This is a genomic window from Leisingera sp. UBA4491 (assembly GCF_002388965.1).
Classification (GTDB): domain Bacteria; phylum Pseudomonadota; class Alphaproteobacteria; order Rhodobacterales; family Rhodobacteraceae; genus Leisingera; species Leisingera aquaemixtae.
This window is the reverse complement of record NZ_DGNN01000007.1, coordinates 1-55,038: the sequence shown is the minus strand read 5'-3', so window position 1 is coordinate 55,038 and position 55,038 is coordinate 1. Positions and strand designations below refer to the sequence as shown.

Below are 55,038 nucleotides of genomic sequence, written 5' to 3'. Positions count from 1 at the left end.
CGATCACCAAACGGACCGGCAGGCAGGCCGTGCCCAGATTGTTCCGCCCTCAGCGCGACGTCCGGTTTTCCAAGGACAAGACGCCCTACAAGACCCATCTGCACATGATGTGGACGGTAAACGGCGCAGGCTGTGCGCTGTTCTTCGGCATCGACCCCAAGTCCTGCACCACCGGCGGCGGCATCATGAACTTCACCAAGGCGCAATTGCCTGTCTGGCGCACCGCGGTCGACGGCGAAACCGGGGATGAGGCCGCAGCCATGTTGGACATCCTCGCGCTCAAGGGCTTTGCCTCTAATGAGCCCGAGCTGAAACGCGTTCCCGCCCCCTTTGGCAAGGCCCATCCCCACGGCCACCTGCTGCAGCGCAAGTCGCTGACCTTCTGGCACGAAATGAGCCCGCGCGAACAGGCCGCCCCGATGGCGGCGCTGATGTCCGCCTATCTGACGCTGGAGCCGATGTTCAAACTTCTGGAAGACGCACTGGAAGCCTGAGCCTCACAGCGCCCGCAGCATGATCTGAAAGGCCAGCACGGCCACCACCCCGCCCGCCAGGATCTCCAGCACCGCGGCAGCGCGCAAGGCACCGGTTCCCTGCATCTGTGCCAGCGCCCCCTTGCGCATCGTGACGGCAGCGGCGGCCACGGCGACCGTGACCGTGGCCGTGCCCAGCCCCATGGCGAAGGCGCCGGCAATCCCGGACCACAAGACGCCCATCCGCCAGGTCAGCAGCAGCAGGAACACCGCCCCGGTGCAGGGCCTCAGCGCCACCGCGCCGATGATCGCCAGCGCGTCGCGCAGGGAGTGGACATTGGCCGCCTCCTCCGCCGTTGGCCCGTGCCGGTGCCCGCAGGAGGAACACACCTCCCCAGCCTCATGATCATGGTGGTGATGGCCGTGGGCGCCGTGTCCGCCAGCCCGGCTGCCCAGCAGCCGCCGCACACCGCGCGCCAGCAGCCACAGGCCCACCAGTGCAATCAGCCCGTAGGACAGCGGCGCCAGCACATCCTCGGCCGCGCTGGTCAGCTGCTCGCGGCCCCAGTCCAGCAGCATCAGCCCGCCCGCCACCAGCAGCACCGCCGTGGCCGCCTGCGCCAGCGAGGACGCCAGCGCCAGCCCGGCCAGCCGCGCCAGGGGCACCGGCTTGCCCATGCCATAGCCGCCGATCACCAGCTTGCCATGGCCCGGCCCGGCGGCGTGGAAAAACCCGTACGCGAAACACAAGGACAACAGCGCCGTCAGCGCCCCCGGCTCACCCGCGCGCAAGGCCCGCAGGCCCCGCGCCATCGCATTCTGCGCCTCCCGCTGGCCTTCCGCCGCCCAGGCCGACACCAGCCCGGCGCCGCCGAACCCCCACAGCCAGACCGCCAGACCCGCCACGCCCAGCGCAGCTATGGCCAGGAAAAAACGCACCTTACGCCCCGCAGCTCAACCGCACGGTATCGGCAAAGGCCTCTCCCACCTCCGGATAGGCGTCCTCTGCCTGGTCCGCAGGCATGGCATAAAGCAGCTCTTCCACCTTGGTATAGGCTGCATCCAGATCCGGCGGCGTGACGCTGGCCTGGCAGCCGCCCGAAACTTCCAGGCCGCCGGTCATCGTGTAAGCGGTGTAATAGCCCGGATCATAGGCCTTGATCACCACGCCATCGGCGGCCTGCGGCTCTGTCAGCACGCGGCGGTGCCGGGTGGTGATGCGCCCGTCCGCCACTTCGGTGGCCAGATGCTCCGGCGCGCCCATTTCCAGCGCTTCGCCCGACCGGGTCAGATAGGTGTCGCCCTGAAACCCCTCGACCCAGGCCATGTCGAACCCCTGCAGCTTTGCCAGCTCCTGCGCCGTCAGCGCGCCGTCGTAATCGCCATCCAGCCCCCGGTCCTCGAAAATCAGCAGCGAATAGAACTCGTCATAGGCCCAAGTGATCTCAACCGCCTCCAGCTGCCCGGAGTCCGAGACAATCACCTTCAGGGCGGTATCGACAAAGATATGCGGATGCGACCCGGCATCCTGCGGGGCCAGCACTGCTGCGGCCAGCAAGGGAATAATACGCTTCATGGGTCAAAGCTTTACGCCTCCGGCGGCAGCCCCGCAACCGCGGGACCGCGCCGCAGGCGGGGATCAGCGCGCCCGTGTGCCGGGATGCAGCGCCTTGCCCAGGATGTGGTCCGACTGATGGATCACGTGATGCGCCTGCCCCACGATCAGCGGATCCGGCACCGCCGCGATCTCCGGATCCTTGCCCGGATACTCCAGCGACGCCAGGAAATGCCGCATGCAGTTGATCCGCGCCCGCTTCTTGCAGTTGGACTTGATCACCGTCCAGGGCGCATCCGCGGTATCGGTGTAAAAGAACATCGCCTCCTTGGCCTCGGTGTAGTCATCCCATTTGCCGAGCGACGCCTTGTCGATCGGCGACAGCTTCCACTGCTTCAGCGGATCGGTCTCGCGTGCGCCGAACCGCCGTTTCTGCTCTTCCTGGGTGACCGAGAACCAGTATTTGTACAGCCGGACACCCGAACGCACCAGCATCCGCTCGAACTCCGGCGCCTGGCGCATGAACTCCAGGTACTCGTTTGGCTCGCAAAAGCTCATCACCCGCTCGACGCCTGCGCGGTTGTACCAGGAGCGGTCATAGAACACGATCTCGCCAGCCGTCGGCAGATGCTGCACATAGCGCTGGAAATACCACTGCCCGCGCTCCTCGTCCGAGGGCTTGTTCAGCGCCACCACCCGGGCCGAGCGCGGGTTCAGGTGTTCGGTGAACCGCTTGATGGTGCCACCCTTGCCCGCCGCATCGCGGCCCTCGAACAGCATCACGAACTTTTCCCCGGTCTCCTGCGCCCACAGCTGCACCTTCAACAGCTCCGCCTGCAGCCGCGCCTTCTCCGCCTCATAGGCCCGGCGCGCCATCTTGCGCGGGTACGGATACTCTCCGCTCTCAAAGGCCCGCCGGATATCCTCCGCGCTTGGCGCCCGCGGCGCGGCCGGCACCGGCTCCTGCCCTGTTCCCGTCCCTGTCCCTGCGGCGCTGTTCACAATCTTCTCTGCTGCGGCGTCCATAAAAAACTCCCTCTTTCAATCTGCGCCGCAACCATACCGCCGCCGCCGCCGCCCTGCCCTGACCTGCATCAAAAGATATGCGGTTTGCACATCAAAAGCGGCCCCCCGGGGCCGCTTGATCCGCTTCATCTGGCTGCAAATATCCCGGGGTGAGGCCCGCAGGGGCCGAGGGGCGGCGCCCCTATTTGTGCCCCCAATCGCCCGGATCGTCCGAATTGTTCGGGCTCAGCCCCAGCACATCCCCCTTGGCAGAGCATCCCAGCCCCAGCACCGTCCGGTTGGCATAGGCGAAATAGGCGGTCACCTGGTTGATCTCCAGGATCTCCCCGTCATCGAACCCCGCGTCCCGCAGCGCCCCGATATCCGCCGCGGTCACGCTGGCGGGTTCTTCGGTCAGCATCCGCGCATAGCCCATCGCCAGCACCTGCGCCGCCTCCAGCGGCGCGGCTTCCGGCTCGCGCGCCTCGATCGCCGCCCGGATCGCCCGCCCGCGCTCCGCGTCGCCCAGCAGCCGCTGCAGGCCTGCAAAGTGATGCTCGACGCAATAGGCGCAATCGTTCAGGGACGAGACCCAGACCCCCAGCACCTCCAGAAACCATTTCGGCACCTTGTTGCCGGTGTGGTGCAGCACATTCTTGTACAGCGCCATGTGGCCTTCCATCGAATGCGGCCGCAGGGAATGCACCATCATGATGTTGTCGACATTGTTGCCCGGCCCGGTCACCCGCTCATACAGCATCTTCAGCTTGCCGGTTGCCTCTTCAAACGGAACGGTCCTGATCCAGGCCATGTCTCTCTCCTTGTGTGTCCGGCATGGAGAGTAGCGGGATCTGACGTGGCGGAAAGACGGAACCGAACGTCACAGATGTTACGCAAGGCGGCACCGCCGCCCCGCGCCTGCCTGCCCCCCGGCAGGCGCGTTCACCGGCGCAACAAGACGCAACGGCAATCATCTATCGCGCCGGGCGCCAAGCCGCCCCGTCACGCCTGCGCCCGCCCAGGCAGGCGCGGGGCTCATCGCTTTACGCCGACGCCTCCCGCACCACCGCGGCAATCGCCGCAAGCACATCCGCCTCGCGGCTGCGGTGGTTGGTAATCGCGGCGCGCAGCATCACGCGGCCCCCTGCCCGGGTGGTCGAGAACACCGCCTCACCGCTTTCCTGCAGGGTCTGGGCAATGCGGGCATTCACCTCCGACTGCGCCTCCGGCGCCAGATCGCGGCGCGCGGTGAAGACGCAGACGTTCGACACCACCGGTGCCCCCAGGGCCATCAGGGGCTGCGCCTCGACCTCTGCCGCCATCAGCGCCGCCAGTTCGCAATTGCCGGTGATCGCTTGCGCAAATGCCGCCTCGCCGTAGGTTTCCAGCGCCGTCCAGACCTTCAGCGCCCGGTTGCCGCGGCTCAGGTCGATGCCATAGTCGCAGAACCACGGCTCGCCGCCCGCCAGCCCGCGCTCGGCGCCTTCCAGATAGGCGGGCCGCGCCGCAAAAGCCGCCCGGTGCTCCTCCTCGTTGCGCAACAGCGCCATGCCGCAGTCATAGCCCACATACATCCACTTGTGGAAATCCAGCGCAATGCTGTCGGCCCGCCCGATGCCATCGGACAGCGACCGGTAGGGCTCTGCCGCGATCCGCGTCCAGGCGCCGAACGCCCCATCCACATGCAGCCACAGCCCCAGCGCCGCCGCCGTATCGGCCAGCGCGTTCAAATCGTCAAACAGCCCCAGGTCCACGGTGCCCGCATTGCCCACCACCAGAAAGGGCACCGCGCCCTCGGTCTTGTCGCTTGCAACCATCTCCGCCAGTGCGGCGCAGTCCAGCTTGCCGTCCGCCAGCGGCACCATCCGCAGGTTGTCCGAGCCGATGCCCAGCAGCTCCACCGCCTTCAGCGTCGCATTATGCACGCCCGCGCCCGCATAGGCGGTCAGCCGCACCGCGCCCTGCCCCTGCTTGCGCAGATCCTTCAGCACCCGCAGCCGCGCCGCCTGAAAGGCAATCACCGTCGCCTGCGAAGTGCCGGTCACCAGAATGCCGCTGGCGCTTTCCGGCATCCCCATCTTGGCCCGCGTCCAGTCCACCACCGCGCGCTCCATGTAGTTCGCGCCGTGGTCGCGCCCGCCCATATTGGCATTGACCGCCGCCGCCGCCAGGCTGCTGATCAGATCCGAGGCCAGCCCCGATCCCTGCACCCAGCCCCAGAACCGCGGATGGGTGTTGCCGCCATGATAGGGCAGCACATCGCGGATGATCCGGTCCACCGCCGCCTGCGGCCCCAGCGCCTCCGCCGTCACCGCATAGCGGGCGCCGATGTCGTCCGGCACCGGCTGCCAGGGGCGGTCCGCCGCCTGCTGCATCTGGTCCAGCGCCGCCTCCAGCATCCGCTGCGCCTCGGCCCGGAACGCCGCCCAGTCCTGCGTCTTGATTCCCTTCTCAGCCACCCGGCGGCCCTCCTCCTGCCCTTCGCTGGCCGAGGTTTAGACCGCAGCCCCCCGCGCCGCACGGAAAATATCGACGCACCCGGATAACCGGAACTTACCTTCGAAGGAATGAAAACGGTTTCCGCGCCGCCGCAGCGAAGCCGCCGCGCCGTCTGCCAGAAAATCCGCCCGGCCCCCCCCCCGCCCGCGGCCGTGCAAGGCCCTCTCCGCTCAATTTCCCAGCCTTTGCAAGGCCCCGCCCGGCCTTATCCACAGCCCCCTGCACCCCTCTTCCACCCGGCTGCGACACCTGCCATAATGGCCGCCAATCAACACCAAGGAAGAGCAGTTCCCGCACATGGCCGACGATCTCCTCAGCACGCCTGCAGCCGATACCTATGACGCCTCCTCGATCGAGGTTCTGGAAGGCCTCGAACCGGTCCGCCAGCGCCCCGGCATGTATATCGGCGGCACCGATGAGCGCGCGCTGCACCACATGGTGGCAGAGATCCTCGACAACTCGATGGACGAGGCCGTCGCGGGCCACGCCAACCGGATCGAGGTGACGCTGCACGCCGACTATTCCGTCACCATCTCCGACAACGGCCGCGGCATCCCGATTGACCCGCACCCCAAGTTTCCGGATAAATCCGCGCTGGAGGTGATCCTCTGCACCCTGCACGCGGGCGGCAAATTCTCCGGCAAGGCCTACCAGACCTCCGGCGGCCTGCACGGCGTCGGCTCTTCCGTCGTGAACGCGCTGTCGGATTCCATGGTCGTGCAAGTGGCCAAGAACAAGGAACTGTTCGAACAGCGCTTCTCCCGCGGCCTGCCCCAGGGCCCGGTCGAGAAGATCGGCGCCGCCCCCAACAAGCGCGGCACCTTCGTGACCTTCCACGCCGATGAGCAGATCTTCGGCTCCCACCGGTTCAAGCCCAAGCGCCTGTTCACCCTGGTGCGCTCCAAAGCCTACCTGTTCTCCGGCGTCGAAATCCGCTGGAAGACCGAGATCGACGACGGCGAGACCCCGACCGAGGCCACCTTCCACTTCCCCGGCGGCCTGCGCGACTACCTGACTGAGGTGCTGGGCAAGGCCACCACCTACGCCGACGCGCCCTTTGCTGGCAAGGTCGAGTTCCGCGAGAAATTCGGCGCGCCCGGCTATGTCGAATGGGCGATCAACTGGACACCCTCGCGCGACGGCTTCACCCAGTCCTACTGTAACACCGTCCCCACGCCCGAGGGCGGCACCCATGTCGCCGGCTTCTGGGCCGCGATCCTCAAGGGCATCAAGGCCTATGGCGAGCTGGTCAGCAACAAGAAAGCCGGCAACATCACCCGCGACGACCTGATGGCGGGCGGCTGCGCGCTGGTCTCCTGCTTCATCGCCGACCCCGCCTTCGTCGGCCAGACCAAGGACCGCCTGTCGACCGAGAGCGCCGCCAAGATGGTGGAAAACTCGGTCCGCGACCATTTCGACAACTGGCTGGCCGCCGACACCAAATCAGCCGGCGCCATCCTCGACTTCCTGATCCTGCGCGCCGAGGAACGCCTGCGCCGCAAGCAGGAGAAAGAAACCCAGCGCAAGTCCGCCACCAAAAAACTGCGCCTGCCCGGCAAGCTGACCGACTGCACCTCCAAGGACCGCGCCGGCACCGAGCTGTTCATCGTCGAGGGCGACTCCGCGGGCGGCTCCGGCAAGGGCGCGCGCAACCGTGAATACCAGGCGCTCTTGCCGCTGAAGGGCAAGATCCTGAACGTGCTGGGCGCCGCCTCCAACAAGCTCGGCTCCAACGCCGAGATCAACGATCTCTGCGAGGCGCTGGGGGTTGGCCTCGGCACCAAGTTCAACCTCGACGATCTGCGCTATGACAAGATCATCATCATGACCGACGCGGACGTCGACGGCGCCCATATCGCGTCCTTGCTGATGACCTTCTTCTTCACCCAGATGCGCCCGCTGATTGACAGCGGCCACCTCTACCTCGCCTGCCCGCCGCTGTTCCGCCTGACCCAAGGCGCGCGCCGCGTCTACTGCCTGGACGAGGCCGAGCGCGACAGATGGCTGGAAAAGGGCCTGGGCGGCAAGGGCAAGATCGACGTCTCCCGCTTCAAGGGTCTTGGCGAAATGGACGCCAAGGACCTGAAGGAGACCACGATGGACCCCAAGACCCGCAAACTGATCCGCGTCACCATCGACGAGGACGAGCCCGGCGAGACCGGCGACCTGGTCGAGCGCCTGATGGGCAAGAAACCCGAACTCCGCTTCCAGTATATCCAGGAGAACGCGAAGTTCGTGGAGGAGCTGGATGTTTGAGGGGCGTTGACATCGCCACTCGCGCCAAATAGAACATAAAGAGAACACGGAGTCGCTATGGGACAAGATGGTCGAGCCGTCGCGAATTTCGTTCTTGACGTTTGTGACGAAGAAGGAATTTTGGTTACGAACCTTGCACTGCAGAAGTTAGTTTACTTCTGTCATGCTTGGCACCTCGTTGAATTTGATGAGCCACTTATCAAACAAAACTTTGAAGCCTGGGATTACGGTCCCGTGCTTCAGTATCTTTACCGAGAGTTTAAGCACTGCGGTCGCTCAGCAATTAGAGCCAGGAGCAAGAAGCTTAATAGGTTCTCAGGCGAACAAGAGATCGCACTCTTTGAGGCCCCTAAGGATAAAATAGAATTTCTAAGGAAAGTAATAGGATTTTACGGGAAGTTATCGGCGTCACAGCTTGTAGAAATCAGCCATGCTGAAGGTGGCCCATGGGACAAAGTATGGAATCACGATGGGAAAATAAATCCAGGGATGAGGATTGAAAACGCCGATATCCGCTCCTACTATTCTACTCTCCCCCGCGCTGCAAAGGTTCAATAAACATGACTCAGAAAGTTCTCAACGTTCCGTCGGCACAGCACCTAGCTCGGAACTGGCGTGAACGACCTGAGATGATTGCGAATGAGCTGGTTAGGCTGTTCGATAACACGCCGATGTTTAACTACAACGCACTGGTGCACGCAGTCAGGGACTACCTAGTCTTTGGGGTTCCGTTTGATGACGTCGAGAGAGGTATCAGGGAGAAAGTGAAACGGGAAACCGTGCGAAACAATTTCCTCGAGATTCTGCCCCTGCTTAGACGCCACTTTGAAAATGAAAAGCCGGACTTTGTGAATGCGGTTAGCCCACGTTTTTACCCACTTGCTCGTGGCGCGGACGGCAGGACACTGAGCATTCCCTTCAAGCCGCCTATGGTATACGGCGTTGGCGGCAAGCTTGTTTTCCCTTGGTTTATTTTCTGGCGCAAAAACCCTCTCAATGGAGAGAAACTCTCGCTCTTCGTGAGTGTGGTCAAAGAGGTTCTGGCGCAGGATCCTGACCTTGAAGACGCAGAGTTTCAAATCTTGGATTTCAGCTCGGTCAAACCCGATCAGCCGCGAATTCTAAGAAGCATTAACGCAAATGACGTTCCGGAGATTTCAGTTTCTCGCAGGAACGAGATGCTTGAACAATTTTCGCAAGGTTTCTTTTTGGCGCAAGAGCGCATTGCAGAGCGCCAAGAGAAGAAAGAACGCGCCAAACGCGAACAAGAAAGGCGTGAGGAACACGACCCACGCCAACAAACTTTCTTCTAGTTTCCATCATAGCGTTCCAAAAATACTGAAATAGGTCCTCTCTGGCAGGACACTTCCCCCCATTCACCTTTGCAAAAATACTCCCGCCGGAGGCATCCAGAAACAGGTCTGCGCCTGCCGGGAGGCAGGCAGGCGCAGACCGGGCCGCAAGCGACCCGGTCGGGGTTGTTGCGCCAAACCCCAAACCACCGCACGCCCCGCTTGCGCCCCCTTAACCCCGCTCTGCCACACTCCAATCCGTCGCGACACACCGGTGCGGACTGACACCCCGCACCACCAGGAGATACGGGAGCCCCCAAGACCACCTCTTCATCGGGTGCAGGGGTTCTCCGCAAACCGAGAGCTTTCGAGCGGACATGGGGGCTTGCGACCCCCTGCCCGGCCCTCCGCCTCTGGCCCCTCCGGGCCTCTTGGCGGCGCCGCCACCTCTACCCGGCCAGCACGGCACGGCCACACAAGCAAAACGGCCCCCGGCCCCAGACACCGCCAGCACCGGACGGAGACCCCCTCCCGCCCGGCCAAACCGGCGCGCCGGTGACAGCTTCGTGAGGGCTGTTGCCTGAAACCCCTGTCCCTTCCTATGGTCAGGCCAGCCAGACACATCAGGGGACCTGCCATGGGCTTCATCGCGGACAACCAGCTGCCGCTTCTCATCCTGTTCTTCCTGACCGGCCTCATCGCCACCGCCTTCCTGTTCCGCAAGCCGCCGGGCCACCGGGCCTGGAAACTGGCCGATCTGGTCTGGGTGCTGCTGGGCGGCTTCGGCGCGCTGGTCGCGGTGATCTCCGGCATCTACGCCGCCGACTCATCCAAGCTGGAACGCCAGATCGACATCGCCTATGCCGCCACCGCCGCCTTCGACCGCGACGCCGCCCGCTTCCGCCTGCGCTTCTGCGACCCCGCCTATGACGCCGACATCGCGGTTCTGTGCGAAAAGGTGGAATTCCTCTCCGCCTCCACCGCGGGCAACGCCGAACTGCCGCTGTTCATTGCGGTGACGGATGAGGTGGCACCGCTGCAGGGCCTCAGCTTCCTGTTCAGCGGCACCCGCGCCGGGATGGCGGAGATGAAGGACATGGAAGCCCAGGCCAGCGCCTTCGACCCGGAGGCGTTTCTGGTCTTCACCGCGCTCGACGGCCCCGCGCAGGAAGCCGTCGCCAACATGCGCCGCAAGGTGCCCGCCATCGCCGGCGACTTCCTGATCATCGCCCGCGCCTATGACGACCTGATCGCCCATGTGTCCAAGCTCAAGGACGAATGGGAATACTTGCAGGACAACGCCCATATCCTGGTCTTGCAGATCATCGCGCTTTGCCTCGTCAGCTTCGCCGCGCCTTTCCGCCTCGGCAAATCCATTGTCGAGCTGCGCGCACGCCGCTAACCTGAGGAGACGCCAACAGGACCCCGCCCATGCGCAGCTTTGACGAGATCTATGCCCTTTCCGCAGACCGCCACGGCGGCCCCGCGGCGCTGGAGGAAAAGCTCGCCAAACCGGCCCCCGATGTGACCGCGCTGCCGGAGGACCGCTGGCTCTCTGTGATGACCAAATGCATCTTCCAGGCGGGCTTCAACTGGAAAGTGATCGAGGCGAAATGGGACGGGTTCGAGGAGGTCTTTCACGGCTTCGACCCGGGCGCCTGCGCCTTCATGCCAGAGGATGAATTCGACCGGATCCTGAGCGATACCCGCGTGGTCCGCAACGGCGCCAAGCTGGCCGCGGTCCGCCACAACGCTGCCTTCCTGATGGATCTGCGCGACCAGGGCGGCGCGGGCAAGGTGCTGGGCGGCTGGCCCTCCGCCGATTACATCGGGCTGCTGGACATGCTCAAGAAACGCGGCGCCCGGCTGGGCGGCAATACCGGCCAGTACGCCATGCGCTTTGCCGGCCGCGACAGTTTCATACTCTCCCAAGACGTCACCGCGCGCCTCATCGCCGAAGGCGTGATCGGCAAACCCGCAACCTCCAAATCCGCACTGAAGGCGGTGCAGAAAGCCTTCAACACATGGATGGACCAATCCGGCCGCTCCCTCACCGAAATCAGCCGCGTGCTGGCGATGAGCTGCTGAGCTGAGGCGAACCGCATGATCCGCTGCCTGTTCCTCGTCCTCCTGCTCCTCGCCGCCTGCGGCCGCCCGCTGACAGAGACGGAGCGCGCCTATTTGGGCACCCTGCACGGCACCAGCCTCAACCCGGACAAGGTCCGCATCGTGGACGGCGCCCCCTTGGGGCCGATCACCCTGCACCGCACCCCGCGCCCGCGCGTCACCTGCCGCGAGCGCATCCTGCCGCCGGTCAGGGAGGAGATCATCACCACCAAACCCGCCGCTGTCGCCCTGTTCAACCGCATCTTCTTCACCCGCGACTGGTACGTGGACAACTACCTGCCGGACTACCCGGACCGGCTGCACCTGGTGGAGGCGATGCTGCTGGCGCATGAGGCCACCCATGTCTGGCAATGGCAGAACCGCAGCCGCACCGGCTATTCCCCGCTGCGGGCGGCGGCAGAGCACGGCCCGGACCGCGACCCCTACTTGTTCGACCTGGAAGGCGGCGCCGATTTCCTCGCCTACGGGTTTGAACAGCAAGGCGCCATCATGGAGGAATACGTCTGCTGCCGCTCCCTGGCCCCGCAGGCGGAGCGCACCAAACGGCTGCACAGGATGCTGGCCGCCGCGATGCCGGTCAGCCCGCTGCCGCAAAGCCGCGAAAGCGACGTCTACCTGCCGTGGAAGGACGCCAGCCTCAAGGGGATTTGCGGCTGACGGGCGCCAGGTCCGCAGGTCCCCGCCCCTCCGCCTGCCAGCCCGCCTGCGCCTCCGCCCGCCCGGCCGCCTGCCCGGCTTGCAGCCCCGCGCGCTTTGACAGCAGCCCGGCCACGGCGGCCGCCACGGCCGTCATCAGCGCGATCAGCAGCAGATAGCACGTCAGGATCTGCGCTGCGGGAAGCGTGAAATTCAGCTGCGGGAAGGCGGCCAGAGCCACCGGCAGATACCAGGACACCGCCGAAACCGCGCCCGAGGCCGCAAACAGCGTGCGCTGCTTATGCCCCATCCCCTCAAACAGCGGCCGCCCGGCCTGCCTGCGCAGATGCGGCAGGATCACCGCATGGATGAACAACCCGTTCAGGGTCAGCACCGCAACCACCAGTAGCTTGGCATGAACCTTGGGGTTCTCCAGCTTCACCGGATCCGTCAGCGCATAGTGCAGCAAAAAGCCGAACCCGGTCAGCCAGAGAAGCTTCAGCCCCGCATCCACTACCTTGGACGCAAACTCGAAGATGGCAACACGCTCGGCGCTCACCTGCCCCTGCAGGAAAAACCGCAGCAGCAGCAGATCCAGCAGCGTAGCGCTGCCCAGCCCTGCGGCCAGGCCGATGAAGTGCAGGAACCTCAGACCGGTTCTGGCGGTTTCGGCAGGATCATCAAGAAACAGGCTGGGAAGGCTGGACAGCGGCATGTGGGCCTTTGGCGGAGTCAGAGTTGCGGAACGTGGCGCCTGCATACATGCAATTGCAAATCATTCGCAACTAAAAAGTCAACACACCCGCACATCGGGCCGCAACGTAGCACTTGTTTTGCCGGGCAGATCCCGTCCACAAAACTGCCAACGCACCTGCAGGAGCCGCACCATGACACACTACGCCCTCATCATGCTGGCCGCAGGCCTTGGCATCCCGGTGCTGGCGGCGCTGAACGCGGCGCTCGGCAAGCTGATCGGCTCCCCGGCCTCGGCCGCGGTGGTGCTGTTCCTGATCGCGCTGGTTGCCACCATCCTTTACGCGCTGATCGCCGGCCCGCAGGCGCTGGCCAAGATCCCCGCCGCGCCCAAGCATCTGCTGCTGGCGGGCGTCCTGGTGGCCTTCTACGTCCTGTCGATCACCCACGTCGCGCCGCATTTCGGCGTCGGCAACGCGGTGTTCTTCGTGCTGATCGGCCAGCTGATCTCAGCAGCCGCCATCGACCACTTCGGCCTGTTCGGCGCCCAGATCAGCCCGCTGACCCTGACCCGAGCGGCCGGTATTTCGGTGATGGCACTGGGGGTCTGGATCACCCAGATGGCGTGAGGGTACCGCTTACCGCAACCTGTGCCGGGCAGGCGCTCCATTGCCCCCTAACCCGCCCCTGCTCGCGGATAAAAAGTCAGTCCCGCACACAGCACCCAGGATACCCGCTTGAGCAAGACAGCATTAAGAATTACGTCTATCGCATTATTATTTTTGGTAAAACCATATGAGAAACAACACACGCCTGCGGCAGATTCCCTTCCTGATCACCTGCACTCTCACCGGTGGGCTGGCTGGCACCCTAGCTGCAAATCTGCTGCTACCCACCGTTTTCCCCGATAGCAAACCGGAAAGCTGGCCCGACGGCCTCATCGTGATACTGGCTTCTTTGCCCATGCTTGGCGGCATGCTGGCCGGGATCTGGCTTCACGGGGCAGTTGCCGCCAAACGGCAGAATTCCGGAACCGCCATCACAAGACGATCCCTGCTTTGGCGCATCCCAGCCTTCTCTGTCTTTGCCCTGGCGCTGTTCACGGCAATGGTGGCCGCCGGATCTAAACTGTCAGTTTCGTTAACAGCCGGATACGCCGAAGCCGCCGAACCGCAGCAGTGAAGCACCGGGCTAGAGGTTTCCGGCCTGACAGCGCAAAGACTTCAGCCGGCCACCTTCTTCACAAACTGCGACTTCAGCCCGATCGGGCCGACGCCCGGCACCTTGCAATCAATGTCATGATCGCCGTCCACCAGCCGGATGCCGCGCACCTTGGTGCCGACCTTGATGACCGAGGACGTGCCCTTCAGCTTCAGGTCCTTGATCACCGTCACCGTGTCGCCGTCGGCCAAGAGATGGCCGACACTGTCGCGCACCTCCCTGGCGCCGGCCGCGGCCTCCCCCGCCGCCCATTCATGGGCACATTCGGGGCAGATCAGCAGGGCATCCACCTGATAGGTATAGGCAGAGGAACATTCGGGGCACGGCGGCAAGGTGTCTGTCATGCCCCGCCAATAGCCGGCAAGGCGCTGGAACGCCAGACGGAGGCCGGCAGGAATGCCCCGCCCCGGGCCGGCGGCCCAGCGGCCTCAGCTCTTGCCGCTGACCTTGATGTTGCCTTGCAGCTGTGCGCCGCTTTCGGTGGACATGCTCTGGGCCGAGACATCCGCCTGCACTTTCGAACCGGCCGCCAGCCGCAGGTCCTCGCACTGGATCTTGCCGCTGTAGACGCCTTCGACGGTCACAGACTTCGCGCTGAGCGCGCCATCCACGGTGCCGCCTTCCAGCACCGTCACCGCCTGCGCCGACACATCGCCGACCACCCGGCCGCGCACTTCGACGCTGCCCTTGCTGGAGGTGATATTGCCTTCGATCGTCACATCTTTCTCGATTACCGAATTCACCACGTCTCAGCCCTTTCTGCGCATCCCCGGACAGCCTACCCCGCCCGGCCAAGTTTTAACAGCTGATAGCAAACCGCCGCCCCGGGGCCAAAGCCGCCCCGGCCCAGGCGGCAAGGTTCCGCCAACCGCCCGCACCTGCCGCCTATTCCACTTGCGGAAAGGGCGCTGCCAGCGGTGCGGAACCGTACTGGAACAGCGACCCCCAGAACCCGCCCGGGCTGGGCTGCCAGGGTGCCGTGTTCATGTCCAGCGCCACGCAGGGCGAGGACCGCGTGGCCGGGTTCACCTTGGCCCGCTCGCAGCGTTCCGGTGTGGAGTGGCAGGCCACGAGGAAAGCCCGCGGCCCGGGTTTGCCGCTGTCCTCCTGATAGCAATAGCGGAGGGCTTCCTCCTGCAGCTGGGCGCGGGCCTGCTCGACCAGCTGCAGGTTGCCTGCCACCGTCCTGCTGGCCGTCTCCAGCGCCGCCGCCGCGTCCTGCTGCACCAGCTCCGCCTCGCGCTGCAGCTCCGTTGACCCGGCCTCCGCAGGCCCCGCCTCTGCTGCCTGCAGCGCCTCGGTCAGCCGGGCGTTCACCTTCTGCGCCTCCGCCAGCGCGGTCTGCAGTTCCGCCACGGTGGCATCGTATTCGACCAGCTTCGATTTCCACTTGAAGCCGGCAAAGCTGCCCTCCTCGAACCCGGCACTGACCAGAATGGCGTTCAGCCTCTGCGGAAACAGCAGGAACACCGCAAACAGCGCAATCACCGACAGATCGCGCAACAGCACCACCAGATCCTTCAGGACCGAAACCGTCTTCTGCATCTGAACCCACCGTCACTGGAACCAAACCAGTGACAGAGTGGCCTAGCGCAGGGGATCAGGTCAAATACCTTGGATTCAGCCGGGCGAGACGCGGAAACAGCACCCGGCGGCGCTGCGCAACGCCCCCTGGCCCAGCCGCCTAAACCGGCACCAGCAGCCCGTTCTCCAGCCTCACCTGCCGGTCCATCCGCGCCGCCAGTTCCAGGTTGTGGGTGGCGATCAGAGCCGACAACCCAGTGCCGCGCACCAGCTCCATCAGCGCCGCGAACACCTGATCGGAGGTGCCGGGGTCCAGGTTCCCGGTCGGCTCATCCGCCAGCAGCACCCGCGGGGCATTGGCCAGTGCCCGGCAGAAGGCCACCCGCTGCTGCTCGCCGCCCGACAGCGCGGCGGGGCGGTGATCGGCGCGCGCCGCAAGCCCCACCGTGCCCAGCAGATCCGCCGCCCGCGCCACCGCGGCCTTTTGCGTGGCGCCATTGGCCAGCTGCGGCAGCACGATGTTCTCCAGTGCGGAAAACTCCGGCAGCAGGTGGTGGAACTGATAGACAAAGCCGACTTCCTGACGGCGCACGCGGGTGCGGCGGCGGTCGCCCTTGCGGGTCACGTCCTCGCCCGCCACCCGCACCTCGCCCGCATCCGGCGTGTCCAGCAGGCCCGCGATATGCAACAGCGTCGACTTGCCCGCGCCCGACGGCGCCACCAGCGCCACCACTTCGCCCGCCTGCAGGCTCAGGTCGGCGCCGCGCAGCACATCGACCTGCCCCGGCGTGCCGGTCAGATAGGATTTGGTGATCCCCTTCAGCTCCAGCGTGATCTCACTCATAGCGCAGCGCCTCCACCGGGTTGAGGCGCGCCGCGCGGCGGGCCGGGAAAATGGTCACGAAGAACGACAGCCCCAGCGACAGCGCCGTGGCCGAGATCACATCGGCCAGCCGCAGTTCCGCGGGCAGCGCATAGATGCCGCGGATCGACGGGTCCCAGACGCCGCCGCCCATGACATAGTTCACGAAGGAGAAGATCGGGTCGATATACAGCGCAAAGAGGCAGCCCAGCACCACGCCGCAAAGGGTGCCGATGACGCCGGTGAAGGCGCCGCAGATGAAGAACACCCGCATGATCGACCCTTCGCTGAGGCCAATGGTGCGCAGGATGCCGATGTCGCGGCCCTTGTTCTTGACCAGCATGATCAGGCCCGAGACGATGTTCATCGCCGCGATCAGCACAAGGATCGACAGGATGATGAACATCACGTTGTCCTCGACCTCCAAGGCGCGCAGGAAACCGCCGGAAGCATCGCGCCAGGTCCAGACCCCCGCGGTGCCGCCCGCCGCCTGCTGGATCGCCAGCGCCATCGCATCGGCGTTTTCGGGGTTGTCGACCATCACCTCGATCTCATCCGCCACGCCCTCGCGGTTGAAGAAGGCCTGCGCCTCGGCAAAGGGCAGATAGACGCGGGTGCGGTCGATGTCCCAGCGCCCGGCGGTGAAGACATAGACCACCTCATAGGCGTTGACCCGCGGGCTGGTGCCGAAGGCGGTTTTCACCCCGTTGGGCGAGATCAGCTTGATCTTGTCGCCCACGCTCACCCCCAGCTCCCGCGCCACGCCGGAGCCGATGGCGATCCCGTCCTCAAACCGTGCGAGGTCGCCCACGGATTCTTCGCTTTGCGCCACGCCCGGGATGCCCTGGATGTCCTTGGCGGAGATGCCGAACACCTCGACGCCTGCATTGCGCTGGCGCAGGTTCGCCATCACCTGGCCCTTGACCAGCGGCGCGGCGCGGGTGACGCCCGGCACTGCGGCGACCTTTTCCGCCAGCGCCCCATAATCCGGGAGGCTGCGGTCCAGCACCCCGGCCTCGTTCACCTCGCCATAGGAATAGACGGTGACATGCGCGTTGGCGCCCAGGATGGTGCCGACAAACTCCGACCTGAAGCCGGAGCGCACCGCCAGCGTGGCAATCAGCGCAAAGACCGCGAGCGTGATGCCGATGAGGCTGATCCAGGTCATCACGCTGACTCCGCCCTCGGCCTTGCGGGCGCGCAGATAGCGCCAGGCGATGATCCATTCGAAACGGGAAAACGGCGGTGGTGTCGTGGCCATAGAGGGGTCCTGCCCGGGAAATTTGCCTGCAACCTGTGCTGCCTAACGCCTGGGGTCAAGGTGCGGTTGCATATCGGCCCGATAATCCGCCGGCCCAGACCGGAACCGGCCCCGCACGGCGTCACCGCATCGTGACCTGCCGCATCTGCCCATTGCCTTGCGTTCGCGCTGCAGTAAGGCTTTATCAGCCCGGTTCGGGTTTTAATTGGTGAGAACGATGGACAGATACTTCAAACGCGCGCTTCCGCATCCCTCGCTGCGCACGGTGATTATGGCGGGGCTGGGTGCCTTTCTGGCAATTGCTGCGCTGTCGCTGCTCACAACCCATGCCAACCTCCTGCTGCTGATCGCCCCCTTCGGCGCCAGCTGCGTGCTGCTGTTTTCAGTCCCCGCCAGCCCGCTGTCGCAGCCCGCGCATGTGGTCGGCGGCCATGTTCTGGCCACTGCCGTCGCACTGGCGCTGAACGCGCTGCTGCCGGACAGCTGGTGGGCGCTGGCGCTGGCCGTGGGTCTGTCGATCGCGCTGATGGCGGCGCTGCGGCTGACCCATCCGCCCGCGGGCGCCGATCCGCTGGTGGTCTTTGCCACCGATCCCGGCATTTCCTTCCTGCTGTTCCCGGTGCTGACCGGCGCCGTGGCGCTGGTGGCGATTGCCGCGCTGTTCCACCGTCTCTCGGGCCATGAATACCCGCTGAAACACGGCTGAGCGCGCGCCACTGAGGCCAAGGTCTATTTACCGCGCACCGCCTGCGCCATTGCGGCATAGGAGTTCACCAGCCCCTGTGCCGTCGGCCGCGGCTCCGGCGCCTGTCCCGGCTCGGTCAGCCCGGCGGCCTTGACGATGGTGTTGATGAAGCTGAAGACGCCGCAGACCTCCACCACCTCATAAAGCGCGGCTTCGCTCCAGCCTGCCGTGACGGCCTCCTCAAAGGCCTGCGAAAGACCTTCGGCCTCGCCGCCGTGCAGGGCACGGGCGTATTCCAGCAGGGGCCGGATACGGTCCTGTGTTGCCGCCACCGGGCCGCAAAACACGTCCGAGAACAGGCTGTGGTAGTGAACGCAATAGGCCACATCGTTCAGGCCGGAGACATAGGCGGCAATCGCCTCGCGTTCGCCCCGCGACAGCGCGCCGCTGCCGCACATGATGCTGTCCAGCAGATGCAGCAACTGTTCCGCGTTCCGGGGAAAAGACGACAGCACATGCGTCAGCCCGCTGTCTTTTTCGATACCGCTGAAGCTGGCCACGTCCGTTCTCCCGCCTTGGATACTGCCAAGGCTAGCAGCCGGGCTGCCCTCTGTCAGTGCCCCTGCCCGCCCGGCAAAGGAAAACCCCGCCAGCATCTGCCGGCGGGGCTGTTTCCTTCGAACTGGCAGGCTGGCTCAGAAGCCGCGGCCGGTGCGGTGTTTCTCATAGATGGCCACCACCTTCTTCACCGCCTCTTCCGGGCTCAGCTCCTCGCTTTCGCCGGTGCGGCGCGAGGTCAGTTCCACCACGCCGTTCTTCAGGCCCCGCGGGCCGACGGTGATGCGCCAGGGCAGGCCGATCAGGTCCATGGTGGCAAACTTGCCGCCTGCCCGCTCGTTGCGGTCATCATAGAGCGGATCCAGCCCGGCCGCGGTCAGCGCCGCATAGAGCTGGTTGCAGGCCGCGTCCGCCTCGTCGTCGCCCTGCTTGAGGTTGACGATACCGCAGTGGAACGGGGTCACGCCTTCGGGCCAGATGATGCCGTTGTCGTCGTGGCTGGCCTCGATGATGGCGCCCAGCAGGCGCGAGACGCCAATGCCGTGGCTGCCCATGTGGACCGGCACCGGCTTGCCGTCGGGGCCCTGCACGGTAGCGCCCATCGACTCGGAATACTTGGTGCCGAAGTAGAAGATCTGCCCCACCTCGATACCGCGGGCAAAGCGGCGGCGCTCTTCCGGCACCTGCTCCTGGAACACCACCTCGTCGTGGGTTTCGTCGGTGCGGGCATAGCGGGAGGTGAATTCCTCCAGCACCGCCTGGCACTGCTCGACGCTGTCATAGTCGATATCGCGGTCGCCAAAGGTCAAATCGGTCACGGCGCTGTCATAGAACACCTCGGACTCGCCGGTTTCCGCGAGCACCAGGAATTCATGGGTATAGTCGCCGCCGATCGGGCCGCCGTCGGCGCGCATCGGGATCGCCTGCAGGCCCATGCGCTCATAGGTGCGCAGATAGCTGACCAGGTGGCGGTTGTAGGCGTGCAGCGCGTCTTCCTTGGAGAGGTCGAAGTTATAGCCGTCCTTCATGTAGAACTCACGGCCCCGCATCACCCCGAAGCGCGGGCGGATCTCGTCGCGGAACTTCCACTGCACCTGGTACATGGTCAGCGGCAGGTCCTTGTAGGAGGACACATGCGCCCGGAAGATGTCGGTGATCATCTCCTCGTTGGTGGGGCCGAACAGCATGTCGCGGTCGTGGCGGTCCTTGATGCGCAGCATTTCCTGGCCGTAGTCGTCATAGCGGCCCGACTCGCGCCACAGATCGGCGGGCTGCATGGTGGCCATCAGCATCGGGATGTGGCCCGCGCGGATCTGCTCGTCATGGACGATGCTTTCGATCTTCTTCAGCACCTTGAAGCCCAGCGGCAGCCAGGAATAGATCCCGGCGGAGGATTGCTTGATCATCCCGGCGCGCAGCATCAGCCGGTGGCTGACGATCTGGGCTTCCGAGGGGTTCTCTTTCAGAACCGGCAGAAAATAGCGGGACAGGCGCATCTTGGCTCCATCGGTGATGTGGGTTCGCGTTCCCGCCCGGTTTAGTGGGTGATGGGGGTGCGGGCAAGGGGATGATCCAATGCGGCGGCGGTGTGCCCTTGCGACGTGGCGCGCAGCGGCCCGGCCCGCGCCTGACCTTCCCGTCATGCCAGAGGCATGCTTTTAGCATGACGAAGGCGCTTCACGCCTCCCCAAGGTCAGGCCCGGGCCTTGTGTCGCGTGACGCCGGACGCAAAGCGGGCCTTTGCCTGCCCCCTCCCATGCCGTTTTTCACTCTTCCTGCCGCAAAAGAACTTGAACCGTTGTTCAAGATTCGAAACTGTTACCGGAAACACCGCTCTCAGGGACAAGGGAGAGAGAGACGTGGCCAAGACCATTCTGGAGCCGGCACGGGAGATCCCGGTCATTCATGAAACCGAGGTGCTGGTGGTGGGCTCCGGTCCCGGCGGGCTGGCGGCGGCGCTGGCGGCGGCGCGTGCAGGCGTCGAGGTGACCCTCCTGGACCGCTTCGGCTGCTTTGGCGGCAATATCACCACCGTGGGGGTCGAGGGCTTTGCCTGGTACCGGCACGAGGAAACGGTGGAGGCCGGCGGCATCGGCTGGGAGTTCGAGGAGCGTGCCAAGGCGATGGGCGCGGCAGTGCCGGAGAGCCAGTCGCTCAGCTATGAGCTGGACAGCGAAGGCTTCAAGCTGGTCGCCGATAAGCTGGTGGAGGAAGCGGGCATTCACCCGATGCTGCACCGGGTGTTCGTAGCGCCGATCCGCGAAGGGAACCGGATCACCGGTGTGATCGTCGAGAGCAAGGCAGGCCGTGAGGCCATTCTGGCGAAGCGGGTGATCGACGCCACCGGCGACGCCGACATTGCCCATATGATGGGCGCGCCTTGCGTGAAAACCCCGGTGGAGCAGATGCAGGCGGCCAGCGTGATGTTCCACATCGCGGGCGTGGACAAACAGAAGTTCATGGAAGGTGTCAAAGCCGATCCGCAGACCTATGCCAACTGGTCGACCGGCGAATGGCAGGTGGAGACCTCAGGCAAGGAAGACGCAATGTTCTCCCCCTTCCTGGCCAAGCCCTTTGCCCAGGCGATCCGCGACGGGGTGATTCCGGCGCATCTGAACACCATCGGCGGCACCTGGGGCGCGGTGCATGACTCGGGCGAGATGACCTATATGAACCTGGTGCATCTGGCAGGCATCGACGGCACTGACCCCGACAGCATGACCCGCGGCGAGATCGAGGGGCGCAAACAGGCGATGCACGCGATTGATGCCTTGCGCGCCTACACGCCGGGCTGCGCGGGCGCGCGCTTGAGGAACTTCGGCATGACCATCGGCATCCGCGACACCCGCAAGATCGACGCGCATCATAACATCACCGAGGACGAGACCCGCAACCAGGGCCGGTTCGAGGATACCATCGGGATTTATCCGGAGTTCATCGACGGCTACGGCGTGCTGATCCTGCCCACCACCGGGCGCTACATGCAGATCCCCTACCGGTCGATGCTGCCTAAAGGGGTTGAGGGGCTGCTGGTGACCGGCCGCGCCATCGGCGGCGACAAGATCGCCCATGCGGCGACGCGCAACATGGCCTGCTGCGCGGTGGCCGGTCAGGGCGCAGGCGTGGCGGCGGCGTTGTCGGTGACGTCAGACTGCGCGCTGGACGCGGTCAGCCTTTCCGCGCTGCACGGGGAACTGCAGCGCCAGGGGGTGCGGATTCACTGACAACGGGCCGCGGCGCCGCCGGGTCTATCCAGAATTTGCCCCCGGCCTTTTGCGCCTTATCCCCGCCTTGCCCACAGGCGATTTGCCCGCGGCCCTTGCAAGCGCCCGCCCCATCAGGGAAGACTACCGCCAAGGATCCTGAACCAAAACGGGCCAAGGGCGGGTTGTCTGATCATGGCGCTACCAGCAAAGAAACAGTTTAAATACTGGGGCGTTGCCGCCCTGGTCTTTGCCGTGGTGATGTGGTCGCTTGGCCATGTGCTGCTGCCCTTCATCCTGGGCGCCGCGATTGCCTATATGATCGACCCGATTGCCGACCGGCTGGAGGCCTGGGGCATGAGCCGCTCGGGCGCCACCGCGACCATAACGGTGGGCACGCTGGTGGTGTTCGTGCTGCTGCTTCTGGTGGTGGTGCCAACGCTGATCTACCAGATGATCGACCTTGCCAATGTGCTGCCCAAGCTGATCGGCGATGCGCGCAACTTCGTCAATGACCGCTTCCCGGCGGTCTTTGAACAGGACAGCCGCATTCACCAGGCGATCTCCGCCCTCGCCGAGACCCTGCAGTCGCGCGCGGTGCAGGTGCTGCAATCGGTGGCAGGCTCCGCGGTCTCGCTGCTGAATGTGGTGGTGCTTCTGGTGATCGTGCCGGTGGTGGCGGTCTATCTGCTGCTGGATTGGGACCGGATGATTGCCCGCATCGACGAGCTGCTGCCGCGCGACCACCAGCCGGTGATCCGCCGCCTGGCCGGTGACATCGACGCGGCGCTGGCGTCCTTTATCCGCGGCATGGGCACGGTCTGCCTGATCCTTGGCACCTATTACGCGGTGGCGCTGATGCTGGTGGGGCTGAACTTTGGCCTCGCCGTCGGGTTCATTGCCGGGCTGGTCACCTTCATTCCCTATCTTGGCGCGCTGATCGGCGGCGCGCTGGCGATCGGGCTGGCGCTGTTCCAGTTCTGGGGCGACTGGGTCTCGATCGGGCTGGTGGCGCTGATTTTTGTCGTCGGCCAGGTGATCGAGGGCAACTTCCTGACGCCCAAGCTGGTCGGCGACTCGGTCGGGCTGCACCCGGTCTGGCTGCTGCTGGCACTGTCGGTGTTCGGCGCCCTGTTCGGCTTTGTCGGGATGCTGATCGCGGTGCCGGTGGCGGCGGCGCTGGGGGTGGTTGCCCGCTTTGTGACCGAGCAGTACCTGGACAGCCGCCTGTATCAGGGCCAGGGCCACCGGGACGCGGGAACGGAATAAACCAGATGGCACATCAGCTGAGCTTTGATCTCCCGGCGAAACCTGCGCTGGGGCGAGAGGATTTCTTTGTCGCGCCCTCCAATGCGATGGCGGTGGCGCTTTTGGACCCGCAGTTTGCCTGGCCCAGCGGCAAGCTGGTGCTGACCGGCCCCAAGGGCGCCGGCAAGTCGCATCTGGCGCATGTCTGGGCCAGCCAGACCGGCGCCCGCATCATTCCCGCCGCAAAGCTGACAGCCGGGGCGGTGCCGGAGCTGGCGCACGGCCCGATCGCGGTGGAGGACGTGCCGCAGATCGCTGCCGACCCTGAGCGGCAGAACGCCCTGTTCCATCTGCACAATCTGGTTCTGGCGCAGGGCCATGCGCTGGTGATGACCGGCCAGCCCGCGCCCAATCTCTGGGGCCTCACCCTGCCCGACCTGCAAAGCCGGGTGCAGGCCGCCACCCACGCCGAGCTGCAGCCGCCGGACGACCAGCTGCTGGCGGTGGTGCTGGCCAAGCTGTTCAACGACCGCCAGATCACGCCGAAGCCCGATGTGATTCCCTACCTGGTGGCGCATATGGACCGCTCCTTTGCCGCCGCCGCGCAGATGGTGCGGCGGCTGGACCACCTGTCGCTGGCCGAAAAACGCAGCCTGACCCGGCCCCTGGCGGTGCGGGTGCTGTCGGAAAGCCGGGAGAAGGAAACGGAAAATGACGCAGCCGCAAGCGGTTGACCCCTGCCCGCCCTTCGGCGATCCTGACCGCGGATTGCAAGACGGAGCCCTCATGAACGTCACCCAGGACCCCGCCGCCGCCAGCACCGATTGGGGCCCCTTCGGGCGTCCGATCTTTCACGACCCCGGCGCCCGGGCGCTGTCCCGCGTGGGGGTGGTCGATGTCGGCTCCAACTCGGTCCGCCTAGTGGTGTTCGACGGCGCCGCCCGCAGCCCGGCCTATTTCTATAACGAAAAGATCATGTGCGCGCTTGGCGCAGGCCTGTCGGATTCGGGCCGCCTGAACCCCGAGGGCCGCGCCCGCGCGCTGTCGGCGCTGCACCGGTTCCAGTATCTGGCCAAGGGCATGGGGCTGCCGCCCTTGTCCGCCGTCGCCACCGCCGCGGTGCGCGACGCCGAGGACGGGCCGGAATTCTGCGCGGAAGTGCTGCGCCAGACCGGCCTCAAGATCCACGTGATCGACGGGCGCGAAGAGGCGCGGCTGTCGGCGCAGGGCGTGCTGCTGGGCTGGCCCGGCGCCTATGGCCTGGTCTGCGATATCGGCGGCTCCTCGATGGAGCTGGCGGAGATCCAGGAAAACACCGTGGGCCGACGGGTGACCTCGCCGCTGGGACCCTTGAAGCTGTGCGACGTCAAGGGCGGGCGCAGGGGCCGCAAGGAATACATCCGCGACGTCATCGAGCAGCTGAAGGAAGAGATGGGCACCCAGCGCGACCGGCTGTTCCTGGTCGGCGGCAGCTGGCGCGCGATTGCCCGCATCGACATGCACCGGCGCGGCTATCCGCTGAAGGTGCTGCATGAATACCGGATGTCGGCCAAGGACGTGCGCGAGACCGCGCGCTATATCGAGACCCGCAACCTCGACAAGCTGCGCGACGCCTGCGGCGTTTCTGCCAGCCGGATGTCGCTGGTGCCTTATGCGATCGACGTGCTGACCCGGCTGGTCAAGACCTTCAAGCCCAAGGACATCGCGGTTTCCAGCTATGGCATCCGCGAGGGGCTGTTGTACGAGCAGATGCCGCAGCGGCTGCGCGCCCGCGATCCGCTTATCGAGGCGTCGCGCTTTGCCGAGATGAAGGACGCCCGCGTCCCCGGCTTTGGCAAGACGCTTTATGATTTCGTGAGCCCCCTGTTCGCCAATGCGCGCCACAGCAAGCGGCGGCTGGTCAAGGCGGCCTGCCTGCTGCATGACGTCAGCTGGCGCGCGCATCCCGATTACCGCGCCGAGGTCTGTTTCGACAACGCCACCCGCGCCAACCTGGGCGGGCTCAAGCATTCGGAGCGGGTGTTCCTGGGGCTGGCGCTACTGCACCGCTACAGCAACAAGCGGCGCGGCAGCAGTTTCGAATACCTCTATCATCTGCTGGACGAGAAGGGGCAGCACGAGGCCGAGGTTCTGGGCAAGGCGATGCGCTTCGGCGCCATGCTGATGGTCACCGGCAACGGCAACATCGGCTCCCTGCGCTGGCAGCCGCGCAAGCGGGTGCTGCATGTGGAACTGCCGGATGCGGCGCGGCCGCTGTACGGAGAGGTCGCCGAGGCCCGGCTGCAATCGCTGGGCAAGGCGCTGGAGGCGGAGATCGACCTGAAATTCAGCAAGCCCGCCCCGCCGCCGGAGACCGAATAACCCAGGCGGAGGGCGTCAGATCTCGGTCACGCCTTCCTCTTCGGCGGTTTCCTTGTCGGCGGGCGCGTTGTCCTTGGGCTTTTTGCGGATGATGATATCGCCGTTGGGCAGGATCTCGGGCATCTCATAGACGCTCCAATCCTCCACCTCCTTGGCGATTTCCGCCAGCGCGGGTCCCATCTCAGCCAGGAACGCGCCCATCGCCGGGCCGATCTCCTCCATCATGCCCTGCAGGTCTTCCAGTGCCGGCGCCATCTCCTGGCGCAGGCCCTCCCAGAACAGCTCCGCCCCGCGCTCCATCAGCGAGGGGCCGCTGTCCTCCCCTTCCGCCTCCTGGGCGGCAAGCGGGCTGGAGATGAGGGCAATCAGGGCGGCGGGCAGAAGGATCTGTTTCATGGGGCTAATATAGGGGCACCCGCGCTGCGCGAACAGAGGGGGTGGAAAATGGTGCCGGGCCGGGTGTGTCTTCGGCCCGAAAACATTCAGAGCACTTTGCCGCTGGCACAACCTTATAGATATTAAGCCACAACAAATTAGTGTAATCTGGCTTGGTATGTTAATTTGTACAAGGAGACCACTTCATGCGCTCCCTTTGGGTTTTCCTATTAACTTTGATCCTCGCCGTTTCCCCTGCTGCGGTTCACGCAAGTGAACTAGCCGAGGCACTGACAAAGCTTCGGGCGTCCTTCGCGCGCACGGCTTTTTCGCATTTCAAGGCCATGCCTCTGCACCTCCGGTACGATGTGGAAGTTGGCGAAGTCATCCGCATCCAGGATGAACAGCGGCTGTTTGAAAGCGCCAAATGCTACCCGGGACTTGAGATTGAAGAAGACACCACAACGGAATCCGTATCCGTTTCGCTGTCGCGGAAATCGGCGGTTACCTTGGGTCTTGGGGGAAGCGCAAGCGTTTACGGCATCCCCGCTTCCGCCGAGGCTCAGTTCAACAGGAATGTTCGCAGAAGCGTCCAGTCGGTACTGGTGAGAACGTCCCTGGCTTACCCGATGGCCGGTGCAATCGAATTGGTGTCCCCTACAGGGGATAGTCCTGACTGCGAGGCGCTTTTTCCGCCTGCCAGTATTCCGATGGGCCCCGGACTGCTGGTGTCGTCTGTCTTCACCGGCAAACTGATCACGCAGCAGGCAATCGACAGCGACATTGCAGCCGGGATTGAGGCCAGCGCCAAGCTGACACCCAGAGGGCTGCCGGTGGAAGTTACTGGCGATGTGGATGCGAGCACCAGCACAACATCCGTCATCGCCCATATGCGCCCGGAAGGCACTATCGCTGTGCAGTCCGCCTTTATCAGCCGCCGCGCCCTGATGGACTATTATGCGCTGGCTCAGAATAATCTGGAGACCTGGGCGGAACTGGAAGCGCTGATCGAAAGCTATATTTCGGGCGAAGAGCCTGGCCTGCTGGCAGACGTTAAAAAAGAAATCTGGTCGCTATGGGAAAGACTCGACCAGCCTGAAGAGAGCCTTACCCAGTACAGGGAACGGCTTTTTGCGTCAGAAGATGCAGATTTTGTGGAGAAGGCCGCAGACCTGGATGTTCCTGAAGAAGCCTGGGATCGTATCGGAGACGTTGCGGCGGCTGAAGTGATCGTCACAACAACCATCGCTGAATAAGCATTATATGGCGGCGGCATGGCCGGGGATTATGGCCCGTCCGGGTCCCCGCCATCACTCCAGCGCGATATCCAGCGTCACCGGGAAGTGGTCGGAAGCCTTGAGCAGCGCGTCGCGCAGGTCCTCGTCGGCGTAGCATTCCGCATCGTCGAACGGGTGCCAGATCCGCCACTGCGGGCTAAACCTCATCAGGCTGTGCGAGATCATCACATAGTCCAGCAGCGCCGGGAAATAGCGTTTGGTGTCAGGGTTGTAAAACCGCGAGGTGCTGGGCAGCGAGGTGGCGCGCGGCTGCAGCAGGGATTGCGCGTTGGGGTCGTTCAGCAGATCACCCAGGACGATCTCGATGGAAGACTGGCCGAAGTGCTTTTCGTAGTCGTCAGCGCCGGGGCCGTCGTTGAGGTCGCCCAGAACGATCACATGCTCGCCCGCGGCCACATGCTCCGCCACCCGCCGGTGCAGCCAGTTCGCCTGCGCCAGCTGCTTGCGCTGGTTGGCGATGGACAGAGTGGTGATCTCCTCCGGCCCGTTGGCCCCATGCGGCGCCTTGGACTTCAGATGCGCCCCGATCATCCGCAGCGCGGTGCCGCCACGGGTGGTGACCGCCAGCTCCAGCGGCGGTTTGGAGAAGGCAACCGTGTCCCGCTGGTCGTCCACATCCAGGTCGATTTCAAACACGCCGTTGAACTGCGGCGCGGCGGCGCTGGCGCGGGCGTCATGCACCGCATCCAGCACTTCGGGATCATAAAGCAGCGCGATCTCCTGATGGGTGTCATTGGGGAACCCGGTGACCGCCTCGCAGGCGCGCAGCCCGGCCTCTGCCGCAAAGGCCTCCAGCGCGCGGGTGGTGCGCTGGGTGCGTCCCGTGTTGGGGGCCTCGATCACCATCACGGCATCGGCGTCCAGGCGGCGCAGCACATGGGCAATCGCGCGCCCCTGTGTATAGCGGTCGACGCCGTAAACGCCCGACGGCTTGCCGTCCAGCATCAGCCGGTCGTTCTTATCGAACAGATAGGCGAACCATTCGATATTATACGTGGCCAGCCGCATTGCCGCCGCACCCGCTGATTTCATCCCAGGCGCGGTTGATGTCGCTCATCCGCTTTTCCGCCAGCCGCACCGCTTCCTCCGGCACGCCGCGGGCGATCATCGCATCCGGGTGGGTGTCGCGCACCAGCTTGCGCCAGTGCTTGCGGATGTCTTCCTTGCTCATCTCCGGGCTGACGCCCAGCACCGTGTAGGGATCCTTGGGCGCATCCGGCACGAAGCGGGCGCGCAGCGCCTGGAACTGCTGCGGCGACTGGCCGAAGATGCGGCTGACCTCCTCCAGAAACTCATTCTCGCCGGGATGATAGAACCCGTCGGCCATGGCGATGTGAAAGAGCCCCTCCATCAGATCGCAGAGCGTGGTCGGGTCGTCGGCAAACATCTTCTGGATGCGGCGGGCGTATTCCTGGTAGCCCGCCACGTCGGTGCGCGCCATGTTGAACACCCGCGCCGCGCCGGTCTCGTCGTCCTGGGCGATCTGGAACACCTCGCGGAAGGCGGTGACCTCGTCCCGCGTGACCTGGCCGTCGGCCTTGGCCATCTTGGCGCCAAGCGCAATGACGGCAATGGCAAAGGCCACGGTGCGCTCGGGCGGGGCGCGCAGGCGGTCGAAGACTTCGCTGAGGCCTTCGCCTGCGGCAAGCGCGGAGAGCGCGTCGGATATGCGGGTCCAAAGTGACATGGGCTCAGCCTATCCGGGATTGACGGAACTGTCAGGGGCGGGAATGCCCGGTGTCAGGATTTTCTGCATGAAAACAGTGTCCAGCCAAAGGCCGTTCTTACAGCCGAGCTCCGGCATCCGGGCGGTTTCAACGTAGCCAAGGGCGGCGTGAAAGGCGATGGCGCCGGGGTTGGCGCTGCTGACGCTGGCGATCAGAACGTGCAGCCCCGCCTCCTTTGCCCTGGCTTCCAGCGCCTGCATCAGCGCCCGCCCTGCCCCCTGCCCCTGTGCCGCGGGCAGCAGGTGGATGGTGTGCTCAGCCGTGAAGCGGTAGCCGGGGCCGGAGCGGAACGGGAAATAGTGCGCGTGTCCGAGGATGCTGCCGTCCTGCTCCGCCACCAGATAGGCGCCGTTGCTGGCGGCGATCTGGCCGCGCACCTGCTCCGGCGTCTTTTCAATAGTGTTGAAGGTCGCCAGGGTGTCGCGGATCACCCAGTTGACGATGGCGCAGACGGCCTCGGCGTCGGCGTCGGTTGCGGGGCGGACGATCATCTGAGCAGCCTGGTGCCATGCGGGGTGGCGAATTCCGCCATCATAGCGGGCGCGCCCGGCTCCACCTCGACGCGCGGGTCGCTGAGGATGCGGTCCAGCGCCGCCTGCAGCGCGGCGGCCTCCGGGTGGCTGACGATCAGGCGGCGCAGGCGGCAGCCCGATTGCGGCAGCCTGGCGGCGGGCGGCTCTGCCTGCCATTCAAGAACCGCGGGGAAGAGATTGGCGAACGGCAGCAGCCCGTCCGCAGGCACCGTCATCAGCCAGCTGAGGTCCCCGCGCTGCATCTGCACGTGGCGCTGCGCATGGGGCGGCAGCAGGGGTTTCTCCGCCTCCAGGTCCTCGCTGCGCAGAATCCAGTTGCTCAGCCGTGCGGGGCCTTCGAACCGGTCGAGGTTGAACCAGCGCGGCTGCTCCTGCGGCCGGGCGTCGGGGTCGATGGCGATGGCTTCCAGATAGAGGCCATCCTCCAGCCCGGCCAGCCGGTTATGGGTGCCAAAGCGGGCGTGGGAGCCGCCGGGGCCGAGGGGGATGCCGAGGGCTTCTTCCGTGTGGGCAACGGCCTCCTCCAGCGTTGCGCCGGCCACTGCCAGGTGATCGAGTATCATATCCGCCCTCCCCTTTTTGCGCGTGAGACTAGCGGCGCTGCGGCGGGGTGCAAGGCGGGAAATGGTGGCGGCACGCCGCCTGCGGCTTGTTTCCGGGCGCAAGCCTCACAGCCACACTGCCAGCGCCCAGACCCCGGCAATCACGGTCGGGTAAAACGTCCCGGCAAACCCCAGCCCGCGCAGGGGCGGCGACAGGTGGTAGCCCGCCCAGAACAAAACCCGCATCAGCGCAAAGGACAGGCCAAGGGCAATCGCCACGGCGCCTCCCAGGGTGACGGCGGCAAAGGGCCAGAGGACCAGCGCCAGCACCAGCTGTTCGAGGGTATTGGTCAGCACCCGCTGGTCGGTTTCCGCCCCAGAACCGGGAGAAAAGGGCTGCCCGTCGATGATCGCGTAGTCGAAGAACCGCCGCTGCGCCAGGCGGCCGATGAGCAGCGCCAGCACCAGACCGGGTGCAAGGAAGGCGCCGGGCAAGGCGATGGGGGCCGGGATATAGGGCAGGCCCAGCCATTGCGGCAGGCCGGTGACCAGCACGCCCCAGAGGGCGCCGAGGGCCATGCCGGTGAGGATCTGAGGGCGTTTGGAGCGCAGCATGGCGCCACTCAACCACCGCCGCGCAGATTTGCCAAGGCATGGCGCCGCCGCCCCGGCGAAAAGCTGCGGCTGGCAGCATCAAGCCTCTGAAAAACAGGATCTCCCGCCCGGCGGCGGCTTGTGCCTTTGGCACATCCGCGCCCGTTGGGCGCGGCATCGCACGCCATCCGGCGTGCGATGCAGGCAGCCCGCCCCATCGGGGCGGGCTGCCGGACCCAAAGCCGCCAAGGGGGCGGCCCGAAGGGCGGGTCCCTGCGGGAGCGGGAGAGCCTCCCTGCCCCGCAAGGCCCGTTGTTTGCTTAAGGGCGCGCTTCGCGGATCAGGCGCAGGATGTCCTGGGCCGCTTCCGGAATGTTGGTGCCGGGGCCGAAGATCGCCTTGACGCCCTTGGAATACAGGAACTCGTAGTCCTGCTGCGGGATCACCCCGCCGCAGATGACCAGAATGTCCTCTGCGCCTTCGGCCTTCAGCGCCTCGACCAGCTGCGGTGCCAGGGTCTTGTGGCCCGCGGCCTGGCTGGAGATGCCGATCACATGCACATCGTTGTCGATGGCGTCCTGGGCGGCTTCTTCCGGGGTCTGGAACAGCGGGCCGACGTCGACGTCGAAACCGATGTCGGCGAAGGCGGTGGCGATCACCTTGGCGCCGCGGTCGTGGCCGTCCTGGCCCATTTTCACAACCAGCAGACGCGGGCGGCGGCCCTCTTCTTCGGCAAAGTCCTCGATCGACTTCTGGATCGCGGCAAAGCCCTCATCGCCTTCGTAGGCAGCGCCGTAGACGCCCGCCAGGGTTTTCACCTCGGCGCGGTGGCGGCCGAATTCCTTTTCCATTGCCATGGAGATCTCTCCGACTGAGGCCCGCGCGCGGGCGGCTTCGACTGCGGCTTCCAGGAGGTTGCCGCTGCCTTCCCTGGCGCGGCGGGTGAGTTCTTCCAAAGCAGCCTGGCAGGCGGCCTCGTCGCGGGTCTTGCGCATCGTCTCAAGGCGGGCGATCTGCGACTCGCGCACCGCGTGGTTGTCCACGTCGAGGATGTCGATCGGGTCTTCCTTGTCCTTGCGGTACTTGTTGACGCCAACCACAACCTCTTCGCCGCGGTCGATCATCGCCTGGCGGCGGGCGGCCGATTCCTCGATGCGCAGCTTGGGCATCCCGGATTCGACGGCCTTGGTCATGCCGCCCATCTCCTCAACCTCTTCCATCAGAGCCCAGGCCTTTTCGACCAGTTCGTTGGTGAGGCTTTCGATGTAGTAGGAGCCGGCCAGCGGGTCGACCACGTTGGTAACGCCGGTTTCCTCCTGCAGCACCAGCTGGGTGTTGCGGGCAATGCGGGCGGAGAAATCGGTGGGCAGCGCGATCGCCTCATCCAGCGCGTTGGTGTGCAAGCTTTGGGTGCCGCCGAGCACTGCCGACATCGCCTCATAGGCGGTGCGGATCACGTTGTTGTAGGGGTCCTGCTCCTGCAGAGACACACCGGAGGTCTGGCAGTGGGTGCGCAGCATCTTGGAGCGTTCGGACTTGGCGCCGAATTCGGTCATCACCCGGTGCCACAGGGTGCGGGCGGCGCGCAGCTTGGCGATTTCCATGAAGAAGTTCATGCCGATCGCGAAGAAGAAGCTCAGGCGGCCTGCGAATTTGTCCACGTCCATGCCGGCGTCGATCGCGGCGCGCACGTATTCGCGGCCGTCCGCGATGGTATAGGCCAGCTCCTGCACCAGGTTCGCGCCGGCCTCCTGCATGTGGTAGCCGGAGATCGAGATGGAGTTGAACTTGGGCATCTCGTTCGAGGTGTATTCGATAATGTCCGAGATGATCCGCATCGAGGGTTTCGGCGGATAGATATAGGTGTTGCGGACCATGAACTCCTTCAGGATGTCGTTCTGGATGGTGCCCGCCAGCTGCGATCTGTCGTGGCCCTGCTCCTCGCCCGCGACAATGAAGGAGGCCAGGACCGGGATCACTGCGCCGTTCATGGTCATCGAGACGGAGACCTTGTCGAGCGGGATGCCATCGAACAGGATCTTCATGTCCTCGACGCTGTCAATCGCAACGCCGGCCTTGCCGACATCGCCGACCACGCGGGGGTGGTCGCTGTCATAGCCGCGGTGGGTGGCGAGGTCGAAGGCGACCGAGACGCCCTGCTGGCCGGCGGCCAGGTTGCGGCGGTAAAACGCGTTGGATTCCTCCGCCGTGGAGAAGCCCGCATACTGGCGGATGGTCCAGGGGCGGCCTGCGTACATGGTGGCCTTCACCCCGCGGGTGAAGGGGCCGAACCCGGGCAGCGTGCCCATGTGGGGCAGATCCCGGGTGTCGTCTTCGGTATAGAGCGGCTTGACCTCGATGCCTTCCAGCGTCTGCCAGTTGAGGTCATCGACCGCCCGTCCGCGCAGCTCTTTCTCAGCCAGAGCCCGCCATTCGTCTTTGTTTGTCATCAGGTCTTCCTCTTGTCAGTGCGATACGGGGCGGGTTCGTGCCCGCCGCCAGTTTATCCGGGTCGTGCGCCAGCGCGGCGAGGCCGTCCGCCCCGCCCGCAAGCCACATCATGTCGTCGGCATAGGCCTCGCGCAGATATGCGGTCTGCGCGTCTGTGAAGGGGCGCCAGCGGCCTGTGCCCTCTGGCAGCTGAGCCGCTGCGGAGGACGGCAGGCTGGCGCGCAGGTCCTGCAGGCAGAGCGACGCATTCAGGCGCACCCGCGCATGGGTGCGCGGTGCCTTGAGGCCGGTGAGGGACGCCAGCGCCGCCTCGGGCCGGGCGCCGAAGGTTTCGAACGGCAGCACATGCAGGCGCACGCCGGGCATGGCGCAGGCAATGTCGGTGATCACGTCGCGCCAGCTGCGCGGCCCCCGCGCCAGCCGGTCCAGGCTGTTCGCCGTGGGCATCTTGTGGCCGCGCGCCACCGCATAGGCCAGCGCCGAGGTCCAGTAGCCGTCAAGGCTGCGGATCGACAGCGCCACATCGGTCACCGCGCCGCCAAAAGCCTCGGCAAAGCGCGCCATACGCTCCCCCGCGCCGCTGTAGAGGTCGCCGAGGCGCAGGTTGGCGCGGACCGCGCCAAGCATGTTTTCCTCGCTGACCAGCAGCTGCTGCACGCCTGCCTCGCGGCTGGCCGCCATTTGCAGCTGCAGCCGCCCCTTGGCCCGCTGCACCAGATCGCGGCCGGTGACAGGCGCCGGGCCGGGCTGGATGCCGTGGAACAGCGCCCCGCCGCGGGTGCGGTACGGTCCCCAGAAGCCGATGCCCTGGCAGGCCAGCGGCTGCGCGTTCTGGCGCATGTATTCCTGGAACGATGTCGTTGCGCAACGATGCGCGCCGGTGTGAAGGATGACTTTCATCGTTGTACGGGACCTCTGCTGGAGGGCCGCAGGCCGCAGCCCGGTCGTCGGGAATTGCACAATCATGGCCGGCAACCCCTCATTATCCCGTTAACGATGATATTTTTTGGCCAAGCCGCAGACTTCGCGGTCGCATTTGCCGTTACGGTGCATATATTCAACGGGACAGGAGAGATCATGAGAGCAATCCTAACCGTTGTTTTGGCAGGTTTTCTTCCGCTGGCGTCGGTGGCGGCCGATGGCAGCACATCCGATTTGATCCAGCCCGGGTATGACGTGGCGCTGGAGGAATTCCAGTGGACGCACCGGCCGGTGGTGGTGTTCGCCGACAGCCCCGAGGACCCGCGGTACCATGAGCAGATCGAGCGGCTGATGCAGGGCGCCGAAGCATTGCGCAAGCGCGATGTTGTGGTGCTGACCGATACCGACCCGGCCGCCAAATCCGCGCTGCGCAAGAAGCTGCGGCCGCGCGGGTTCATGCTGGTGCTGGTGGGCAAGGACGGCGGCGTCAAGCTGAGGAAGCCGCACCCCTGGACGGTGCGCGAATTGTCCCGCACCATCGACAAATTCCCGGACCGGCTGCGCGAAGTGGAAGAGCGGCGCGGCGAGTGAGCCCGCCCCGCACGTCCGCTCAGCCGTTGCCGCGGACGTAGATCAGCGCCATTGCCTGTTTGTCCAAGACCACCATGGCGCCGGTTTCCGGCACGAAGACCAGGGTGGAGGACGGATTGCGGATCGCCTGATAATACACCGATTTGACCAGATCGGTCATGCAGCTGAGCCCCGCCAGCCCGGAGTTCAGCACCTCCAGCCCCTGCGGCAGGTCGCGGGACATGATGTCCTCTGTTACCGCGTTGGGGGATTTGCCGGCCACGGCAAACATCACCGGCTCGCCGCTCTCCAGCATCGTCATGCCGGTGTTGAGCGAGCGGGCGCGTTTCACCAGCGAGGTGATGCGCGGGTTCTCCGCGGTGTGGAACACCGCTGCAGTGCAGCTCATCGAGCTTTGGAAGAAAAACGTCTCCCCCAGCTCCACCCAGGCGGACAGCTGGGCGCGCAGGGCCGCCTCCTTGTCCAAGGCACAGGCCGGCAGAAACGCCAGAGCGGTCAACAGGCAGGTCAGGAGACGGGTCATGCGGCACCTTGAGGTCGTCAAACCGCCGCAGTGTCGCAGAATTTTCTGAAGATTCGGTGCATGGCGCACCCTGCGCCGGGGCAGGCACGGCAGCAGGGGCGGGATAACCCGCCTGCCCGGCTGCATATGTGCCTGCCCCGAGATGCATTATTCGAATTCCATGATCACATCGTCGACCGCCAGGCTGTCGCCCGGCGCGGCGTTGATCTTGGACACCACACCCTTGCGCTCGGCGCGCAGGATGTTTTCCATCTTCATGGCTTCGACGGTGCACAAGTTCTGGCCCTCCTGGACCTCCTGCCCCACTTCGACATCGACCTTCACAATGAGGCCGGGCATCGGGCAAAGCAGCAGTTTGGAGGTGTCGGGCGCGACCTTTTCCGGCATCAGCGCGGCCAGCTCGGCCTGGCGCGGGGTGCGCACCTTTACGGCCAAGTCGGCGCCGCGGGAGCGGATGCGGAAGCCCTGGGTCGCCTTGCCGGTCTTCAGCACCAGGGTCTCGCCGTTGACTTTCACGGTGGCCAGCTGGTCGCCCGGGGTCCAGTCGGAGGTGACACGGTAGCTGCCGCCGCCCTGGAAGTTCACCGTGGCGCCTTCGCGGTCGGCGTCGATCACCACGTCAAAGGACTGGCCCTGCAGGCTGACCACCCAGTCGGTGCCGACCTTGCGCTCGTGGTTGTCCATCCGGCCGGAAACGCGGGTGCGGCGGATTTCGGCAACCCGGTGCATCGCGGCGCAGGCGGCAGCGATCTTGCGCAGGTCGTCGCTGTGCAGTTCCACGCCCTCGAAGCCTTCCGGGTATTCCTCGGCGATGAAGGCGGTGGTCATGTCGCCGGAGATGAATTTCGGGTGGTCCATCACCGCCGACAGGAACGGCAGGTTGTGGCCGATGCCCTCCACCTCGAAGCTGTCCAGCGCGATCCGCATCGCGTCGATCGCCTCTTCGCGGGTCGGCGCCCAGGTGCAGAGCTTGGCGATCATCGGGTCGTAGTACATCGAGATCTCGCCGCCCTCATAGACGCCGGTGTCGTTGCGCACGGCGGTCTCGCCCGCTGGCGCATCGCCCTGCCACTTGCCGTTTTCCAGCATCGGCCCGGCAGCGGTTTCCTGCGGCGGGCGGTAGCGGGTCAGACGGCCGATGGAGGGCAGGAAGCCGCGGTAGGGATCTTCGGCATAGAGGCGGTTTTCAATCGCCCAGCCGGTGAGCTTAACATCTTCCTGGCGCAGCGGCAGTTCCCCGCCGGCGGCGACGCGGATCATCTGTTCCACCAGGTCGACGCCGGTGATCAGCTCCGTGACCGGGTGTTCCACCTGCAGGCGGGTGTTCATTTCCAGGAAGTAGAAGTTCTTGTCGCCATCGACGATGAATTCCACGGTGCCGGCAGAGGCATAGCCCACCGCCTTGGCCAGGGCGACGGCCTGTTCGCCCATCGCCTTGCGGGTTTCTTCGTCCAGGAACGGCGACGGCGCTTCTTCGACGACCTTCTGGTTGCGGCGCTGGATCGAGCATTCGCGCTCGCCCAGGTAGATGCCGTTACCGTGCGTGTCGCAGAGCACCTGGATTTCGATATGGCGCGGCTGGGTCACGAACTTCTCGATGAAGATCCGGTCGTCGCCAAAGGAGTTCGCGGCCTCGTTCTTGGAGGACTGGAAGCCTTCGCGGGCCTCTTCGTCGTTCCAGGCGATCCGCATCCCCTTGCCGCCGCCGCCGGCGGAGGCCTTGATCATCACCGGGTAGCCGATCTCATTCGAAATCTTCACCGCCTCGTCGGCATCGGCAATCAGGCCCATGTAGCCGGGCACGGTGGAGACGCCGGCCTCCTGGGCGATTTTCTTGGAGGTGATCTTGTCGCCCATGCTTTCAATCGCATTCACCGGCGGGCCGACAAAGGCGACGCCTTCGGCGGCCAGGGCCTCGGCGAATTTGGAGTTCTCGGACAGGAAGCCGTAGCCCGGATGCACCGCCTGGGCGCCGGTCTTGCGGATCGCCTCCATCACCTTGTCGATGACGATATAGGACTGGTTGGCCGGCGGCGGGCCGATGTGGACAGCCTCGTCGGCCATCTGCACATGCAGGGCCTGCTTGTCGGCGTCGGAGTAGATGGCAACGGTCTTGATGCCCATTTTCCGCGCGGTTTTGATCACGCGGCAGGCGATCTCGCCCCGGTTGGCGATCAGGATCTTATCAAACATAGGCAGTCCCTTGTTTCTTGGTATTCCGGAATGCAAAACGCCGCGCCCGGGGCAAGCCCAGGCACGGCGTCAGCGCGACAGGATGGCCGGCCCCGGCGGGGCGGCTGTTCAGAGCTGCGGCAGCAGCCTCAGCATTTGCGGGGGTTCTGTTCGCAGTAGACGAGGTTTGCGGCAACGCCGACAGCGGCGCCGGTGACCAGGTTGGCGTCGAGCAGCGCAGCGCCCGCCGCGCCCGCGCCGGCGCCGTAGACGACGCGCTCGCCGGTGGTGTCGCCACAGGCCGCCGCCAGGCCGCACAGCGAGAGCGCTGCGATAAGAGATTTTGCCCGCATGTCCATGTTCCTTCTTCCGGGGACGTGATTGTCCCGCCGGAATTTGCAGGCAACAAGGCGTTGCGCAACGGCGCAAATGCACCGCCCTCCAGTTGGGCGGAGGCTTGCCGCATCGGGGGGGTAGAACGGCAAGCTTCCGCCGCTGCCTGAAGGGGATAAAAGACGGGCAGGCCGCGGATGGGGTCGCGTACCTGCCCGTTCAGGCGAAGGGGCCGGAACAGATGCTCGGCACGGCAGCGTGGCTGCGCTGCCAGGTTCACGATGCACGCCCCGAAGGCTGCTGTAAGCCCCGGATTTCCAGCGCCGCGGATTTGGGCAAGTTCCCGCTGTTTCGCGAGACCCGTGTGCAAGTTCACGCCGACGTTACGGGCGGTTGCCGGACGGTTGCCGCGGGTGCGCATCAGCGCCGTCACATATCCGTGACGCAGGCGACGCTGCCGTGAGCCAGGGCAGCCCCGCAGCCGGACAGCGCGTGAGCAGCCGCCCGGTGCGGCAAGGGAAATCCGCTGTGCCGGCACGGGGTTGGCGTGCGGCCTCACACGCCCGGCATTGGCGCGCGAGCCTGCGTCACTTTTTGCGGCGCGGCTGGTAACGGCGGCTCTCCCGGATGTCATTTCCCGTTGCACGAACGGCGTGGGAGCCTTGCGGGACATCACATGAGGAGGAGGGATAACCCTATGAAAAGAGTACTTAACCGGCCATTGACCCTGGCTGCTGCAGCCCTCGCCGGCGGTGCCGGGCTGGCGCAGGCGGACACCCAGTCCGAACTGCTGGACCTGCGCGCGCGGGTCGAGGCGCTGGAAGCGGAGAACCAGCAGGCCGGCAGCATCCCCGGCGACTTCCGGCTTGGCGGCACGTCGGTCGATATCTACGGCTATGTGAAGGCCGATTTCTTTTACGACTTCGACTTCATCCAGGGTGACAGCGCATTCGTGAACAACATCGGTGAACCGGTGAACGCCACCGATGGCAGGTTCGACGCAACCATCCGTCAAACGCGTCTGGGGATCCGTACCAGCACCCAAACCGGTGTCGGCCTGCTTCAGGGCCAGCTTGAACTGGACCTGTTCGGCGGTTCTTCCAGCAGCCCGGAGCTGCGGGTGCGCCATGCCAATATCCAGATCGGCGACCACTGGCTGATCGGCCAGACCTGGACCAATTTCATGCCCATCGGCCAGTATCCGGCCTCGGTGGAATTCAACGGCCCGGTCGGCATCGCCTTCGCCCGCAGGCCGCAGGTGCGCTACAGCAACAGCTTCGGCAACGGGTTCGATTACAGCCTGTCGATCGAAGAAAGCGCGGTGCCGTCCGACGACCCGGTCTTCACCGCAGCGGTGCAGTACAGCAATGACGTGGTCACCGCCCGGATTGCCGGCCTGACCGGCAATGCCGTAAGCGGCGGCGTCGAGACGGACCAGACCGGCGTCACCCTGTCGGGTGCGATCACCCCGTGGAATGGCGGCCTGTTCCAGGCCACATATGTCACCGGCGAAGCGATCGGCCCGCTGCTGATCGGGCTTGGCGATGCCATCTCCGGCGGCCAGGCCAATGACGTCGACGGCTATACGCTGGAGTTCCGGCAGCAGATCAACGACCAGTGGAACGTCGGTATCGCTTACGGGCGTGAAGATTACGATCTGCCGACCTCGACCGGCACGCTGTCGTTCACCGAGTTGGAGACCATCCACGTGAATGCGTTCTACAGCCCGGCCGACAATCTGACGTTCAGCGCCGAGTACATCTTTGGCGAGCGCAACGACACGATCTCCGGCAACAGTTTTGACGGCGACCGGATCCAGCTGGCGGTGCAGCTGGACTTCTGACCGGCGGGCCGCCCCGCAGCGCACAGCCCTGCCCCGCAAGCAGCCTTGCGGGGATGCGGGCGCGGTATGCGTGCGGGGCGCCTGCATCAGTTGAACGCCTCCGGGAAGGAGGCGCGTGCGACCGCCTCGTCAATGACCAGCAGCGCCTCATAGCTTTCGGGATCAAACGGATCTTCGGCGGGAACCACCTCGCGGCCGAACAGCCAGCTGAGGCGGCCTGCATCAAGGTTGCCGCGCTCGAACGGCTGGTCGCCGAAATGCTCCCACAGAGCCTGCATGAACGTCTGGTCGACACGCCTGTCGACGTGCTTGCGGTCGCGGAAGCGCTCGCGCCGGATCAGCGGCGTGACCCCTTTGGGGTTGGGGCGGCGGATGGTGAATTGGAAATCAGTGCCGGGCATACGGCCCGGGAACCCGCGGTGTTTCAGCATTTGGGTGCCTCCGGTCCGGCACCCCACGGGGCGGCGGGGGCCGGCCGCAGGGCCGGACCCCTGTAGGGATTAGTTGTACTTGCCGGTGAATTCCGGCTCTTGCGAGACCGGCTGCGGCTCAACCACGACGAACTCTTCTTCCTGCTGGGCGCAGGCGGTAACAGCGGCCAGCAGGCCGGCCAGGGCGATAAGCTTGATGCTCTTGGACATTTCTGTCTCCTGATAAAATTCGTGAAACCTGCGGGGGCTGCGCCCGCCGCATGCCTCAACCTCAATGCGAAGGCAGTCAAACAACTGCCCGTGCTGAGGATAGCCGGGTTTGCAGCCAAGTCACATCCAAATCGCGGCAAATGGCAGCGCTGTGGCTGCAATGCCGCAAGTTTTTGCCGATCTAAGCTTTGCCCCGCAAGATGTTGTGGACGCATCAGAAAGCCTCCCACATGCAGGCCGCGCCGTCGGGGCGGTAGGCCTCGAAGAACTGGGTCGCTTCCGGGTCCTGCGCGCCAAAGGGCAGCTCCCGGTCGGACAGCGATATCACCACCCGCGCAGCGGTCATCCCGTGTTCGGCCAGATAGGGCAGCGCCAGGGTGCCGCACAGGTGGTCCATGTCGGGGGCCGCGGTGTCATAGCTGACGGTGCCGGTGCCGCGGGCGATCTGCGGCGCCAGGAAGCGGAACCGCGCCCAGAGCTGCGGCGGCTGGCCCGGCTGGCCGGGCGCCTCGTCCAGCAGCACTTCTGCCAGGGTCACGAGCTGGCCCGAAGGCACGGCAATGGCGTCTGCGGCCGCCGCGGCCTGGGCAATGAGCGCAAAGGGGATGGCCGCCAGATATCCGCAGCCCCGGCCCCCGGTTTCCCGGGCTCCTCCGGCCGGAGCTGCAGGCGCTGCGCTAGTGGCGCGCGCTGTCTGATATCGGCTGGAGCGGATCATGACGCTGATTCGCCCTTCATGTCAATTTTTGCCGCGAATCTGTGCGAATCCTTCGCATCTGCCCGGGAATCACGCAGCGCGGCACCCTGCCGCCCGCCGGCATGGCGGACCCAGCGGGCCCGGCTGGACGCATTTTCCAGAACCTCAGCGATAAGCCCGGCGGCATTGGACGGCACCCGGCCCATCACCTGGCCGCCTGCCCGCACCTTGACCCCCTGCCCCTCGGCGGTGATTTCCACCACCGGGGAAAAGCCGCGCAAAGATTGCAGCTTGCGCCACATGTCCTGGCGGATCTGATGCGCCAGCCGCAGCGGGTCGCCCGCGGGCAGCACCGTCACCGCCGCCACATCAAACTGCGCAGGCAGACGGCGCGACAGCGTCAGGCTGCTGTCCGTGCGGATGATATGCCAACGGCTGCGGGTCATTCAGACACTTCGATCCGGATCAGGTCGCCGGTTTTCCAGTTTAAGTTTTCAAGACCAAAGACCACGCGCCTGCTTGGCGGGATGGTCCGGTAGTCCGCCTCAGGTCCATTTACCAGCTCCACGAAGTAGTCATCTGGCAAGCCAGCATCCGTAGAAGCGGCAAACCGCACCATGAGAGAGACGGTTGCGCGTATGGAAGAAACTTCCTGAGACGATGGTTCCCGGGAGTTCAACTCCCGGCCGAGATCAGAGCGGAACACGGCGAGCATGACTTCACGCGCATCGCGTCCGTTGGAAACCTCAAAAAAATCAAGATATTCCAGCGGCACACGACCAGAACCGAAAGTCACAGCCTCAATTTCGCTCTGATCTGCCATTACCAACTCACAGCGGAATGTTGTCGTGCTTTTTCCACGGGTTCTTCAGCTGCTTGCCCCGCAGAGAGGCAAAGGCGCGGCTGACCCGGCGGCGGGTGGACTGGGGCATGATCACCTCGTCGATGAAGCCGCGCTCAGCCGCCACGAAGGGGTTGGCGAACCGGTCTTCATACTCCGCGGTTTTCTGGGCGATCTTCTCGGGATCGTTCAGATCGGCGCGGTGGATGATCTCGGTGGCGCCCTTGGCGCCCATCACCGCGATCTCGGCGGTCGGCCAGGCATAGTTGAAGTCGCCGCGCAGGTGCTTGGAGGCCATCACGTCATAGGCGCCGCCATAGGCCTTGCGGGTGATCACGGTGACCTTCGGCACGGTGGCTTCGCCATAGGCGAACAGCAGCTTGGCGCCGTGCTTAATGACGCCGCCGTATTCCTGCGAGGTGCCCGGCAGGAAGCCCGGCACGTCGACGAAGGTCAGGATCGGGATTTCGAAACAGTCGCAGAAGCGCACGAAACGGGCGGCCTTGCGGCTGGAGTCGATGTCGAGGCAGCCGGCCAGCACCATCGGCTGGTTGGCGACGACGCCGACGGTCTGGCCTTCGAGACGGATGAAGCCGGTGATGATGTTCTTGGCGAAATCCTCTTGGATCTCGTAGAAATCGCCCTCGTCCGCGACCTTGGTGATCAGCTCCTTCATGTCGTAGGGGCTGTTGGGGTTTTCCGGGATCAGAGTGTCCAGGCTGCTCTCCAGGCGGCCAGGCTCGTCGAAGAACGGACGCACCGGCGGTTTTTCGCGGTTGTTGAGCGGCAGGAAGTCAACCAGGCGGCGGACTTCGGCCAGGGCTTCCACATCGTTTTCAAACGCTCCGTCAGCGACGGAGGATTTCCGGGTGTGGGTGGAGGCGCCGCCCAGTTCCTCAGCCGTCACCACCTCGTTGGTCACGGTTTTCACCACGTCCGGGCCGGTCACGAACATGTAGGAGGTGTCCTTGACCATGAAGATGAAGTCGGTCATCGCGGGCGAATAGACCGCGCCGCCCGCGCAAGGCCCCATGATGACGGAGATCTGCGGGATCACGCCGGAGGCCATGATGTTGCGCTGAAAGATTTCGGCGTAGCCGGCCAGGGCATCGACGCCTTCCTGGATGCGGGCGCCGCCGGAATCGTTGATGCCGATCACCGGCGCGCCGTTCTGCACCGCCATGTCCATGATCTTGCAGATTTTCTGGGCGTGGGTCGCGGAGACCGAGCCGCCCAGCACGGTGAAATCCTGGGAGAAGACATAGACCTGGCGGCCGTTGATGGTGCCCCAGCCGGTGACCACGCCGTCCCCTGCGGGCTTGTTGTCTTCCATGCCGAAATCGGTGCAGCGGTGGCTGACGAACATGTCGAATTCTTCGAAGCTGTCCTCGTCCAGCAACAGCTCGATCCGTTCGCGGGCTGTCAGCTTGCCGCGCCCATGCTGTGCGTCGATGCGGCGCTGGCCGCCGCCCAGCCGCGCGTCTTCGCGGCGGTCTTCCAGCTCGGAAAGGATGTCTTTCATGGCACATGTCCCCTGTAGATGTCACCGGGACCATATATTGCGCAGGCGCCAAGCCAAAGGACATTATCGCAAATTTGCAAACCGTTAGCATACGTGGTTAGCAAATTTGAAAATCAGCAAATTTTCCCAGCTTTCCGCGAGGGCAGAGCAAAAATCTGGTGACTTCACGGGGACTCGCCTCTAAGCGAAGTCCCGCAAAACAAAAACACTCAAGGAGCTTTGAATTTGGCTTTCTTTAACCGGCGCAGCTTTCTTGCGCTTGCTTCTGCTATTGTGCTTGCAGCCTGTGAAGAACACACCGCACTGGTCGACCCGTCGGTCAGCTCGAACATCAATATCGTCGATGTGCAAATCAACCCCGGCTCCCTGCCGTTGAAGGAAGACGGCTCCGTGCGGACCGGCCGTGACTACCCGTTGACCGAAACGCAGTTCAATCAGCAGCTGGACATCGCGCTAACGCGTCAGATCCGGGCCCGAGGCATGAACGGCGGCACCAATGCGGTTCTTTCTGTCACGCCAACAAAGCTGGCACTGGTCTCGCCCGGGCAGTCGTTCGTGGTCGGCGGCCGCAGCCAGATTGAAGGCATTGTGACCCTGAAAACCACCCAAGGCGAAACTCTCGTGGCCCCCGTCACAGTCAAGGGCTTCACCGACGAATTGCGCGCCGGCGGCCTCATCGGCGCGATGACCACCCCCTCTGCGCCAGAAGATTACCGCCGCACGCTGGACGGGTTTGCAAACAACGTGTCACGCAAGCTGTTCGAAAACCTTACCGTCGGCATTGGCGGCACGGTCATCAACTGATCGGGCACGTGAAGCCGGGCCGCCCTGTCAGGCGGCCTTGGCGATGTCCGCCATCTGCCGCAGGGCGCTGGTCAGCGGCGCCTTGACCGGGACGGAGACGCCAAAGGGGTTGTCTTCGACCATGGTGATCACCGGATCGTTCCTGAGGAACTTGAGATAGGCCGCGATCTGGGCCAGCAGCGCCTGCGCTGCGGCCTTGCGGGCCTCGCCGGTGGCGGATTTCATCTCGAACAGCGCCTTCATCAGGGCGGTCTGGTTGCCGTCGGTGACCCCGGCCAGCCCGGCGTCGGCGATCTGCGCCAGCACCGGGTGGTTCTGGGAGCGCAGCGCCGCCTGCAGCTCGGAGACGCCGCGGTCGACGTCCTCCTTGGCAGCCTGCCAAATCTCCATCACGTCTGCCTGCGGCGCCTCAGCCTCTGCCGGGGCGTCCAGCGCCTTGATCAGCGCCTTGAGGCCCGCTGCGGCGTCCGGCAGGGCGCCGGATTTGAGACTGGCGGCGATGGCGCGGGCCTGCTCCGCCAGCGGTGCTGCCTGCTCCGGCGGCAGGGTCTTGATCCGGGCTGCCTGCGCCGCCAGCAGCTTGCTGAGCTTGGCGGCCTGTCCGGACTGCGCCGGGGCCGGTTCGGGCTGCGCCTGAAGCTTGGCCAGCGCCGCCTCCAGCCGGTCGAGCCGGGCGGCGCAGCCGTCGTGATCGCCCTGCCCCAGCAGCTTGGCGCCAGCCTTGAGTTCCGGGGCGAGCCTGGCCGCGAGCTCAGGATTGCCCAGCGCTTTGACCGCCGCGGCGGCGGCGGTGACGCGCTGTTTCAGCGCGGCTGCCGCGCCCCCATCCGCCTGTGCCGGGGCGCTGGTTTCCAGCGCTTCCGCGTCGTCATCCGGCAGGCTGTCCTCGTCGATGATGCTGCCGTCAGGACCGACCAGCACCGGCTTGAACTTGACCATGCCTTCGGCCTTGAACCGCTTCTTCAGCTGCTTGACGATGCCCTTCAGCGGCTTTTCCGGCATCAGGAAGACCTCGTTCTCCTCCACCCGAAGGGTGCCGAAACAGGTCTTCTTGATGCCCGGCATCTTCTTCATGTCGCCGCGCAGCACCTTGCCGGGCTTGCGCAGGTCGACCATCAGCCCGCAGTTTTCCGGCTTGCCCGCCAGGCCGAAGGCGAAGGGCAGCTCGTTGCCGCTGGCCTTGGACTTCTTCAGCAGTTTCAGGACGGCATCGGAATCAAAAGCCTGGTCTGGCATGGTATCCTCCTAGCTGGCGCTGCCGGCGGCGGCGGCCCAGTCTTCGGCGCTCATATCAACAAACTCCAGATCCGCCTCATCGCCGGGATCCGACAGCGGCTGACCGGGCCAGATCATCCCGTAGGCGCGGCGGAACAGCGCCTCAAGCTCCTGATCGCTGAACGGGTACTGCTGGCCTGCAAACTCACCGATGCGGCCGCGCGGATTGGCGATCAGGGAATCCAGCGCCAGCCGCAGCCAGTCCAGGTTGCCCTCCTTGTGGGCGCGCCTGTGCATGGCGCGGATATCGGCGTCGAACTGGGAGAGGTCAGCCATCGGATCGGGCGCGTTGACGGCCCGGCCCATGGTCAGCAGCCGCGTGTAGCCTGCGATCAGTTCCTTGCGGATTTTCATGGGATCATATTCCCCGGATTGGCGTTGGTGTAGGTCTTTGTCTCATTGTCCCAGCCGTCGGCGACCGGATACTGCTGCATCATCACCCAGCGGCCCGGGATCTTGGCCGGGGCGGCGCCGTGCCGCTCCTGGTATTTAGCGGCGTAATCGGCGTTGTCCTGCGGCTTCACCTCCGCATGGGCCGTGCCGGGGGCGGGATGGTCCGTGGTTTCGGCGGGCAGCTTCTCCGGCTCCCAGATGAAGTTCACATAGGCGCGGGTCAGGCCCTCGATCTCCTCGAAGGTTTCATAGGTCTTATCGGGGACCGGCTCGCCGTTGTCGTCCAGGCGCACATGCTTCTTGTGGCCGACATAGGCCTTGTCGATCGGGCGGCCATGCTCGACGGTGCAGTCGAAGTTTTCCTCGGGCCAGTCGAGCGGGTCGCCGGAGACCGTCATTTCCGTATCGTCGATCTCGACGCCCTTGGCCTTGGCCGCCTGAGCCGCCAATTCGCGGCCCGCCAGCCAGTCCTGCGGGCTGTGGAATTTGGACGACGCACCGGTGTAGGAGCGCTCGTCGTCGGTTTTTGCGTTCGGCGGCTTGCCGGTCTTGAGGCGCTGGATCAGGTCCTCGTCGCTGACGCCGGGGCCGTGGCGGTCCAGCGAGTGGCCTGCGTTGCTGTCCACGCCGTCCTTCGCCTCGCAGTCCCCGGCGGCTTCCTTGCAAAGCGCCTGCAGGTCGGTGCGGATGCCGTCAAAGGCGGTCTTGGCCGTCGCGAAATCGGGTTTCTTCGCCTCATCCTCCGCCGCCGCGGCACGCTCCTTGAACGGTGTCAGCTTGCCGGCATCCGTGCCGGCCCGTTCAAGGGCCTTGAGGATGCCCTGCACCTGGAAGCGGGCGGTGGCCATCGGCTTGACCTCCGCCAGCAGTTTCTGGTGGGCGTCCAGCATCAGGAAGGCGTCGCCGTATTCCCTGTCACTGTCCGCCCGGTCCGTGGCGGTTTTCAGCGACTCGTCGAGCTTGTCTTCGGCCGGTTTCAGATCGAGGTATTTCTTGGTCCGGCTGTGCTCTTTTTCGACCCTGGCCAGCTTGGCGCGGTAGTCCGCCATCGCCAGCACCAGGTCCATGTAATCGGTGCCGTCCAGCACCGCCTGCAAATCGCTGGCGGCCTTGGCGGGATCGCCGCCGCGGGCCGTCACCTCTGCCGCCTTGAGCGCCGCATCCAGCGGGCCGGTCAGCTCATCCGCGTCGCCCGGCAGCATCGCCAGCAGATCTTCGGCAGCCTGCTTGGCCTCCAGATATGCCGGCATCGCACGCAGCAGCGCCAGCGCGCCGGGCACCGCGGCCACCGCCTCGGGGTACTTCTGCGCGGCTAGGGCAGTGTTTACCGGCTGCTGGAAATCATACCCGGCAGCCGCCGGATAGCGCTGCAGGATCTGCGCCATCTCGCGCCGCTCATCCACGACCTTCAGCAGCTGGAACAGCGCGTTGAGCTTGACGTGGTACTGCGGCGCGCCCGCGTCCTTGTCGAAATTCCCGGCATCTGCCAGCGTCTTATGCGCGTCCCAGGTGGCGGTGAGGTCGGACAGTTCAGGCTCCGCCAGAACCTTCTTGAGCGCCTCGTATTTCTTCTCCAGCGCCTTGACGATCTGCTTGGAGCGGCTCTGGCGCATCAGCACGCGGTTCGCCTTTTCCCAGACCTTCAAATCCGCCATTGCCCCGGCAGGATCGTTGGTGCCCTTGAACTTCTGCTTGGCATCGGCTGCGGCCAAGGCATCGCGGAAGCCCTTGTCGGCCCTCAGCGACGCGTCGAAGGTGCGCATGTAGCGGGCCAGCGCGCTGCGGTCCGGGGAGCTGTAGGCGATCAGCTCCTGCAGCAGCGCCTCGGCTTCGGCGAACTTCTGTTCCTTATAGGCCTTCTTCTTGGCGTTTTTCAGGTGGTTGCGGTAATCCTTGGCGTCCGGCACCATGCTGGACAGGATGAAGTCGCAGCGGTCGTGGGTGTTTGCCATGTAGTCCGCCAGCAGCGCGTCAAAGCTGAGCGCCTTGGCCAGATCGCCCTCGTCGCCGAGGTTGGTTTTCCAGCCCTCCAGCGCCGTTTTGGCCGCGCCGAAATCCCCCGTCTTGGAATGGCCTGCGGCGGTTTTCAACCGGGCGCTGCGGTCAGCCTCCGCGGTGTCCTTGGCGCCGCCGCTGAGCGCGGCAATCAGCGCCAGCGTGCCGCGGGTCCAGGTGTCGAAGAACAGGCCGTAGGTATTGGCGGCCTCCGCCTTGGCGGTGATATCCTTGGCCGAAGCCTCCACCGTCTCGAAATCAGTGGCCGTGACCGCGGCGGCCATGGCCTTGTGCGCGGCTTTGATCAGCCCTTCCAGATAGGTGAAAGCGCCCTGATCGAGACTGTCGCGCACCGACGCGCACTTGGCCTCAGCCGCGGCAAGGGCGGCTAGGGCCTTGTCCCTGGCCGCTGCGGTGGCGGTCTGCGCGGCGATCTGGCCGGACAGCTTTTGGATATCGCTGTCGATCTGATCAAAAGCATCCGCGCCGCCGGCGCTGAGGATTTCCTTTTTCAGCGCCTTGCGCCCGCCCGCCAGGCTGCGCCGGGCGCCGGAGCTGAGCGCGGCAGGAATGGTGATCTTGGCCAGTTCCGCCAGCGCCGCCTTGCGCCGCAGGTCGAGATCCTCATCCCCGGGATCCGGCATATCCGGCATGGTCCAGGCCTTGACGGCATAAAACCGTTCGGCCCATTCGCGGATGGCCGGGTTGTTGGCAAGCGGATCCGGGGTAGTGGCCATGTATCACCTCAACACAACAAACGGGCGGCCCTGGGGAAATGCGCGGAAATACGCGCTGCCTGAGCAACCATAGGTGACGCCGAGAAATTCTTGCAAGGAACTTTTGACGCTGCGGCACCTCTGTGCGCCGCTGCGCAGAGGATTGATGGACAACGCCGGCCGACTGCTCTAACCGGATGGTATGTCCACATATGATACCCGGGCCGCCGGCCAGCGGACGCCTCCGCGCATCTTCACCCTGATCCTGCTGGCAGGCCTCTCGGCGCTTGGCATGAACCTGCACCTGCCGTCGCTGGCGGGCATGTCGGAGTATTACGCGGTTGACTACCGGGTGATGCAGCTGTCGGTGGCGCTGTATCTGGCGGGCAATGCGGTGGTGCAGATCTTTGTCGGGCCGATTTCCGACCAGATGGGGCGGCGGCCGGTGATCCTGACCAGCATCGTGCTGTTCCTCCTGGCGACGCTGGGCTGCATCTATGCGCCGACGGCAGAGGTGTTCCTGATGTTCCGGGTGGCGCAGACGGCGGTTGCGGCCACCATGGTGCTGAGCCGCGCCGCGGTGCGCGATCTTTATGACACCAACGAGGCCGCCAGCATGATCGGCTATGTCACCATGGGCATGGCAATCGTGCCGATGATCGGCCCGGCGATCGGCGGGTTTCTGGATCAGTGGATGGGGTGGAAGGCCAATTTCTGGATGCTGTTCCTGGTCGGCGCGGCGACGCTGGTGATCACCTTCACCGATTTCGGCGAGACCGCGCACAAGAGCGGCAAGACGCTGGTGGCGCAGTTCCGCGAGTATCCCGAGCTGCTGCGCTCGCCGCGGTTCTGGGGCTATTCGCTGTCCTCGGGTCTCGCTTCGGGGGCGTTCTTTGCCTACCTGGGCGGCGCGCCATTTGTCGGCACCGAGGTCTACGGGCTGAGCACGGCGGAACTGGGCGTTTACTTCTCTGCGCCTGCGGTGGGGTATTTTGCCGGCAACTTCATCTCCGGCCGCTACTCCATGCGGCTGGGGGTCAACCGCATGGTGCTGTGGGGCTGCGTGATCAACGGCGGCGGGGTGCTGCTGTCGCTGCTGATTGCGATGGCGGGCGCGGACAGCGTGTTCACCTTCTTTGGCCTCATGTGCTTTGTCGGCCTGGGCAACGGCATGGCGATCCCGAATGCCACCGCCGGCGCGATTTCCGTCCGGCCGCATCTGGCGGGCACGGCGTCAGGCCTTAGCGGCGCGATCATGATCGGCGCCGGTGCGGCGCTCAGCGCCTTTGCGGGCATGCTGCTGGTGCCCGGGTCGACGGCAGTGCCGCTGCTGGTGATCATGTTTGCCACTGCCGCCAGCGGACTGATTGCGATCCTGCTGGTGGTCTGGCGGGAGCGGCAGATCCGCGCTTAAGCGCCGCCGCGGCCTTGCAGGCGCCCCTTTGCAATTATACTGTTCGCAGGAGTTCGATTTGCAAAGGCGCGCCCCATGGCCACCCAGAAACTTTACGCCGGCGCCAAGCTGCGCGAGATGCGGCAGCGGCTGGAGCTGACGCAGAAGGATTTCGCCGCCAAGCTGGGCGTCTCCCTGCCCTATCTGAACCAGATGGAGAACAACAACCGCCCGGTGTCCACCACGGTGGTGCTGGCGCTGGCGCAGGAGTTCGGCATGGACGTCACCGAGCTGAGCGCGGGCGACAGCGAGCGGCTGGTCAGCGACATGCGCGAGGCGATGGCGGATCCGGTGTTTGCCGATGATGCGCCCCCCCTGGCCGACCTGCGGCTGACGGCCTCGAACGCGCCGGCACTGGCGCGGGCCTTTCTGGCGCTGCACCGGGCCTACCGGCAGACGCATGAACGCCTGGCCTCCCTGGATGAGGCGCTGGGGCGGGAGGATGCGCGCATTCAGGCCAGCCCCTGGGAAGAGGTGCGCGATTTCTTCCACTACTGCGACAATTACATCGACGCGGTGGATCACGCGGCAGAACGGTTTGCCGCCACCAGCGACATCCGCGCCGCCGCCATTGCCGAGCTGGAGCGCGGCGGCATCACCGTGCGCCAGACCGAAATGGAGGGGCTGCGGCATTATGATGCCGGGGCGCAGGTGTTGCATCTCTCCAACCGCTCCGCGCCGCAGACGCAGCTGTTCCAGATGCTGCTGCAGGTGGCGCTGCTCAGGCAGAACACTTTGCTGGAGGCCACGCTGGACTTTGCAAAGTTCCAGAGCGAGGAGGCCCGCTCCATCGCTAAGATCGGCCTCGCCAACTATTTCGCGGGCGCGGCGCTGATGCCCTATGGCCGGTTTCTGGAGGCCGCGCAGGCCTGCCGCCATGACCTGGAGGTGCTGGCGATCCGGTTCGGCGCCTCGATCGAGCAGATTGCGCACCGGCTGTCGACCATGCAGCGGCCCGGCGCCAAGGGGGTGCCGTTCTTCTTCGTGCGGGTCGATCAGGCGGGCACCATCACCAAGCGGCATTCGGCCACGCGGCTGCAGTTTGCCCGGTTCGGCGGCGCCTGCCCCTTGTGGAACGTGCACCGGGCGTTTGAGACCCCGGGCCGGTTCCTGCGCCAGCTGGCGGAGACGCCGGACGGGGTGCGCTATATCTCGCTGGCGCGGGATGTGTCGAAACCCGGCGGCTCCTTCGGGGCGCCGGTCAGGCGCTATGCGATTGCGCTGGGGTGCGAGGTGCGCCACGCGGATGCGCTGGTCTATGCGGACGGGCTGGATGTGAGTCAGGACAGCGCCTATGAGCCGATCGGCATCTCCTGCCGCATTTGCGAGCGCAAGGACTGCCACCAGCGCTCTGTCCCGCCGCTGGAGCGGCGGCTGACCATCAACACCGATCAGCGCGGCGTGCTGCCCTATGAGGTCAGCTGACGCCGCGGCTGGCCTGCAGCCGCCGCGCGCTTTAGGTTAGGGACCATGGCGGCATTTGAACAACTGGTCCTGTCCGGCGGCGGATGCCGCTGTTTCTGGCAGGGCGGCTTTCTGCACGTGGTGCAGGATGCGCTGCCGCTGAGACCCGTGCGGGTGACCGGGGTGTCCGGCGGCGCGCTGACGCTGGCCGGGTTCCTGTCGGGCCGCGGGGAGCGCGTGCTGGCAGAGATGAAGGACGCCTTCCGGAAGACCAGCAGCAACATCAGCTGGCACCAGCCCGGCGACGGCGGGCTGACCCCGCACCAGCGGGTCTATGGGGAGGTGGTTACCCGGGCGCTGGACGGCGATGCGATGGCGCGGGTGGCCGCCGGGCCGCAGGCGCAGATCCTGCTGGGCCATCCGCCATCGCACCGCTGGGCGCGGCTGACGGGCAGCCTGGCCACGCTGGCCTATGAGGCGGAGCTGCACCTGGTCGGCTCGCCGCATTTCAACTGGGCGGAGCGGCTGGGTGTCACCTCCAGCCTGGTGGACGCAAACGCCGCGGCGCGCGACGGCAGGCTGGCCGATCTGGTGCGGTTTGCCGCCACCATCCCGCCGGTGTTCGCGCCGCCGCGCTGGAACGGGCGGGCGGTGATCGACGGCGGCATGGCCGATCAGGCGCCGATGCCGGAGCCCAACGAGGGGCGCACGCTGGTGCTGCTGACCCGCCGCTACAAGCGCCTGCCGGAGGTGGCGGGACGGCTGTATGTGGCGCCTGAGGAAGAAGTGCCCGCCGACAAGATCGACTTTACCGATCCGGCGAAAATCCAGGCGACCTGGGACGCCGGGCTGGCCGCGGGAGAGGCCTTTTTGCGGGACGCCGCCGCTGGCTGATCCACGGCTTCGAGCGCGTCACGGCGCGCGGGATTGATCTGCGTTATTGCAGCAGAATTTTTGCGATGGAACACTGCATCTGTCAGGCACGGCCATACGCGGCCGCAGCAGTTCCGGCGTTCCCTGCGGGATGGGGAAAAGCCGCGCCTGGGTGTCTCACGCTTTTGTTTGGTACGGGTATTTCTGGTTTGGGAGGATGACATGACTATTGCCAAGAAAATCGGGCGCAAGCTGCCCGCGGCCGTTTACGCATGTGTTTCGCTGATTGCATTCGCAGGTCAGGGCAGTGCGTTTGATGAAGCCGCACAGGTGGCCTTGGGCCACACGGAATACATGGCGCAATGTGCATCCTGCCATGGCCCGAACGGCAAGGGGGACGGCCCCGTGGCCCAGGTGCTTGTGAACAAGCCGCCGGATCTTACGGCCATTTCGGCGCGCTACAGCGGCCAGTTCCCGGCCGATGACATTCAGGCGATCATCGATGGCCGGAACATGGTCAACCCGCACGGCGACCGCGGGATGCCGGTCTGGGGCAACCGTTACTTTGCCTTGGGCATGGAAAAGTCAAAGTCGGTTCCCCATGACGTCGATGCGCAGGCGCTTGCGTTCGGACGTGTGGCCGCGCTGGTGAAGTTCCCGCAGTCTATTCAGGCAGAATGACCGGCTGCGGCAGCCGCGGCGGGACACGCCGCCAGCCAGGGCCTTTGGCGGGGCGCAAAAATGGGGAGCATCAGCGATGCCCCCCTTCGGTCACAAACCGGTCTTTGCCTTACGCTTTGGACAGGATCCCCCAGATCTCATCCTTCAGCACGGCGCGCTGTTTGCGCATCTCGGTTTCGGCCTGAGCGCTGACCGGCTCCACGTTGGTTTCCGCCCGGTGCACGGCGCGGTTCACCTCGTGGTATTCATCCGCCAGCTTGGCAAAATGCGCGTCCGACTGTTTCAGCTGGCTCATCAGCGCCGCTTTTTCCGGGAATTCGTCGGCCAGTTCATGGGGAGTATTGGACACCTGCTCGCTCCTTTTTCCTAGGGTCGGTTGCAGATTATGCCGTGCCCTGCCCCGCCACTTTGACGCGGATCAAAAGATGTGCGCGGCGCGCTGATTTTCAGAAAGAATTTTGCGGAAAGTAAGCCGCCCGCACAAAGGGGAGGTGGCGGGCGGCTTGCTGGCTTGGCAGCAGGATCAGCGCTGCGCTTCGCGCCAGTTCGGGTTGAACCACGGCTCTGCGTTGGAGGACGGCAGGCGGCGGCCCAGGATGTGGTCGGAGGCCTTCTCGCCGGTCATGATCGAGGGGCCGTTGAGGTTGCCGTTGGTGATCCGCGGGAAGATCGAGCTGTCGGCAACGCGCAGGCCGTCGACGCCGATGACGCGGCATTCCGAGTCGACGACGGCCATCGGATCCTCAGCCGCGCCCATCTTGCAGGTGCCGCAGGGGTGATAGGCGCTTTCCACATGCTCGCGCAGGAAGCCGTCGATCTCGTCGTCGGTCTGCAGGTGCTCGCCGGGCTGGATCTCATGCTTGAGGAAGGGCTTCATCGCGTCCTGAGCGAAGATCTCACGCGTGAGGCGCACGCATTTGCGGAAGTCGATCCAGTCCTGTTCTGTCGACATGTAGTTGAACAGGATGTTCGGCGCGTCCTTGGGATCGGCGGAAGCCAGCGTGACCTCCCCGCGTGAGGGCGAGCGCATCGGGCCGACATGGGCCTGGAAGCCATGCCCCTCTGCCGCCGCCTGTCCATCGTAGCGGACCGCGATGGGCAGGAAGTGGTACTGGATGTCCGGGTAATCCACGCCCTTGTCAGACCGGATGAAGGCGGCGCTTTCGAACTGGTTGGAGGCGCCCAGGCCGGTCTTGGTGAACAGCCACTGCGCACCGACCAGGCCCTTGCCCACGAGGTTCCAGTATTTGAACAGGGTGATCGGCTGCTTGCAGGCGAACTGGAAGTAGAATTCCAGATGGTCCTGCAGGTTCTGGCCGACGCCGGGGCGGTCGGCGACCACATCAATGCCGTGCTCGGCCAGGTGCTTGGCCGGGCCGATGCCGGAGAGCATCAGCATCTTAGGGGAATTCAGCGAGGAGGCCGCCAGGATCACCTCGGCGTTGGCGCGGATCACCTCGACCTTGCCGCCGCGTTCGATCTCGACGCCCACGGCGCGGCCATCCTCGATCACCACCTTGCGGGCGAAGGCGCGGATCAGATCGCAGTTATCGCGCTTCAGCGCGGGCTTCAGATAGGCGTTGGCGGCGGACCAGCGGCGGCCCTTGTAGACCGTCATCTCCATCGGGCCAAAGCCTTCCTGCTGTTCGCCGTTATAGTCGGAGGTGACCGGGTAGCCTGCCTGCGCGCCTGCCTTGACGAAGGCGTCGTGCAGCGGGTTGTCGCGGGGGCCGCGGGTCACATGCAGCGGGCCGTCCTTGCCGCGCCAGTCCGGGTCGCCGCCGTGGCCGCGGTCGTTCCAGGTTTCCATGCGTTTGAAGTAGGGCAGCACGTCGGCATAGGACCAGCCGGCAGCGCCGGACTCGGCCCAGTGGTTGTAGTCGCCCGCATGGCCGCGCACATAGACCATGCCGTTGATCGAGGAGGAGCCGCCGATCACCTTGCCGCGCGGGCAGACCAGTTCGCGGCCGCCCAGATGCGGTTCGGGCTGGGATTTGTAGCCCCAGTCATAGAGCGGCATGTTCATCGGGTAGCTGAGCGCGCCCGGCATCTGGATAAACGGCCCGGCATCGGTGCCGCCGTGTTCGATCACCAAGACCTTCTTGCCGGCCTCGCTGAGCCGGTAGGCCATGGCACAGCCCGCAGAGCCGGCGCCGACAATCACATAATCCGCGTTCATTTCTTCTCTCCGTCGCTGAGACCGGGGGCTGCCCGCCTGCCCGGCTCTGCCTTGCATTTCCTGCCGGGCTGCCCGCCTGGGCAGGCAGCTCCGGTTGTCTCGCGCCCTGCCCTGATTGCCCTTTTGGGCAACGGGGCGGGCGGGTGGGCGTTGCCCGAAAGGGCAATCAGAACGCCGCTTCGACGTCGCCCATGCGGACGTA

57 protein-coding genes (1 of these 57 only partly in view) are annotated in these 55,038 nt (G+C 65.3%); 22 read left to right on the top strand and 35 right to left on the bottom strand.

The genetic code is table 11. The features are described from left to right. A protein-coding gene (locus tag B2P87_RS02515; protein WP_141890669.1) for a TIGR02453 family protein crosses the window boundary here: on the top strand, positions 1 to 494 show its 3' portion. Its footprint begins 157 nt before the window's first position; 494 of the gene's 651 nt are visible here — the last part of the coding sequence; the start codon falls outside the window, past its left edge; the stop codon is at positions 492 to 494. Between the two features lie 3 nt (positions 495 to 497). On the opposite strand, the gene B2P87_RS02510 is transcribed toward B2P87_RS02515, so the two are convergent. From B2P87_RS02510 to B2P87_RS02490, 5 genes are all read right to left on the bottom strand, one after another. Next, a complete protein-coding gene (locus B2P87_RS02510) occupies positions 498 to 1,412 on the bottom strand; it encodes a nickel/cobalt transporter (protein ID WP_141890670.1) in 915 nt (304 codons plus the stop codon). 1 nt (position 1,413) lies between these two features. Continuing rightward, positions 1,414 to 2,049: a DUF1007 family protein gene (locus B2P87_RS02505; RefSeq protein WP_141890671.1), complete on the bottom strand. Its 636-nt coding sequence runs from the start codon at positions 2,047 to 2,049 to the stop codon at positions 1,414 to 1,416. A 63-nt stretch (positions 2,050 to 2,112) separates the two neighbouring features. After that, the gene (ppk2, locus tag B2P87_RS02500; protein ID WP_141890672.1) at positions 2,113 to 3,054 is read right to left on the bottom strand and encodes a polyphosphate kinase 2; all 942 of its coding nucleotides are present in this window, start codon (positions 3,052 to 3,054) and stop codon (positions 2,113 to 2,115) included. A gap of 181 nt (positions 3,055 to 3,235) precedes the next feature. Further along, complete coding sequence (locus tag B2P87_RS02495; RefSeq protein ID WP_141890673.1) at positions 3,236 to 3,844, bottom strand: carboxymuconolactone decarboxylase family protein; 609 nt, start codon at positions 3,842 to 3,844, stop codon at positions 3,236 to 3,238. 232 nt (positions 3,845 to 4,076) lie between these two features. Further along, entirely contained in the window at positions 4,077 to 5,492 is a 1,416-nt protein-coding gene (locus B2P87_RS02490; protein WP_141890674.1) for a pyridoxal phosphate-dependent decarboxylase family protein, read from the bottom strand. A 337-nt stretch (positions 5,493 to 5,829) separates the two neighbouring features. Here B2P87_RS02490 and parE point away from each other — a divergent pair, with 337 nt between their 5' ends. The 6 genes from parE (at position 5,830) to B2P87_RS02460 (ending at position 11,864) form a co-directional block, all read left to right on the top strand. Continuing rightward, positions 5,830 to 7,788, top strand: coding sequence for a DNA topoisomerase IV subunit B (gene parE, locus B2P87_RS02485; RefSeq protein WP_141890675.1), 1,959 nt, complete (start codon positions 5,830 to 5,832; stop codon positions 7,786 to 7,788). A 57-nt stretch (positions 7,789 to 7,845) separates the two neighbouring features. Next, positions 7,846 to 8,346, top strand: a complete 501-nt coding sequence (locus tag B2P87_RS02480; protein ID WP_141890676.1) for a Panacea domain-containing protein — start codon at positions 7,846 to 7,848, stop codon at positions 8,344 to 8,346. A gap of 2 nt (positions 8,347 to 8,348) precedes the next feature. After that, positions 8,349 to 9,101: a hypothetical protein gene (locus B2P87_RS02475; RefSeq protein ID WP_141890677.1), complete on the top strand. Its 753-nt coding sequence runs from the start codon at positions 8,349 to 8,351 to the stop codon at positions 9,099 to 9,101. A 616-nt stretch (positions 9,102 to 9,717) separates the two neighbouring features. Continuing rightward, positions 9,718 to 10,482: a hypothetical protein gene (locus B2P87_RS02470; protein WP_141890678.1), complete on the top strand. Its 765-nt coding sequence runs from the start codon at positions 9,718 to 9,720 to the stop codon at positions 10,480 to 10,482. 29 nt (positions 10,483 to 10,511) lie between these two features. Next, positions 10,512 to 11,168, top strand: coding sequence for a DNA-3-methyladenine glycosylase I (locus B2P87_RS02465; protein WP_141890679.1), 657 nt, complete (start codon positions 10,512 to 10,514; stop codon positions 11,166 to 11,168). Between the two features lie 15 nt (positions 11,169 to 11,183). Further along, positions 11,184 to 11,864, top strand: coding sequence for a hypothetical protein (locus tag B2P87_RS02460; protein ID WP_141890680.1), 681 nt, complete (start codon positions 11,184 to 11,186; stop codon positions 11,862 to 11,864). Here the strand turns inward: B2P87_RS02460 and B2P87_RS02455 are convergent. Further along, positions 11,845 to 12,558 carry a hypothetical protein gene (locus tag B2P87_RS02455; RefSeq protein WP_141890681.1) on the bottom strand — a complete coding sequence of 238 codons (714 nt, stop codon included), beginning with the start codon at positions 12,556 to 12,558 and terminating at the stop codon, positions 11,845 to 11,847. The two genes, B2P87_RS02460 and B2P87_RS02455, sit on opposite strands and share 20 nt — an antisense overlap. Positions 12,559 to 12,730: 172 nt before the next feature. Between B2P87_RS02455 and B2P87_RS02450 the strand changes: the two genes are divergently transcribed. Together B2P87_RS02450 and B2P87_RS02445 are read left to right on the top strand one after the other, a co-directional pair. Further along, on the top strand, positions 12,731 to 13,165 hold the full coding sequence (locus B2P87_RS02450) for a DMT family transporter (protein WP_141890682.1): 435 nt from the start codon (positions 12,731 to 12,733) through the stop codon (positions 13,163 to 13,165). Between the two features lie 166 nt (positions 13,166 to 13,331). Next, the gene (locus B2P87_RS02445; protein WP_141890683.1) at positions 13,332 to 13,718 is read left to right on the top strand and encodes a hypothetical protein; all 387 of its coding nucleotides are present in this window, start codon (positions 13,332 to 13,334) and stop codon (positions 13,716 to 13,718) included. Positions 13,719 to 13,759: 41 nt separating this feature from the next. Here B2P87_RS02445 and B2P87_RS02440 read toward each other — a convergent pair whose 3' ends face one another. From B2P87_RS02440 to B2P87_RS02420, 5 genes are all read right to left on the bottom strand, one after another. Continuing rightward, on the bottom strand, positions 13,760 to 14,101 hold the full coding sequence (locus B2P87_RS02440) for a zinc ribbon domain-containing protein YjdM (protein WP_141890684.1): 342 nt from the start codon (positions 14,099 to 14,101) through the stop codon (positions 13,760 to 13,762). An 84-nt stretch (positions 14,102 to 14,185) separates the two neighbouring features. Then, complete coding sequence (locus B2P87_RS02435) at positions 14,186 to 14,503, bottom strand: bactofilin family protein (protein ID WP_141890685.1); 318 nt, start codon at positions 14,501 to 14,503, stop codon at positions 14,186 to 14,188. 139 nt (positions 14,504 to 14,642) lie between these two features. Beyond that, entirely contained in the window at positions 14,643 to 15,302 is a 660-nt protein-coding gene (locus B2P87_RS02430) for a hypothetical protein (RefSeq protein WP_141890686.1), read from the bottom strand. A gap of 139 nt (positions 15,303 to 15,441) precedes the next feature. Beyond that, entirely contained in the window at positions 15,442 to 16,125 is a 684-nt protein-coding gene (locus B2P87_RS02425; RefSeq protein WP_141890687.1) for an ABC transporter ATP-binding protein, read from the bottom strand. Further along, a complete protein-coding gene (locus tag B2P87_RS02420) occupies positions 16,118 to 17,404 on the bottom strand; it encodes a lipoprotein-releasing ABC transporter permease subunit (protein ID WP_141890688.1) in 1,287 nt (428 codons plus the stop codon). The genes B2P87_RS02425 and B2P87_RS02420 overlap by 8 nt, the downstream gene beginning before the upstream one ends. A gap of 217 nt (positions 17,405 to 17,621) precedes the next feature. Between B2P87_RS02420 and B2P87_RS02415 the strand changes: the two genes are divergently transcribed. Further along, positions 17,622 to 18,110: an HPP family protein gene (locus tag B2P87_RS02415; protein WP_141890689.1), complete on the top strand. Its 489-nt coding sequence runs from the start codon at positions 17,622 to 17,624 to the stop codon at positions 18,108 to 18,110. A gap of 23 nt (positions 18,111 to 18,133) precedes the next feature. Here B2P87_RS02415 and B2P87_RS02410 read toward each other — a convergent pair whose 3' ends face one another. Then, the gene (locus tag B2P87_RS02410; RefSeq protein WP_141890690.1) at positions 18,134 to 18,649 is read right to left on the bottom strand and encodes a carboxymuconolactone decarboxylase family protein; all 516 of its coding nucleotides are present in this window, start codon (positions 18,647 to 18,649) and stop codon (positions 18,134 to 18,136) included. A gap of 135 nt (positions 18,650 to 18,784) precedes the next feature. Then, positions 18,785 to 20,143 (bottom strand): proline--tRNA ligase, encoded by a 1,359-nt coding sequence (proS, locus tag B2P87_RS02405; RefSeq protein ID WP_141890691.1) that lies wholly within the window; start codon positions 20,141 to 20,143, stop codon positions 18,785 to 18,787. A gap of 363 nt (positions 20,144 to 20,506) precedes the next feature. Here proS and B2P87_RS02400 point away from each other — a divergent pair, with 363 nt between their 5' ends. From B2P87_RS02400 to B2P87_RS02385, 4 genes are all read left to right on the top strand, one after another. Beyond that, positions 20,507 to 21,871 (top strand): FAD-dependent oxidoreductase, encoded by a 1,365-nt coding sequence (locus B2P87_RS02400; protein WP_141890692.1) that lies wholly within the window; start codon positions 20,507 to 20,509, stop codon positions 21,869 to 21,871. A gap of 174 nt (positions 21,872 to 22,045) precedes the next feature. Next, positions 22,046 to 23,119 carry an AI-2E family transporter gene (locus tag B2P87_RS02395; RefSeq protein WP_058285771.1) on the top strand — a complete coding sequence of 358 codons (1,074 nt, stop codon included), beginning with the start codon at positions 22,046 to 22,048 and terminating at the stop codon, positions 23,117 to 23,119. 5 nt (positions 23,120 to 23,124) lie between these two features. After that, a complete protein-coding gene (locus B2P87_RS02390; protein ID WP_141890693.1) occupies positions 23,125 to 23,832 on the top strand; it encodes an HdaA/DnaA family protein in 708 nt (235 codons plus the stop codon). Between the two features lie 52 nt (positions 23,833 to 23,884). Next, complete coding sequence (locus tag B2P87_RS02385) at positions 23,885 to 25,459, top strand: Ppx/GppA family phosphatase (protein ID WP_141892087.1); 1,575 nt, start codon at positions 23,885 to 23,887, stop codon at positions 25,457 to 25,459. Positions 25,460 to 25,474: 15 nt separating this feature from the next. Here B2P87_RS02385 and B2P87_RS02380 read toward each other — a convergent pair whose 3' ends face one another. Further along, the gene (locus tag B2P87_RS02380) at positions 25,475 to 25,855 is read right to left on the bottom strand and encodes a hypothetical protein (RefSeq protein ID WP_141890694.1); all 381 of its coding nucleotides are present in this window, start codon (positions 25,853 to 25,855) and stop codon (positions 25,475 to 25,477) included. A 185-nt stretch (positions 25,856 to 26,040) separates the two neighbouring features. On the opposite strand from B2P87_RS02380, the gene B2P87_RS02375 reads away from it, so the two are divergent. Further along, complete coding sequence (locus tag B2P87_RS02375; protein WP_141890695.1) at positions 26,041 to 27,090, top strand: hypothetical protein; 1,050 nt, start codon at positions 26,041 to 26,043, stop codon at positions 27,088 to 27,090. Between the two features lie 54 nt (positions 27,091 to 27,144). Here B2P87_RS02375 and B2P87_RS02370 read toward each other — a convergent pair whose 3' ends face one another. The 7 genes from B2P87_RS02370 to B2P87_RS02340 all read right to left on the bottom strand — a co-directional run bounded on the left by B2P87_RS02370 (position 27,145) and on the right by B2P87_RS02340 (position 33,879). Then, positions 27,145 to 28,140: an endonuclease/exonuclease/phosphatase family protein gene (locus B2P87_RS02370; protein ID WP_141890696.1), complete on the bottom strand. Its 996-nt coding sequence runs from the start codon at positions 28,138 to 28,140 to the stop codon at positions 27,145 to 27,147. Next, on the bottom strand, positions 28,121 to 28,819 hold the full coding sequence (locus B2P87_RS02365) for a molecular chaperone DjiA (protein WP_058285777.1): 699 nt from the start codon (positions 28,817 to 28,819) through the stop codon (positions 28,121 to 28,123). Before B2P87_RS02365 ends, B2P87_RS02370 begins: the two co-directional genes overlap by 20 nt. A gap of 9 nt (positions 28,820 to 28,828) precedes the next feature. Further along, positions 28,829 to 29,350, bottom strand: coding sequence for a GNAT family N-acetyltransferase (locus B2P87_RS02360; protein WP_141890697.1), 522 nt, complete (start codon positions 29,348 to 29,350; stop codon positions 28,829 to 28,831). Next, positions 29,347 to 29,955, bottom strand: coding sequence for a VOC family protein (locus B2P87_RS02355; protein ID WP_141890698.1), 609 nt, complete (start codon positions 29,953 to 29,955; stop codon positions 29,347 to 29,349). Before B2P87_RS02355 ends, B2P87_RS02360 begins: the two co-directional genes overlap by 4 nt. A gap of 105 nt (positions 29,956 to 30,060) precedes the next feature. After that, positions 30,061 to 30,549: an MAPEG family protein gene (locus B2P87_RS02350; protein WP_141890699.1), complete on the bottom strand. Its 489-nt coding sequence runs from the start codon at positions 30,547 to 30,549 to the stop codon at positions 30,061 to 30,063. Positions 30,550 to 30,848: 299 nt separating this feature from the next. Further along, a complete protein-coding gene (gene scpA / locus B2P87_RS02345; protein ID WP_141890700.1) occupies positions 30,849 to 32,978 on the bottom strand; it encodes a methylmalonyl-CoA mutase in 2,130 nt (709 codons plus the stop codon). Then, complete coding sequence (locus B2P87_RS02340) at positions 32,944 to 33,879, bottom strand: hypothetical protein (RefSeq protein WP_141890701.1); 936 nt, start codon at positions 33,877 to 33,879, stop codon at positions 32,944 to 32,946. The genes scpA and B2P87_RS02340 overlap by 35 nt, the downstream gene beginning before the upstream one ends. A 177-nt stretch (positions 33,880 to 34,056) precedes the next feature. Between B2P87_RS02340 and B2P87_RS02335 the strand changes: the two genes are divergently transcribed. Further along, entirely contained in the window at positions 34,057 to 34,491 is a 435-nt protein-coding gene (locus tag B2P87_RS02335; RefSeq protein ID WP_141890702.1) for a DUF4174 domain-containing protein, read from the top strand. Between the two features lie 19 nt (positions 34,492 to 34,510). Here the strand turns inward: B2P87_RS02335 and B2P87_RS02330 are convergent, their stop codons facing one another. The 3 genes from B2P87_RS02330 to B2P87_RS02320 form a co-directional block, all read right to left on the bottom strand. After that, entirely contained in the window at positions 34,511 to 35,014 is a 504-nt protein-coding gene (locus B2P87_RS02330) for a hypothetical protein (protein ID WP_141890703.1), read from the bottom strand. Between the two features lie 147 nt (positions 35,015 to 35,161). Beyond that, positions 35,162 to 37,207 carry an acetyl-CoA carboxylase biotin carboxylase subunit gene (locus B2P87_RS02325; protein WP_141890704.1) on the bottom strand — a complete coding sequence of 682 codons (2,046 nt, stop codon included), beginning with the start codon at positions 37,205 to 37,207 and terminating at the stop codon, positions 35,162 to 35,164. A 128-nt stretch (positions 37,208 to 37,335) separates the two neighbouring features. Further along, entirely contained in the window at positions 37,336 to 37,539 is a 204-nt protein-coding gene (locus B2P87_RS02320) for a hypothetical protein (protein WP_008555836.1), read from the bottom strand. Positions 37,540 to 38,216: 677 nt separating this feature from the next. Here B2P87_RS02320 and B2P87_RS02315 point away from each other — a divergent pair. Beyond that, the gene (locus B2P87_RS02315; protein WP_141890705.1) at positions 38,217 to 39,362 is read left to right on the top strand and encodes a DcaP family trimeric outer membrane transporter; all 1,146 of its coding nucleotides are present in this window, start codon (positions 38,217 to 38,219) and stop codon (positions 39,360 to 39,362) included. 86 nt (positions 39,363 to 39,448) lie between these two features. On the opposite strand, the gene B2P87_RS02310 is transcribed toward B2P87_RS02315, so the two are convergent. The 6 genes from B2P87_RS02310 to B2P87_RS02285 all read right to left on the bottom strand — a co-directional run bounded on the left by B2P87_RS02310 (position 39,449) and on the right by B2P87_RS02285 (position 43,063). Next, complete coding sequence (locus tag B2P87_RS02310) at positions 39,449 to 39,793, bottom strand: hypothetical protein (protein WP_141890706.1); 345 nt, start codon at positions 39,791 to 39,793, stop codon at positions 39,449 to 39,451. Between the two features lie 69 nt (positions 39,794 to 39,862). Then, positions 39,863 to 40,003 carry a hypothetical protein gene (locus tag B2P87_RS02305; protein ID WP_008556504.1) on the bottom strand — a complete coding sequence of 47 codons (141 nt, stop codon included), beginning with the start codon at positions 40,001 to 40,003 and terminating at the stop codon, positions 39,863 to 39,865. 214 nt (positions 40,004 to 40,217) lie between these two features. Beyond that, complete coding sequence (locus B2P87_RS02300) at positions 40,218 to 40,595, bottom strand: DUF6497 family protein (RefSeq protein ID WP_349678058.1); 378 nt, start codon at positions 40,593 to 40,595, stop codon at positions 40,218 to 40,220. A 122-nt stretch (positions 40,596 to 40,717) separates the two neighbouring features. Continuing rightward, on the bottom strand, positions 40,718 to 41,146 hold the full coding sequence (locus B2P87_RS02295; RefSeq protein WP_141890708.1) for a hypothetical protein: 429 nt from the start codon (positions 41,144 to 41,146) through the stop codon (positions 40,718 to 40,720). Further along, a complete protein-coding gene (locus tag B2P87_RS02290; protein WP_141890709.1) occupies positions 41,143 to 41,523 on the bottom strand; it encodes a hypothetical protein in 381 nt (126 codons plus the stop codon). The genes B2P87_RS02295 and B2P87_RS02290 overlap by 4 nt, the downstream gene beginning before the upstream one ends. A gap of 7 nt (positions 41,524 to 41,530) precedes the next feature. After that, positions 41,531 to 43,063: an acyl-CoA carboxylase subunit beta gene (locus tag B2P87_RS02285; RefSeq protein WP_058285790.1), complete on the bottom strand. Its 1,533-nt coding sequence runs from the start codon at positions 43,061 to 43,063 to the stop codon at positions 41,531 to 41,533. 225 nt (positions 43,064 to 43,288) lie between these two features. On the opposite strand from B2P87_RS02285, the gene B2P87_RS02280 reads away from it, so the two are divergent. Next, positions 43,289 to 43,867, top strand: a complete 579-nt coding sequence (locus B2P87_RS02280) for a hypothetical protein (protein WP_141890710.1) — start codon at positions 43,289 to 43,291, stop codon at positions 43,865 to 43,867. A gap of 27 nt (positions 43,868 to 43,894) precedes the next feature. On the opposite strand, the gene B2P87_RS02275 is transcribed toward B2P87_RS02280, so the two are convergent. Genes B2P87_RS02275 through B2P87_RS02265 form a run of 3 tightly spaced genes read right to left on the bottom strand, consistent with a single transcriptional unit; the run spans position 43,895 to position 48,267 of the window. Next, positions 43,895 to 45,103 carry a hypothetical protein gene (locus B2P87_RS02275; protein WP_141890711.1) on the bottom strand — a complete coding sequence of 403 codons (1,209 nt, stop codon included), beginning with the start codon at positions 45,101 to 45,103 and terminating at the stop codon, positions 43,895 to 43,897. 9 nt (positions 45,104 to 45,112) lie between these two features. Next, positions 45,113 to 45,496, bottom strand: coding sequence for a hypothetical protein (locus B2P87_RS02270; RefSeq protein ID WP_058285792.1), 384 nt, complete (start codon positions 45,494 to 45,496; stop codon positions 45,113 to 45,115). Further along, positions 45,493 to 48,267, bottom strand: coding sequence for a hypothetical protein (locus B2P87_RS02265; protein WP_141890712.1), 2,775 nt, complete (start codon positions 48,265 to 48,267; stop codon positions 45,493 to 45,495). Before B2P87_RS02265 ends, B2P87_RS02270 begins: the two co-directional genes overlap by 4 nt. Positions 48,268 to 48,448: 181 nt before the next feature. On the opposite strand from B2P87_RS02265, the gene B2P87_RS02260 reads away from it, so the two are divergent. The 4 genes from B2P87_RS02260 to B2P87_RS02245 all read left to right on the top strand — a co-directional run bounded on the left by B2P87_RS02260 (position 48,449) and on the right by B2P87_RS02245 (position 52,657). Then, positions 48,449 to 49,660, top strand: a complete 1,212-nt coding sequence (locus B2P87_RS02260) for a multidrug effflux MFS transporter (RefSeq protein WP_141890713.1) — start codon at positions 48,449 to 48,451, stop codon at positions 49,658 to 49,660. Positions 49,661 to 49,735: 75 nt separating this feature from the next. Further along, positions 49,736 to 51,124 (top strand): helix-turn-helix domain-containing protein, encoded by a 1,389-nt coding sequence (locus tag B2P87_RS02255; RefSeq protein WP_141890714.1) that lies wholly within the window; start codon positions 49,736 to 49,738, stop codon positions 51,122 to 51,124. A gap of 45 nt (positions 51,125 to 51,169) precedes the next feature. Beyond that, positions 51,170 to 51,997, top strand: coding sequence for a patatin-like phospholipase family protein (locus tag B2P87_RS02250; protein ID WP_141890715.1), 828 nt, complete (start codon positions 51,170 to 51,172; stop codon positions 51,995 to 51,997). Positions 51,998 to 52,198: 201 nt separating this feature from the next. Continuing rightward, positions 52,199 to 52,657 (top strand): c-type cytochrome, encoded by a 459-nt coding sequence (locus B2P87_RS02245; RefSeq protein ID WP_141890716.1) that lies wholly within the window; start codon positions 52,199 to 52,201, stop codon positions 52,655 to 52,657. 109 nt (positions 52,658 to 52,766) lie between these two features. Here B2P87_RS02245 and B2P87_RS02240 read toward each other — a convergent pair whose 3' ends face one another. Both B2P87_RS02240 and betA read right to left on the bottom strand, forming a co-directional pair. Continuing rightward, positions 52,767 to 53,006, bottom strand: a complete 240-nt coding sequence (locus B2P87_RS02240; protein WP_058285798.1) for a YdcH family protein — start codon at positions 53,004 to 53,006, stop codon at positions 52,767 to 52,769. Positions 53,007 to 53,180: 174 nt separating this feature from the next. Then, positions 53,181 to 54,836 carry a choline dehydrogenase gene (gene betA, locus B2P87_RS02235; RefSeq protein ID WP_141890717.1) on the bottom strand — a complete coding sequence of 552 codons (1,656 nt, stop codon included), beginning with the start codon at positions 54,834 to 54,836 and terminating at the stop codon, positions 53,181 to 53,183. Between the last annotated feature and the right edge of the window lie 202 nt (positions 54,837 to 55,038).

Bases quoted from the DNA above. Each gene is read 5' to 3' on its own strand.
- B2P87_RS02505 (WP_141890671.1), bottom strand. From the start codon at position 2,049: ATGAAGCGTATTATTCCCTTGCTGGCCGCAGCAGTGCTGGCCCCGCAG.
- ppk2 (WP_141890672.1), bottom strand. From the start codon at position 3,054: ATGGACGCCGCAGCAGAGAAGATTGTGAACAGCGCCGCAGGGACAGGG.
- B2P87_RS02495 (WP_141890673.1), bottom strand. From the start codon at position 3,844: ATGGCCTGGATCAGGACCGTTCCGTTTGAAGAGGCAACCGGCAAGCTG.
- parE (WP_141890675.1), top strand. From the start codon at position 5,830: ATGGCCGACGATCTCCTCAGCACGCCTGCAGCCGATACCTATGACGCC.
- B2P87_RS02480 (WP_141890676.1), top strand. From the start codon at position 7,846: ATGGGACAAGATGGTCGAGCCGTCGCGAATTTCGTTCTTGACGTTTGT.
- B2P87_RS02475 (WP_141890677.1), top strand. From the start codon at position 8,349: ATGACTCAGAAAGTTCTCAACGTTCCGTCGGCACAGCACCTAGCTCGG.
- B2P87_RS02470 (WP_141890678.1), top strand. From the start codon at position 9,718: ATGGGCTTCATCGCGGACAACCAGCTGCCGCTTCTCATCCTGTTCTTC.
- B2P87_RS02465 (WP_141890679.1), top strand. From the start codon at position 10,512: ATGCGCAGCTTTGACGAGATCTATGCCCTTTCCGCAGACCGCCACGGC.
- B2P87_RS02460 (WP_141890680.1), top strand. From the start codon at position 11,184: ATGATCCGCTGCCTGTTCCTCGTCCTCCTGCTCCTCGCCGCCTGCGGC.
- B2P87_RS02455 (WP_141890681.1), bottom strand. From the start codon at position 12,558: ATGCCGCTGTCCAGCCTTCCCAGCCTGTTTCTTGATGATCCTGCCGAA.
- B2P87_RS02450 (WP_141890682.1), top strand. From the start codon at position 12,731: ATGACACACTACGCCCTCATCATGCTGGCCGCAGGCCTTGGCATCCCG.
- B2P87_RS02445 (WP_141890683.1), top strand. From the start codon at position 13,332: ATGAGAAACAACACACGCCTGCGGCAGATTCCCTTCCTGATCACCTGC.
- B2P87_RS02440 (WP_141890684.1), bottom strand. From the start codon at position 14,101: ATGACAGACACCTTGCCGCCGTGCCCCGAATGTTCCTCTGCCTATACC.
- B2P87_RS02430 (WP_141890686.1), bottom strand. From the start codon at position 15,302: ATGCAGAAGACGGTTTCGGTCCTGAAGGATCTGGTGGTGCTGTTGCGC.
- B2P87_RS02425 (WP_141890687.1), bottom strand. From the start codon at position 16,125: ATGAGTGAGATCACGCTGGAGCTGAAGGGGATCACCAAATCCTATCTG.
- B2P87_RS02420 (WP_141890688.1), bottom strand. From the start codon at position 17,404: ATGGCCACGACACCACCGCCGTTTTCCCGTTTCGAATGGATCATCGCC.
- B2P87_RS02415 (WP_141890689.1), top strand. From the start codon at position 17,622: ATGGACAGATACTTCAAACGCGCGCTTCCGCATCCCTCGCTGCGCACG.
- proS (WP_141890691.1), bottom strand. From the start codon at position 20,143: ATGCGCCTGTCCCGCTATTTTCTGCCGGTTCTGAAAGAGAACCCCTCG.
- B2P87_RS02395 (WP_058285771.1), top strand. From the start codon at position 22,046: ATGGCGCTACCAGCAAAGAAACAGTTTAAATACTGGGGCGTTGCCGCC.
- B2P87_RS02390 (WP_141890693.1), top strand. From the start codon at position 23,125: ATGGCACATCAGCTGAGCTTTGATCTCCCGGCGAAACCTGCGCTGGGG.
- B2P87_RS02385 (WP_141892087.1), top strand. From the start codon at position 23,885: ATGAACGTCACCCAGGACCCCGCCGCCGCCAGCACCGATTGGGGCCCC.
- B2P87_RS02380 (WP_141890694.1), bottom strand. From the start codon at position 25,855: ATGAAACAGATCCTTCTGCCCGCCGCCCTGATTGCCCTCATCTCCAGC.
- B2P87_RS02375 (WP_141890695.1), top strand. From the start codon at position 26,041: ATGCGCTCCCTTTGGGTTTTCCTATTAACTTTGATCCTCGCCGTTTCC.
- B2P87_RS02370 (WP_141890696.1), bottom strand. From the start codon at position 28,140: ATGCGGCTGGCCACGTATAATATCGAATGGTTCGCCTATCTGTTCGAT.
- B2P87_RS02365 (WP_058285777.1), bottom strand. From the start codon at position 28,819: ATGTCACTTTGGACCCGCATATCCGACGCGCTCTCCGCGCTTGCCGCA.
- B2P87_RS02360 (WP_141890697.1), bottom strand. From the start codon at position 29,350: ATGATCGTCCGCCCCGCAACCGACGCCGACGCCGAGGCCGTCTGCGCC.
- B2P87_RS02355 (WP_141890698.1), bottom strand. From the start codon at position 29,955: ATGATACTCGATCACCTGGCAGTGGCCGGCGCAACGCTGGAGGAGGCC.
- B2P87_RS02350 (WP_141890699.1), bottom strand. From the start codon at position 30,549: ATGCTGCGCTCCAAACGCCCTCAGATCCTCACCGGCATGGCCCTCGGC.
- scpA (WP_141890700.1), bottom strand. From the start codon at position 32,978: ATGACAAACAAAGACGAATGGCGGGCTCTGGCTGAGAAAGAGCTGCGC.
- B2P87_RS02340 (WP_141890701.1), bottom strand. From the start codon at position 33,879: ATGAAAGTCATCCTTCACACCGGCGCGCATCGTTGCGCAACGACATCG.
- B2P87_RS02335 (WP_141890702.1), top strand. From the start codon at position 34,057: ATGAGAGCAATCCTAACCGTTGTTTTGGCAGGTTTTCTTCCGCTGGCG.
- B2P87_RS02330 (WP_141890703.1), bottom strand. From the start codon at position 35,014: ATGACCCGTCTCCTGACCTGCCTGTTGACCGCTCTGGCGTTTCTGCCG.
- B2P87_RS02325 (WP_141890704.1), bottom strand. From the start codon at position 37,207: ATGTTTGATAAGATCCTGATCGCCAACCGGGGCGAGATCGCCTGCCGC.
- B2P87_RS02320 (WP_008555836.1), bottom strand. From the start codon at position 37,539: ATGCGGGCAAAATCTCTTATCGCAGCGCTCTCGCTGTGCGGCCTGGCG.
- B2P87_RS02315 (WP_141890705.1), top strand. From the start codon at position 38,217: ATGAAAAGAGTACTTAACCGGCCATTGACCCTGGCTGCTGCAGCCCTC.
- B2P87_RS02310 (WP_141890706.1), bottom strand. From the start codon at position 39,793: ATGCTGAAACACCGCGGGTTCCCGGGCCGTATGCCCGGCACTGATTTC.
- B2P87_RS02305 (WP_008556504.1), bottom strand. From the start codon at position 40,003: ATGTCCAAGAGCATCAAGCTTATCGCCCTGGCCGGCCTGCTGGCCGCT.
- B2P87_RS02295 (WP_141890708.1), bottom strand. From the start codon at position 41,146: ATGACCCGCAGCCGTTGGCATATCATCCGCACGGACAGCAGCCTGACG.
- B2P87_RS02290 (WP_141890709.1), bottom strand. From the start codon at position 41,523: ATGGCAGATCAGAGCGAAATTGAGGCTGTGACTTTCGGTTCTGGTCGT.
- B2P87_RS02285 (WP_058285790.1), bottom strand. From the start codon at position 43,063: ATGAAAGACATCCTTTCCGAGCTGGAAGACCGCCGCGAAGACGCGCGG.
- B2P87_RS02275 (WP_141890711.1), bottom strand. From the start codon at position 45,103: ATGCCAGACCAGGCTTTTGATTCCGATGCCGTCCTGAAACTGCTGAAG.
- B2P87_RS02270 (WP_058285792.1), bottom strand. From the start codon at position 45,496: ATGAAAATCCGCAAGGAACTGATCGCAGGCTACACGCGGCTGCTGACC.
- B2P87_RS02265 (WP_141890712.1), bottom strand. From the start codon at position 48,267: ATGGCCACTACCCCGGATCCGCTTGCCAACAACCCGGCCATCCGCGAA.
- B2P87_RS02260 (WP_141890713.1), top strand. From the start codon at position 48,449: ATGTCCACATATGATACCCGGGCCGCCGGCCAGCGGACGCCTCCGCGC.
- B2P87_RS02255 (WP_141890714.1), top strand. From the start codon at position 49,736: ATGGCCACCCAGAAACTTTACGCCGGCGCCAAGCTGCGCGAGATGCGG.
- B2P87_RS02250 (WP_141890715.1), top strand. From the start codon at position 51,170: ATGGCGGCATTTGAACAACTGGTCCTGTCCGGCGGCGGATGCCGCTGT.
- B2P87_RS02245 (WP_141890716.1), top strand. From the start codon at position 52,199: ATGACTATTGCCAAGAAAATCGGGCGCAAGCTGCCCGCGGCCGTTTAC.
- betA (WP_141890717.1), bottom strand. From the start codon at position 54,836: ATGAACGCGGATTATGTGATTGTCGGCGCCGGCTCTGCGGGCTGTGCC.